The sequence below is a fragment of the Myxococcales bacterium genome (assembly GCA_023898405.1).
Lineage (GTDB): Bacteria > Myxococcota > UBA727 > UBA727 > JABDBI01.
Genome location: CP060221.1, coordinates 1,548,186 through 1,605,856, shown reverse-complemented (window position 1 = coordinate 1,605,856; position 57,671 = coordinate 1,548,186). Strand labels below are relative to the sequence as shown.

Here is a 57,671-nt window from a genome sequence, read left to right as displayed (position 1 = left end):
AACCATGGCGTAGTTGATAAAAATTCACCAAGCATATGAATGAGATAAGAAAAAATCTTTCTTTCATCAACAAATCGCACTTCAGCTTTTCTTGGATGCACATTCACATCTACCGCATCAGGCGGTACTTCAATATTAAAAGCACAAATAGGGTTTTTTCCTACTTCGAGAAGTGTGCGGAAAGCGGCTTTGATAGCTCCTGAAATTTTTCTATCATTCACTAATCTATTGTTGACAAAAATATTAATACCGCGAATATCTTTTCTCGTCAGCAAGGGCGCACAAAGAGCGCCTTTTATACTGACCACTTCGCTTTTTTCTTCAAACAAAAAAAGCAAACCGCGAGTATCTTTACCCAAAAGCGCTTCGGCCCGAAGCAGAGATTTATCTTCACCCATAGCGCTTGAAAAAATTAATTTATCTTCGCTAAAAAATTTCCAAGATACATTTTCATACACAAAAGCAAAAGATCGTATGAGTTTATCAATAGCTGAAACTTCGGCCCGCTGGCTTTTTACAAACTTAAGCCGGGCGGGGACATTAAAAAATAAATCGCGAACCTCTATGCGCGACCCACGCAAAGCTCCCTGAGGCGAGACTTCTACAATACTACCGGCATCGATAAGCGCCTTGGTTCCATGGGCTTGATTTTCCATGCGAGAAATTATGCTCATGCGCGAAATAGAAGCGATCGATGGCAAAGCCTCTCCACGAAAGCCAAAACTACTAAGACTTTCTAAGTCATGGGCCGTTGAGATTTTGCTGGTAGCGTAGCGTTTGGTGGCAGCACGAACATCGTCCTCGTCCATACCGCAACCGTTATCTTGCACAATAATATAGCTCAAACCACCATCTTTTATTCTTACTTCTATCTGCGTGGCCTCAGCATCAAGTGCATTTTCTATAAGTTCTTTGACCACAGAGCTTGGCCGCTCAACCACTTCACCAGCAGCTATTTGATTAGAGACATGCTGACTCAATTCAATTATTTTACCCATAATTATTTACTCACCCATGGGGGGTTTATACATTAATCAATCTTCTATCAAAGGCCTTTTAAAGCATTTTTGGCGCATAGCTGTACAAGCTCTAAAGCTTGAGAGCGAAGAGCGCCATTTTTCTTGAGAGGTTGTTTTCTGGATAATTTGGAACTCTCAAAAATTTAGGGGAAAAATCGGAAATAATAGTAAAAATTTATTGCAAAACACACTCTCCATCCAAGCAAACCGGCATTTTTTTGCAGCTTTCATCTTTGCTTATCATCTGCACGCACGCTATTTGGCTACATGAATCTTTGAATGAATCAAGGATTTTCTTTGCATCCTCACGAGGTACAGCTCTTTGTTTGCCACCTTTCATACAGCCGCAACAATCTGCTTTTATTGCAGCGCAATCTTTATCATTTAAACACTGAGTTGAGATATTATTTTTACCATTAAAACTCCCATCAGAGTCCTTCATAAAAACACTTTTATTACAGGAATAAAAAACAACAACAAAAAACAATAAAGCAATATTATAAATAAATTTCATCATCACACTCACTTCAATTACCAAGCTAAAATTTACTTTTAAATTTTTATTGAATAAAACAAAAAAAACAAATTTATTCTTTTTTATTTCGATCGATCAAACGCTTAACAGTAGTCGGATACCATTTTTTATTTCGCGTAGTTTTTATATTGTTTTTACTTAACAGATGACATATTTCCTGCAAACTTTTCCCTTGGCTTTCTAATTTTAAAATTTGCTTGATAATGCGCATCTCTTGCGGAGTAGAACCAAATTTTTTTGCACCCAATACATACCCTTGTTGGGAAAGTTCTTTAAGGGATTGTTTTATTCTTGTGGAATGAGTCTTCGTTTCAGCAAGAGCGCAAGACTCCAAAAGATCACTAAAAATTTTCAAATTATCAAGGGACAAACAACGATCGTCATCTGACATCAAGCTGATATTATTTTTCAAAAGAGCGGCCATAAAAATTCTTAATTCTTTATATTTGAGTTCGCACTTAGTGAAGTCATTGATAAGTATTGTTTTGGCATGGTGAGTCAGGCACGAATCTATAGCATGAGTAAATCCCAAATTGCTTTGGGATTGGGGCACCGCAAAAAAACCTGCAATTTCAAACCCCATCGTAGCTGCGCGATCGCACAAGAGATTGAATTGCTCTGATCGCTCGAAATCTTTTTGCTCACTGGGAACAATTAAAAATAGTATGACTGCTTTTTTCATAGGATAAATTTATCACCAAGTTAACTTTTTGACAAATATCATTATTTTCATGGCGTTTTTATGGGATATTTTTATGGAAATTTTTTTAAAAAAAATAAAAAAATTTTTTTCTTGACAAAACACCCTTTAACCTGCCATAATCAAAGATGTCGTTAACAAAAAAGCACTCAAAAAATGAGTGCTTTTTTTATTGGCGCTCTATTTATCTATTAAGCAAATACCATTGGGTTCCATCCTTAGTATCTTTGATGCAAATTCCATCCTTTAGAAGCTGATCTCGCAAGGCATCAGCCTGCGACCAATCCTTGTTGAGGCGTGCAGCTTCACGAGATTTAATCAAAGCCATATGCTCTTCATCGAGCAATGGCGCCTGAAAACTATCTACATCTAAGCCCAATATCTCATCAAAATCTTTCATCAGCTCAAGTTTTTCTGTATTTGAAATGCTGTTATCTTTTAGGCTTTCCCACATCACCGATAAGGCCACTGGGGTATCGAGATCATTTTCCATAGCGGCAAAAAAATCCTGTTTCAACTGATCTTTGCGTTCACGATTTTTTGGGCTTTCTGGGTTGAGTTTGAAACTCAACACACGATTCTTTAATGATTCAAAGGCATTACGCGCGCCATCGAGAGCCTCAAAACTAAAAATAAGCTGAGAACGATAGTGTGCCCCCAAACACAGATATCGATAATGAAGCGAATCATAACCCTTATCAATAAGTGATGTTAAAGTTAAAAAATTTCCTGCGGACTTGGCCATTTTATCTTTTTGTAAAACCAAAAACTCTCCATGCATCCACCAATTAACCCATTTTTTTCCAAAGCATGCTTCACTCTGAGCTATTTCATTAGAGTGATGAATAGAGATGTGATCAATGCCACCGCAGTGGATATCAAAATGCTCCCCTAAATATTTAGAAGCCATAGCAGAGCATTCAATATGCCACCCAGGAAAACCCTCTCCCCACGGTGAAGGCCATTTCATAATTTGATTGGGAAATTTGCTATTAGAAAACCACAAAACAAAATCCAATGGATTTTCTTTGCGCTTATCCACTTCAACTCGAGCTCCTTCTTGAAGCTCTTCTAAATTTCTACGAGATAACGCCGTATAGCTAGGAAATTTATTTATACGAAAATAAACATTTCCATCTACATTGTAGGTGTAGCCCTTCTTTTCAAGCTGTGAAACAAAATCTTGCATTTCCTCTATATGCTCTGTTGCACGGCACACTATCGTAGGTTTTTTTATATGAAGCTTTGACATATCCTCAAAAAAGGCCTTTTCATAAAACTTGGCTATTTCCCAAGGAGATTTTGCTTCTTTTTTCGCCGCCAATGACATTTTGTCATCGCCTTCATCAGCATCCGACTGCAAATGTCCAACATCTGTGACATTCATCACATGCTCAACTTTATAGCCTGCATGCTCAAGAGTACGACGCAAAAGATCTTCAAATATATAAGTTCTCAAGTTACCAATATGAGCGAAATTGTATACTGTTGGTCCACAGGCATAAAGCTTTACCTCATCAGGACTGATAGATTTAAAAGGCTCAATTTTTCTTGACATGGTGTTAAAAAGCGCAAGCATATTGTCTCTCCTTCCCTTCTTCACTATAAGGACTGTTAACAGGCTTCGGTGATGATGTCATCATTTCCCTGCTCATTAAAAACCCAGAGGCTGCCATGCTAATTTTTTTGTTTTTGGACCTTAGTTCATGCCATCCATGATCGAAATAAATCACAATTACATTGAAAAACTGTTTATAAAAGATTTTCGCAATCTTAAAGAAGTACACCTATCTTTCAGCCCAAAAATTAATATTATCGTGGGTAACAATGGTCACGGTAAAACCAATACTCTAGAAGCTATTGCCATTGCGTGTTCCCTAAGACCAATGCAATCGTTAAACAATCTTGATTTGATCAATAAAGACAAAGAAAATTCTCATATAACAGCAGCAATTCAAGGCACCTATGAATCGCTGCTCAAGATCGACATTTTTGCGCGCGGTAAAAAAGCGAGTCTTAACGAAAAAACCATAAGAAGCTCACGTCAGCTACATGAGCAAACTCCACTGGTAAGCTTTATCCCTCATGAACTCAACATGATAAGTGGCAGTTCTTCACTGCGCCGCAAAGCGCTGGATCAAGCCGCATCAACGCTCTTTTTTGATCACATCAATGCACTCAGAGCTTATGAAAAACTTCTAACCCACCGCAATCGTCTTTTGAAAGAATGGCCTCTCGATCATGAATCACTAAAAAGTTTTACTAAGCTTTTTATCAGCGAAGGCGCCCGCATTATCAATTATCGTTTAAAAACTATTGAACAACTTGAGCCTTATTTTATCGAGCAAACCTCAAAAATACTTGGTGCGCATGAACATTGCAGCTTGTCATATCACGCTCAAGAGCACGCTTTAGAAAAATATAGCCTGGCTGATATCAATGAACTTCTGCTCACTTACTACCAAGCTCTTTCTTCGCAAGAAATCAATCGTAGAGTTAGCCTGTTTGGTCCCCATCTTGATAATCTGGTCTTTTCAATCAATGAAATGAATGCACAAAAATGCGCATCAAGAGGGCAAACACGAGCTTTGGTTATCGCTTTTAAGCTCGCTCAGATGATGGCAATATTTCATATACGTGGTTGCGCGCCAATTATTATTCTGGACGATATAGTTTCTGAGCTCGATGCAGAAAAAAGACGCAATCTAATTTCATTGATCGCTCATTTTAATAGCCAAGCTTTTTTTTCTGCTACTGACATGCAAAGTTTTAGTGAGCACCTGCCTAAAGCTCATTGTTTCAAAGTTAACGAAGGCCTAGTAGAAAAAATTTAAAAGCTCTAAGAGTTTTTCCAAAGCTATATGAGTAGAACTTTCTTCGCACAGGTTGAGGTACATTTTATGACTTTAAAATTTCGACTTATTCTGATGCAGTTTTTGCAATTTTTCATCTGGGGATCATGGCTTTTAACCATAAGTGCTTATTGGTTTCAAACTAAACATTGGTCTGGCTCTGAGTTTGGCGCTATTTTTTCGACTATGGGTATTGCTTCACTCTTCATGCCGGCCATTGCCGGAATGATAGCTGACCGTTTTATTAATGCAGAAAAGCTATATGCTTTTTTTCATTTTATGGGAGCAATTACTTTATTTTATATTACTCAAGTTAAAGACCCTTCAAGTATGTTTTGGGCAATGCTCATCAACATGTGTTTTTACATGCCAACTATCTCTCTTTCTATCTCCGTCTCCTATACAGCAATGAAAAAATCTAACATGGACGTCATCAAGGATTTTCCTCCTATCAGAATTTGGGGAACAATTGGCTTCATTGCAGCACTCTGGACTACAAGCTTGAGTGGTTTAGAAACTTCCATCGGACAATTTTACATAGCATCAGTAGTTTCGCTGCTTCTCGCCCTTTATGCTTTGAGCATGCCGGCCTGCCCTCCGCTGGGAAAAACGCAAACGGGGTCATTTTCACAAAGATTAGGACTCGATGCTTTTGCTCTTTTCAAAGATTTTAATATGGCTCTCTTTTTTATTTTCGCCATGTTGCTTGGGGCTGCTTTGCAACTAACCAATGCCTATGGCGATACCTTCTTGCACGACTTTGCCTTAATTGCTGAATATAAAAATACTTTTGCGGTAAAGCACCCAGCAGTTATTTTATCCATTTCTCAATTTTCTGAAACGGCTTTTATTCTCACTATTCCCTTCTTTTTGCGCCACTTTGGTATCAAACACGTGATGTTTATGAGTATGTTAGCTTGGGCTTTGCGTTTTGGTCTTTTGGCTTTTGGTAACCCTGGGGATGGTCTGTGGATGATAGTGCTCTCTTGCATCGTTTATGGCATGGCCTTTGATTTCTTTAATATTTCAGGATCCCTGTATGTAGAAACCCAAGTTGATAAAAAAATGCGAGCAAGCGCACAAGGCCTATTTATGATGATGGTCAATGGTTTTGGAGCCTTACTCGGCAGCAGAATAAGCGGGATTATTATAGACAAATACTTCCTCATCGGCGACAAGTTTGACTGGCGCGGAATATGGCTTTGTTTTGCAGCTTATGCAGCCTTGATCGCTGTATGTTTTATTGTTCTTTTTAAAAAACCGGCGAGTTCCATGCCCCTAACTCATGAGCTCACCAATCCATAATTTTAACTTGTGATTGCAGTCACGAGCATTCTATCGGGGCTGCTTTATCTGTTGGGAAATAGCAATGACACTCTTCTTCAGATTTTGGATGTCGATAAGTATTTCAGATTCTTTCTCAAAATTACTGATAGCAGCCTCAATTTTTTTGTCAGATTTATAACTGTCCAAACTCTTGCTAAAAATTTCTCCCATCGCATTTAATGCCTCAAGTGTCCCATACGTTAGCTCCATATTGGTCCCTAATTCTAAAGCATAAAATTTTGCATAGGGATAAAGCAACGAGGCCTGACTAAGGCTATTGTTGTGATTTTTATACAAGCGCTCAAGATTTTTCGCCATTTTGTCTATGCTCTGACTCACTTTTTGCCCTTGAGCTAACTCTCCATTAATAGCCTCTAAGTCAGCCAATGCTGAGTCTTTTTCTGACTGATTAAGTCCCCACCACTTTTTCTTCAAAGACAGTGCAAACTTATAAACATTTGATGTTTGTTCCCTCAGATTACTTGGCTGGGCAAATTTTATGACACTTGTACCTGTTTTGAGTGACGAAGTCATGGAGGCCATATCGCTTACCAAACTCATTCCAGGCACTCCGATATAGCCTAAAATTTTTGCTCCCAATCCTACATAGTTACCAGCTTGAGCAATATTTTCCCCAACCTGCACAACAGGCTGTGCCAGCTTTTCATAATAGCTATCCTTCCCTGAAGGATCGGGGATACCTAGTATTTTTCTTGAATTATTGACCCAACTGCCAATAACTAAGCTCTCTTTTTCATATAAATTTTGAAACTCGCCCAGGTTTCTTAAAAATTCCTGGCTTTCACTTGATGAAAGTTTTCTTTGCCTATCACTATTACTCACTCCAGCATTAGTACCTGTCCCGGGGCCACAATCAATAAGGAATATCGAAACAAATAAACATAAAAAAATCCAAATAATTTCATAATTATTTTTCCTCACAAACAACCCAATAAAATCTATAAATAAACATTATTAATAACAACAAAAAAATTCTATTTTTTTACTATATACAATGGTTACAATTTATTTTAAACAACATCAATTGCTGTATCCAATAATAATTTCAGATACAAACAATTTCTTTTCAGCTCTTTACTCGTCTCGGGCTCGTTCTTATAACTCACGCAGCAGAAATAGAGCCCCAAAAATTGATATCGATTAAAGGCAGAATGCAAGGATGGGATGCTTCGTGTTACTTTGCCCAAAAAAAGCGCAAAAGATGAAACAATAAAGATTAACGTTGCTTAGAATGGGTAAACTGCATCGAGCAACACCGCAACTTGCAGTTTTACCAATCAAAATTCTGTTACAAAATCATAATTCTTGGACCAAACTCAGCGACGACAAAAAATTTGAGCAAAACGAAAGAAGTTAGATGTGCTGTCACTGTATGCCAGCAAAAATTAAACAATTTTTAAGTGCTGAGAAAAAATGATTTTTTAGGTGATTTCAAAACAATTTCTTAAAGGTGTTTGAAAAATAAATCTATTCTTTCGAGTAAAGTTTTTGAACGTCAAGATAATGCTGCACCGAGCTTAGACACATCATTTTTTCTTTTTCGTTAATAGAGCGAAGTTTTTTGGCAGGAGAACCGCAGATAAAGGATTCGCTGCTAAAATTTTTTTTACCTGTCACCAATGAACCTGCGGCTACGAAAGACAAGCTACCTATGCGAGCTTGGTCAAGCAAAATCGAACCCATACCTATAAGACAATAATCTTCGATAATGGCTCCGTGAACAATCACTCCGTGACCAATGGTTACGTTATCACCAATAATTGTTTCAGAATAATCAGAAGTCATATGGCAGATGCTACCATCCTGCACAGAAGTATTTTTTCCAATGCGAATGAGCCCCATATCACCGCGCAAAACTACGCCAGGCCAAATACTTGCGCCTTCTTCAATAATCACTTGACCAATCACGCAAGCTTGGGGATGTACAAAGGCTCTTGGGTGAATCTGTGGTTGATGCCCTAAAATAGACTCGATCATAAATTTGCCCTACTTCTAACTTCAAAGGAGTAACCTTCGATCACATAATTTCGAATTAAATTTCTTTGACTCAATCGGTAAACATATTTTTTTTCACAATTTTTACAAGATCATCTTCTGCTATTGTATGCAAATTGCGTGGATAACTGACCGTTTTTTTGTCCCATACCACAATCTATTGCTAGATTTTTTCTTCTCAAAAATATTTCACCCAATAGAGAATATCATCATGAGGCTTGGCATAATTTGTGAGATAAGGATTTCCTTCCAATCTGCTTAAGAGATTAGTGCGCTTATGAGAGTTAGACCTTCAGTTCGGCCATAGTGCATCCTCAAGCTTTGCCGTAATTTTTGCCATGGGCTCACACTGTAGAATCTGATCTTCGCTTTTGTCACTCAAATTGAGCAATGATAAATATTCCTGAAAGAGGGCTATCGACCTTGGGGGCGTCCATTTGATTGAATTTTGGAAGATATTTTTTCATAAAAATGAAACCAAAACTTTATCACCAATTTCGATAGAATAATCATCGATCACACCCGACGTTAATTCTAAAACATAGAGGCTTTTTGCTAAGGGGGTGATAGCTTTTTCACTATTTTTTGGTGCATTTCTGACTGTATCTACTACTGTAAAATTTTCGTCTAAAAATATTAAGTCAAGTGATACTAACGTATTTTTCATCCAAAAACTATGTATGTCATTTGTTTCAAAGACAAAAAGCATACCACCGTCTTTGGCGAGTTTAGGTCTATGCATCAACCCCAAGGCCTGTTTCTTAAAAGTATCAGCGATTTCAACATGAAAACGCCCTTTGGCTGGAGTTTTAGGAAAGCTGATTGAAGCGAAGCGAATAGACATATCCATGGAGCTGCAATTTTTTTTTGCACCCAGGCTAACAAATAAAACATTAGTCAAAACAACAAACACCAACACATTATATTTAGATCGTACGAACATAAATTACCTTCTTTGGTCTTTGAGTTGAAAGACACGTGCTGATTGAGCGATCTTTAGATTACAGGCTTGGGGGATTGAATGGCTAGTAAATATCGACAGAGTCCTGATCATGAAATGACAGGATGGCCACCGGGTATCAAGTATATTGTCGGCAATGAGGGATGCGAACGCTTTTCTTATTATGGAATGAATGCCATTCTCTACGTCTATTGCGTGACACTTTTTGTCACTCAATCCATGCCGGAAGATCAAGCGGCGGATATGGCCACTTCAACAGTTCACCTCTTTAAAACCGGCGTCTACGCTTTTCCTATGATTGGCGCTATCATCGCAGATCGATTTTTGGGAAAATATAACACCATTCTTTGGATTTCTTTGGTTTACTGCTTGGGTCATTTGGTTTTATCACTTACCGAAGGTTCAATTGTTGGACTTACATGCGGGCTTGTCCTGATAGCTATTGGCTCGGGAGGTATAAAACCCTGCGTATCAGCGCACGTTGGTGATCAGTTTGGTCGCTCAAACTGGCGATATCTTGAACGTGTCTACCAAATTTTTTATTTTATCATCAACTTTGGATCTTTTTTTGCCGTGCTCTTTATTCCACTCATCAAAGAATATTTTGGCTGGAGTATCGCCTTTGCCATTCCCGGCATCTTGATGTTTATTGCCACCATACTTTTTTGGATGGGCAGAAATGAGTTTGTCCATATTCCTGCCAGACCAGGCGGGAAATTAGGCTTCCTCGACGCACTAAGCTCTACCATGCTCTTTCTTACTTTTGGATCTTGGTTTTTTACTGCAAGTCAGCCACTTTGGATAATGCTTGCAGTTTCATGTGCTTGCCTTTACAGCGGCTTCCTTATTTTTTCTTATCGACAAAGCCTCTCTCGTGACGACGGCTTCCTTGCTGTCAGCACCTTCATGTTAAAAGAATGGATGTCTCAGTTTTTTGTTAGAAAAGAAGCAGTGTTGGTAGCAGCAGGCTCACATAGCAGCAGCATGAGGGACATGGGAAGAGTCACTCAATCTGCTCAAAAAGAATTTGGTGATGAAGCAGTTGAGGGTGTAAAAGCTGTTTTTCGTATTATGAGCGTCTTTATCATGGTGAGCATTTTTTGGGCCCTCTTTGATCAACACGCATCATCTTGGATCAGACAGGCAGAAATGATGGATCGTAGCATGTGGCTTCCTTTTATCGGAGAAATCACTCTCCTTCCTTCACAAATTCCATCATTAAACCCTGTTATAGTAATGATTCTGATTCCTTTTTGGGCCTACACTATTGACCCTGCACTCAAAAAAGTAGGAATCGTTCTTACACCCTTGAAAAAAATGACTCTGGGAATGCTTCTTGCTGCCACCAGTTTTATGGCTGTTGCTCTGCTGCAAGCAAGAATTGAAGCTGCGGGCGATATGCAGATTCATGTTATGTGGCAATTGATTCCCTACTTTTTAATAACGCTTTCAGAAATTCTGGTTTCCATCACTGGGCTTGAATTTGCCTATTCCCAGGCACCAAAACGCATGAAATCAACAGTGATGGGTTTTTGGCTTTTAACAGTAGCCCTTGGCAATGCCTTGGTGGCTTTTTTGGCACACTTTTCTCACCTGGCACTCACCAATTTCTTTTGGCTTTTTGCTGGACTGATGGCTGTTGCTGCGGTAATTTTTGCCTTCAGAGCTTCTGCTTATAAGGTGCGAGATTACCACCAATAATTTTTGATCCTACAGATTTTTTAAAGCAGCTAATTTTGGAAAAAAGTTAGCTGCTATTTGATTTTTAGTGCCGATAAGGATAGATGAAGGACCTAAATAAGATATTTTCTGGAGAAACTGTATGGCAATTGTTCAAAGATTTTGGACCATGATTAAGTCCAACCTCAATCACTTAATAGGAAAGGGAGAGGATCCAGAAAAAATGCTTAATCAAATGCTTCTGGATATGCAAGAGCAGTTGATCAATGCCAAAAAACAAGTAGCGGTCTCCATTGCTGATGAAAAAAGACTTCTGAAGCAATACAATGACGAAAGGGCTCTCGCTCAAGATTGGGAGCAAAAAGCTATGTTGGCAGTTAAAGCAGGCAAAGATGATTTGGCCCGCCAAGCCTTAGAGCGTAAAAGTGAACACGAAAAATTAGCAACTGGCTTTGAAGAACAGTGGCGTACACAACAGCAAGCTGTAGAGCAATTAAAAAGCGCCCTTAGTACGCTCAACGAAAAAATTACAGACGCTAAACGCAAGAAAAATCTTTTGGTTGCTAGAGCTAAACGCGCCGAAGCCCAAAAAACCATTACCGATACCATGTCAGGAATGAGCAACACTAATGCGCTTGATACCATTTCACGCATGGAACAAAAAATTGATCAGATGGAAGCAGAGGCAAGCGCTGCTACTGAATTGGCCAACGAGATCCAAGGGGATGAACTTTCTGCGCAGTTTAAAAAACTTGAAGTAGTTGGCTCGGACGATGCTCTTGCGGCCCTCAAAGAAAAAATGGGTGTCTCTACAAGCAATACAAAACAAGAAAACGAAGAAACAGAACTTAAAAAAATCGAAAAAGAACTAGAAGCTCACTCGAAAAGATAGATGAGCACATGAAGCTGGAGCTCCGAGAAGGTGTCTTCAAACACTCGTTTGAAGCGCCGATTTTTTTTTAAACTTTGCTCAAAATATGTTCTTGATGCTTTAAAAATTTACCAAACTAAAATTTTTATTCTCTTAGAGCGTATTTAAGAAATCCAGCTACATTATTTGTAGGAAATATCGTGCGCAGGAGCTCAGTACATTGAAAATAAACTACAAAACACGGACATCAAAGACAAAAGCATCTAATTTTTTACTTTAGGCTTTTAGCAAACCTGCAAGCGCACAATTCTGAACTGCGCTCATGTTCTCAGCTTATTTAAATATTTTTTCCAGAAAACTTTTCAAGCAAAAATAATTTCGTCCCGATCTTTCTTTGTACGGGGCATTTTTTTTGTTAAATAATTTTCTTAGCATTTCTTTTTAGCTGTTTGATCTAAAGGAGTCGACTATGAAAATATTGGTGAGCGTCAAACGAGTGACCGACTATGAAGCCAAATTAAAGATAAGCGCTGATGGCATGGATATTGTACGTGATGGCGTCAATATGATCATGAATCCTTTCGATGAAATTGCTGTCGAAGAGGCTTTGCGGCTAAAAGAAAAACATGACGGAGAAGTGGTTGTTGTCTCGGTCGGCACCAAAGATTGTGAGACACAAATGCGAGCAGCCATGGCTATGGGCGCAGATCGCGGTATTTTAGTCGAGGCAAATCTCGATATTTCGCACAATCTAGACTCTGCATACATCGCAAAAATTTTGCATGAGGTGGTTAAAAAAGAAAGCCCTGACTTGGTACTGATGGGCAAACAATCCATTGATGACGATAATCACCAAACAGTTGAAATGCTTGCTGAGCTTTGGGGTGTTGGCCAAGCCACCCAAGCAAACACCGTAACTATCAACGGCAAAGAAGCAACTGTCATTCGTGAAGCAGATGGTGGACTTGAAACACTAGCAGTTGATCTTCCCTGCATCATAAGTGCCGATCTACGTCTCAATGAGCCTCGTTATGCTCCACTTCCAGGTATTATGAAAGCCAAGAGAAAACCTCTTGATTTTATTCAAATCAGTGAACTTAGTATCGATCATCAACCGCAAGCAAAACTAAAAAAATTAATTCACCCACCAAGCCGCAAATCAGGACAGCGCGTGGCTGATATCAGTGAGCTTGTCGATAAACTTAAAAATGAAGCAAAAGTGCTCTAAAGGAGAAAACCATGGCTATCCATTTAATTTTTGCTGAACATGATGAAAACGGCATCAAAAAATCTACGCTTTCCTCTATTACCGCAGCACAAAAAATAGGCGGAGAAATTCATGGAGTTGTCTTAGGAAAAAATATCGCTAAGCAAGCTCAGGAATTCTCTCACTATTGCGATAAGGTTCACATGTGCGAGCATGATGGCCTTGCTCACCGACTTGCTCAAAGCTATTCGAAAGTTATTTCAGATGTTGCCAAAAATATTAATGCAACTCACGTGTGGGCATCGGCTACTGTTGCTGGAAAAGATATTTTTCCCCGTGTTGCGGTTCGTCTTAATGCAGCTCAGGCCTCAGACATTCAAGAAGTTGTAAATGAATCAAGCTTTATAAGGCCGGTGTGGGCAGGTGATTTGCTGGGAGAAATTGAATTACTCAGCGCAGTCAAAGTCATCACGGTACGAGTCAGTGAATTTCCTGCAGCTGAGAAAAAAGGTGCAGAAGGTCAAGTTGTACCTTTTGATGTGTCTTTGGGAAATAATTCCATGCGTTTTGTTTCCTTTGATGCTGTTAAATCAGAGCGTCCTGAACTTACCGATGCGAATGTAGTTGTTGCAGGTGGACGCGGCCTTAAAAGTCCCGAAAATTTCAAAGAACTTATCGAGCCTTTGGCAGATAAGCTTGGAGCTGCCATCGGAGCTAGCCGAGCAGTCTGCGATGCAGGCTGGGTTCCCAACGACTGGCAGGTTGGACAAACAGGCAAAGTGGTTGCTCCAAAACTTTATTTTGCATTGGGAATTTCCGGCGCCATACAGCATGTTGCAGGCATGAAAGGATCAAAAGTTATCGTAGCGATCAACAAAGATCCTGAAGCTCCGATATTTCAGGTGGCAGATTATGGTTTGGTTGCTGATGTGAGCAAAGCCATCCCCGAACTTATGGCTGCACTTTCTTAAATTTGCATAAAAACTATCGCCAAAATGAAAACCTCCCGGTTATAAAAAGCAATCGGGAGGTTTTTTATGCGTATAAATAATCCAATGAATGCCTATCAAGCATGTACCAACTTTGCTGCTCGCCCAAAAGATAATATTGGCAAAAGAATAGCCAATCTTGAAAAACAATTGATTGAACTCCATCAATGCGAACTGGCAATCAAACACCGCATGCAAGATCGCCTAAAATTTATGAGCGCTAAAAATGTTTATAGGGCAGACAGAGAGCTCTCTCAGATTGAGCATAAACGCGATATGATAAAAATGGAGCTTAACCGCTTACAGGAACAATAGATCCAGGTAATTCTTTGCCTAAGCTTATCTACCCGCTTCATTATATTCATTGCTCTACAATCATGCTGGTCAATAAATTTTTCTTAACGAAGGTAAGAACTTCAAGTCCCATGGTTCATAGAAATTATACATCGTCAGACAAGCTTAATGAGTGTTCGAGGCAAGGTTTACCCAAGCCTCTTAAAAAATTATAAATACGTATTTTCAACTTGACTCATTACACAATATTTTTTTAGCGAATTAACATTCGGCATGATTTGATCTTTTAAATCTTCAGATTGAACAAAGTCACACACATATTGTTCTACCATCAAAAAAAAGTTTGAGTGATGTTCAATAGAATAGAGCTTGGCAATATCATTCATAAAATTTCTTATTTCAACTTTAACAAGAGGATTATCCAAACTTAATTCAGGAAACAATTTTTTACTTTGCACTCCGAATAAAGCTAATAGTTTTGCGAGCTCATCAAGTTTTTTTTCTTCATCCTTGTGCCGTGAGCTTATTCGCTCAGCCTTATCCTGATAGTTATTTAACCAAATAAAAAAGTAAACTGTCACATTTCTGGACATCTCGGCATTCATAGACAGCTCTCTGCTCGAGCCATACCAAAGCTTCTCATAATCTTTGATATGTATCGCATGGCTTTTTTCGAGCTCTCTAAAATTAAATGCCCAATTCCTAAACCGAGAAATCCATGGAGTCAAAATTGGAGCACTCAGAGAAATTCCTAAGATTGTCTGCAAAGTATACAGTGTCGAAGTTAGGGCAGGATAGGGAATTTGTGCCACTCCCCATGCATAAAGCATATTTAACCCGATATAGGATGTGAACAAAACAAATGTTGTACTTGATTGTATAGAAAATTGTTTAATTTCTCGTCTTACAATTGCTCTTAGCTCTTCTTTGCTAATAGCACCGTGTTCTTCCAAATGTGTATCTATTTTTTCGTTTACTTTAGATAGAAACATTTTATAAGCATATTTCTCAGCTTTAGAAAGATTTTTAGCAATTATTTCTGCACTTATTCTTTGACTTTCAATATCTCTCAGCTCGCTTACCAACAAAATTTCTGTGTCACCTGCCATTGCACCTAAGGGCAAATTCAGCATCAAAATGGAACATAATAATACAAAATTGTTCATACTAAGTAAGGTCTCAATACTAGGGCTCTCTCATGTTTCTGTATGTTGTTCCTAAAAAAGCTCTAGAGGGGCTCGAAATTTAACAATCGATCAATTTGGAATTTTGGTAGCAATGAAACATAAAAACTGGATGAAGATCATAAGCCAACCTGATCTCAGTTCTTCTTAAAAAATCAGCCATGATCAAATACTATTTTTTTGTTCAGTGTTAGAAAAAACTCAACTCAAGGTACAATTTTTAGAAAAAATTATCCCTGTCGGATAAATTTTTCTCACTTAAATATTGACATGACCAAAATATTAGGGAATGTTAGCGTTCTGTATTGGTCCGCAATAGCTCAGTCGGTAGAGCAGGTGACTGTTAATCACCGGGTCGGCGGTTCGAGTCCGTCTTGCGGAGCCAAAATTAAAAAGTCCTTGGTTTTCAAGGGCTTTTTTTATGCCTTAAACAAATCTCATTTTATACCCAATGCCAAGAACCTCCCCTTTAATTTCTGAACGCCCGCAACAAAGCGAAGACTAGGAAAAAATTAAGGGGTCCGTAATTTCTGGGATTAGCATAAAGTTTTTTGTTTCTCTTAAAAATAGAACAAATTTATTAGGGCAATGAAAAGTACATCTCAAAGCAGTTTTAAAAAAAATTTTTTCCTTTATATGTTTATTTTTTTTCTCGACGAGAAACATAAATATATCTTGGAGATTTCATGTTAAAAAGATTTTTATTTTTTACTCTTTTGGCAATATCTTTAAACACGACAGCACTACCTCCATCTGATGAACCTATAACTCTACCAAAAATCATGAATGATGGAATTTTTTTGCCCCAAGATGAATCTGTTGATGAAATTGCCCAATTCATTGGCTACGGACAAAACTTATATACTGTCTTTGTGCCAAAGCTTGCCTTTTATTTGTGTGAAAATTTTGAAAAGCTCGTTGTTTGTGATCCATCTGCTAGAAAATTTCGAACACACAAGCAATTAGTTAGATGTATTGAAAATAACACACTGCATGATTTTCTAATAAATGCCCTTAATCAAATGAAAATTTCTCTCAATACAGAACTCTTTATAGGTGACAATTCAGTTGACGAGCTCATGAAATTTAACAATGCGCTAGAAAAAAAACTAAATGATTTTTATCTTCCATTAGCACACAGTGCATCGCTAGAAAAAATTGACGCTAAGTTTTGGGATATCTTTGACATTGAGCCTGAGCAAAAATCCACTTTTTATTTATCAACTCTGCTCGATCAAAAAAGTAAAAGTGCTGAACGTCAAAAAATGGCCAACGCTATGTATACCTGGCTAAGTAATGACAATCACATAGTCTTTGCCACCCAAAAAAGTGCAGCTGAAATAGAGAGTTTTTTTGCTGAATTTAAAAGATATTCCGAACAAAAGGAGCAAAAAAAACTTCAATTTATACTTAAAAAGTCAAAAGAGCTTCCTAATACAATCTACGTAAAAATATCTCTTTTAAAATCAGACAATTACCCGCTTATTAATTTTATGAATGATCATTAATTTTAAAAAGTCATTCCTAATTGACGATTCAAACAAGAATATTACAATCAGCGTTTCGATTTAAATTAATTAAATTTTTAATCATAATATTTGGAAACGCTATGCTTCTCTTTAAATTAAAAAAATATTTTTCACTATCTCTTTTGTGCGTTTTTGTTTGGGGGTTTTCTTTTAATATTGAGGCCACTCACTTTCAAAAGCAAAGGCGAAAGCTAGATTTCAACGTTCTGAATGATAGAGATAATAATGATACTCCTCCGCTTACCCGAATAGCTCTTCAACCCAAAAAAAGAATAGGAAAAAAGCTAAATTTCGATTTTTCACCATCTGATGAAAGCAAAATGCCAGGAGAAAAGCGAAAAAGAGACAATAACAATGAAAATTGGATATTAAATAAAAAATTTGCAGACGAGACTAATACCGAAGGTCCTTCTTTTGCTCTTCCCCTTCCTGATTTATGTTCTTTTGCACCTGACTTTTCAAGTTTAGAAAAAATCGAGTTAGAAGCAAGAAAAACAAAAAACTCAAAAATTATATGCCCAAAGACACCTGGAAAAAAACAAGTTATTGACAATCCAGCCGAGATAATGCCGCTGCTTGAAAGAAAGGGGTATACTGCGGTTGAATTCTTAGGCAAAGGTGATCAAGCTGGTGTTTTTAAAGCATGCTTGAAAAACGATCTCGATCAATGCTTTGCTTTTAAAGTATTTAATAACGCTTCAGAAAAACTCAAAAATAAACTAAATAAAGAAGTTGAGCTTTTGAAAGACAAAGCTCTTCTCGCTGCAGCTCAAGAGTTTTGGCATGATGAAGGATTTACTTTTGTAAAAATGAAACTTTTTGAAAAAAATCTATCCGACTATATCGATGAACTGCAAAATATATCTAAACTTACTGAGCTTCCAGAAAAAGAGATGTGGCATATGATCTATCATCTTGCCCTTGGTCTCAAGAATATGGAAGATGCACAGACTTTTCACAATGATATCAAGCCCGATAATATCTTCTTGGATTCCTTAAATATTCCTCATATTGGCGACTTTGGTCTCTTTTGTAAAAGCGATACTAGCCCCTTAGATATTGAGGAAGGTGATAAACGATATTTAGCAAGGGAAGTTTTAGAAAATGAACAATTCTCTTACAAATCTGATGTGTTTTCCCTTGGCGTCGTCTTTTTTGAAATGGCTACATTGAAAAAAATGCCAGACCAGGGAAAACTATGGGATAACTTGAGGAAGGGCAAACTAAATCATCTTATTCCCCAAACTTATTCGGATGAGTTGCAAGATCTAATAATCAGCATGATCGATGAAAGTCCTAAGAACAGACCTAATTCTGACGATATTCTCAGCATCGCTCAGAAACATGTCCTTTAATAAAGTATTTTGGGCCTAAAATAAAAATATCCCCCGCAATTTTTATAAGATAAAAACGGGGGATATATGAAAATAAAATTCTTGGGTGCTGCAGGCACTGTCACCGGCTCTAAATACCTTCTCACAAGCTGCAACAATCATCATTATTTGGTTGATTGCGGTCTTTTTCAAGGAGGGCGAGAGCTCAGAGAACGCAACTGGCATAATTTGGAAATTGATCCATCTGAGATCTCAGCTGTATTCATAACTCACGCCCACATTGATCACACGGGATATTTGCCCAGACTGGTGTCAACTGGTTTTAAAGGTCCTATTTACTGTACTGAGCCAACTTTTGAATTATCTAAAATTCTTTTGCCCGATTCTGGCTATCTGCAAGAAGAAGAAGCTCGCTACGTAAATCACAAAGGCTACTCTCGACACAAACCAGCCCTTCCTCTCTACACACGCGAGCAAGCAGAAGAAAGCCTTAATTTTTTTAAGGTCATAGACTTTCATACGCAAACTCAATTATTTAATGAACTCAATATTACTTTTTTTCGAGCCGGCCATATCTTAGGAGCTTCTTCTATTTTATTGGAGATCGAAGGCAAAAGAATTATTTTCTCGGGGGATGTTGGACACTATCGAGATTTAATAATGAACCCTCCAGACCCTCTACCTGATGCTGATTATCTTGTGATCGAATCTACCTATGGCGATCGGCTTCACGAGAAGGAAAATCTATTAGAAAAAATGTCAAAAATAATTAATCGAGCAGCTTCTAACAAAGGCACCATTGTAATTCCCGCCTTTGCCGTCGGTAGGGCTCAACTAATTCTTCATATTATTCATGTACTGAAAGATAAAAAAGAAATTCCTGATATTCAAGTATTTCTCGATAGCCCCATGGCCATCGATGCAACTGAACTTTATTGCCACTATCACGATGAACATCGCCTCGATGCTCAACAATCATATTCCATGTGTTCAATCGCCAAACTGACACGCACTACTCAAGAGTCACAGGCAATCAACGAGATAGATGAGCCAAAGATAATTATTTCTGCCAGTGGTATGGCATCGGGAGGACGTATTCTTCACCATTTAAAACACTACATTTCTGATCCCAAAAATACTGTGGTGCTGGTGGGTTACCAAGCGATTGGCACCAGGGGAAGAGCGCTGCAAGATGGAGTTTCTAAGATAAAAGTATTTGGAGATGATTTAAAAGTAAATGCAAATATAGAAACAATCACCAGCCTTTCTGCCCATGGTGACTACAATGAACTCATTCATTGGCTCAACGAAAGTAAACTTAAAAATCCCAAAGTATTTATCACCCACGGTGAAACTGAAGCATCAAAAGCATTTTCCGATCGTATAAAAAAAGTTTTTAAATGGGACACAAAAATTCCCAAACACAATGAAGAAGTTGTTTTATAAGCTCATAAGGGACTATTCCAAACTTGTAAGCACAAAAATATTTTTGTGCTTTTCTTTTAAAATCAATTGTATAGGCCAACGTTGCGGTTGATAATCAGATTTTTTAATTTCATTGATAAGATTTAATTTAGATTTTCCCGTTGTCAGTACACAAATTTCTTGTGCTGCTAAAATTAGGCGAGGCATCATGGTGATACGCTCATGCTCAATATCTGGCTCCTTTGTCGCCGCAATCAATGCAGGGTTTTCATAGATATCGTCGAGCAATGTGCTTTTGGGAAAGAGTGATGCTGTGTGCCCATCATTGCCCATACCCAGATAAATTAAGTCAAAGACGGGAATTTTTTCGATCTTTGAAAAAAGATGCTCTTCAATACATAACTGATAATCAGCTGCTGCTTTGCTTGCCGAAGAGGCACTACTAAACATGGGAAAAAATTGCTTCGTGCTATCAATATCAATATTTTTTATTAAAAATTTCCAAGCTTGTCCTGCATTACTGTGCTCACTTTGTAAGCCAACTACACGCTCATCTGAAAAAAACCATCGTGTTTTTTTTAAAACTGCATGCTCTCCCTGCAGTAAATAGGGAAAAAATTTTAAGGCAGTGGAACCACCAGACAAGGCCACATCAAAATAATTTTTATGTTTGAGAGCCTCATTAGCTTGCTTGAAAAAATTTTTAGCCGCCCACTGAAATAATTTTTCTTGCGTTTCAAATTCAATCGTATTCATATCATTCCGCCAAATTGCGCCAGGAATGTCCGTCTTTTTCAAGCAAAACATCTGCTTCTTCCGGACCATTGCTCCCTGCCTCATAAGTTGGCAAACATTTTGGCTTAATAGCATTCCACACGTCGAGAATAGGTTGCACAACGCTCCAACCCGTTTCTACCATATCTGCCCGTTGATATAAGGTGCTATCACCCAACATGCAATCATACAGCAAGGTTTCATAACCGGTTCCAGCCTTAAGACCAAAATAATCTTTATATTGAAAACGCATATCAACATCGCCAATACGGACAGACGGACCGGGCACCTTAGCCCCAAATCGCAATGAGATACCTTCCTCAGGCTGAATGTGAATTACTAACAAATTTGGTGAAAGTTCTTCTGTTCGGGTTTTTTGAAACATGATTGATGGAGCTTTTTTAAATTGAATGGCAATCTCAGTGACGCGTTTTTTAAGACGTTTGCCGGTACGTAAATAAAATGGAACCTCGGCCCAACGCCAATTATCGATCAATAATTTTAGGGCTACATATGTTTCAGTTATGGAATTTTTGTCGACGTTTTTTTCTTCGCAATAAGCTTTGACCGATTTATGCCCAATCATTCCTTGACCATACTGAGCGCGAACGACATTAGTAAGTACATCTTGAGGGCTATAAAATTTTATAGAACGTAAAAGTTTGGCCTTTTCATCTCGCACTGCTCTTGATTCAAAAGAAATGGGTGGTTCCATGGCAAGCAAACTTAAAAGCTGAAATAAATGATTGGGAAGCATATCTCGCAATGCTCCGGCGTGCTCAAAATAATTTCCTCTTGTTCCAATTCCACTTTCTTCTGCCACCGTAATCTGCACATTATCGATGTAGCGATGATTCCATATGGGCTCAAAAATTCCATTGGCAAAACGAAATGCAAGCAAATTTTGTACTGTCTCTTTTCCCAAGTAGTGATCAATACGGTAAACCTGACTTTCTTCAATCAATTCCAATATCGAAGAATTAAGCTCAATGGCTGAATCAAGATCATGACCAAAGGGTTTTTCAACTATGACTCGCCTGAACCCTTCTGACTCATCAAAAAGCCCCAAAGCATGAAGCGATTGAATGATCGATAAAAAAGTACTGGGTGGAGTAGCGAGATAAAAAATATAATTGGTGCTGGCATGTTCCTTCTTCGCCATGCTATGAAGACGATTCTTTAATTTTTGAAATGTCTCAGAATTTTCAAAACGTCCTTGAACATAATGGACTTTTTTCGAAAGAACTTTGGCAAAATCTTCTGCTTCTCGATTGTGAACTTTATGCGCAATATCTTGCAAAAGATATTCTCGAAATGATTCATCGTTGTAATCGTGCCCGGCTACTCCAACCACATTAAAATTTTCAGACAAAAGTTTTTCGCCACCCAAGTGGCATAAAGTTGGTAGCAAAAGCCTACTGGTCAGTTCTCCACCAGCACCAAATATTACCATCACACAATCGGGAGCAGGTTTACCTTTGGTAACAACGTAGCATTTTTTATCGTTCATTTTTTATCCTGATCCTCGCTATGTCCACCAAATTCTTTACGCAGAGCAGATAAAGTTTTTTCCGAAAAAGATTGCTCTTGTCGAGAACGAAAGCGGGTAAATAATGAATTGGCAAGATTTGGAGATGGCGTATTTTGTTTTATAGCTTCCATTAAAGCCCAGCGCCCCTCACCCGAATCTGGCACATGCCCAAAAAAAGAATCAAGATGGGGATCTTGATGTAAAGCATGAGAAAGTAAATCCAAAAGCCATGATCCAACAACAGATCCTCTTCGCCACAGTTCAGAAATTTCTCTTAGGTCAAAATAAAATTGCTGTTCTTCAGGCAAATGTTTGACATCGGCATTTTTTAGCAATTCAAATCCTTCCGCAAACGATTGCATCATGCCATATTCAATTGCATTGTGAACCATTTTTACATAATGACCCGATCCGCTCTTTCCACAATAGTAATATCCTTGATGTGCCGACGAGTGATTGACCTTGCGATTTTTGGTCTTTGATGCGGCATGTTCTCCTGGAGCAAGGCTTTTGAATATTGGCTCAAGATGCCAAAAAATTTTTTCATCGCCTCCTGCCATCAAACAATAACCACGCTTGAGACCAAATACGCCACCACTCACTCCGACATCGAGAAAATTAATTCCTGAATGTGAAAGGTCCTTATTGTGTTTGATTGAATCGACAAAATGTGAATTTCCACCATCGACAACGATATCTCCAAATTCCAGCACCTGTTTTAATTGCTGAATAACTTGATGAGTGGGATCACCATGAGTAACCATAACCCACACAACTCGAGGTGGTTTAAGTACTCCGTGTATTTCTTGAAGAGAATTCACTACAACCATATTTGATTCATTCATATCAGCGCGTACTTGAGGCGATCTATCGTAGCCCACAACGAGATGACCCGCATCGAGCAAACGCTTCGCCATATTTTGTCCCATACGACCTAATCCAACGATTGCTATTTGCATTTCTTTTCCTCTACATATGCTTGCTAAGCGCCAAAAGTTCTCTAAATCCAACGGCTACATCTTTTAAATGAACATGTAAAATATGACGATTGTCGTCGATCATAGTCTGAAAATCACCAAGAGCCTGGCTCAGGTGAATATCTTTAAAGTTAATCCCCATACTACTGGAAAAATCTTTTTTGTAAGGACCAGTAATTAAAATGAAATGGCCATTATTTTTTCCTCCTTTAAATAGTTGACCAATTGAGTGCAAATAGCGAGGACCATGCTGAACAATAGCAGGGACTAAATGCTGACGAATTTTTGCGGCCAATGAATCAACATGAGAATTATTTTCAGGAGTTTCATCAAGATAGGAAAGAATCGCACAATAATCGCCATCTTTTATTGCGGTAAAAAAGCTCGCCATAACATTGATAGTTTCTTTATCTGAACCAGGTGAAAAAATTTCTACTGCATCAGATGAATAACAAGCATTTTTAGGCCCAACAAATTTTTTATTTTTTATTTGATCAATAATCAATAAAGCCTGCTGTTTACTTTTTTCCACATCAGGTTGATCAAAAGGATTTAATTTTAAAATTATCGCTGCGGTGCTGATAGCTATTTCCCAACGAAACATCTCAGACCCAATGGCAGATCTATCTGGAATTTTTAGATAAATGCAATTGCTGTGATTTTTTCTAAGCTCTTGTTTGATCGATGGATCGATGGGCTCTCCTTCAAGCTCCAACACACAGTGCATGCTATGTGGCAGGGCTACGTGCTCAAGATCACCCTCTACCAAAGGCACAATTCCCCCGTGATTCTTACCAAGTGATTCAGCGATTAATTGCTCAAGCCACGAACCGAAGGATTTTAGAGATGGCGAAATATACACTACGAGCTGATCATGAGCACACAGAGTATTTACTCCTAAAAAGAGCCCCAAAAGAACTCCAGGATTTCGTTCAGGCAAAATAGCTGGACCACATTCCTGTGTCATCTGTAAAGATTTTTCTAATAGATTTTGTACATCAATGCCCATGAGCAGCGCAGGAAAAATGCCAAAAGGCGATAAAGCTGAATAACGACCACCAATCAGCGGGTTGCCCTTCACTGAAGTTATAAATTGATTCTTATTTGCTTCTTCTGCAAGCGATGTTCCTGTATCAGTGATAGCAATGAAATGCTCAAAGTGATTTTCGATTCCGGCTTCTTTAAGTTTTGATAAGAAATGTTGATACAACAGATTTGGCTCAAGCGTTGTACCTGATTTACTTGAAACAACGAAGAGTGTTTTTGAAATATCAATTGTTCTTTCAAGTCGTTCAAGCATATCCGGATGAATTGTATCCAGAACAAAAAATTTTTCATTCGTATTGGGTGCAAGAACATCTTGAAAAACTTTTACAGCAAGACTTGATCCCCCCATACCCATCAGAACAATTGATTCAAAGTTGAGCTGTTTTATTTTATCGCTCAGATCTTTAAGATTATCGATCATTCCGAGCATTTCTCGAGGTTCATTCAGCCAATCGAGCATGAGTGTTTCATTTTTTCCAAACATGCTCGCATCTTTGGCCCACAGGCGAAAAACAATATGCTCTCGTCTACTCCAAAGAATTTTATCTTCCAAAAGCTGACTACAAGGATTGGGTAGAAAATATTTTAGACTTTTTTTTTATGATCTTCTTGCACAACGTGGCGAAGCTTTTTATCCACAGCGAGCAATAATTTATCAAATGAATCGGCAAATATTTTTACACCATCGATCAATAGCTCATCGCAACACACCTTAAAATCGATGTTAAATTTACTAAGCTCATTCATGATCTGTTTAGCTTGCATAACATCGTTTTCAATAGTCAGTCTTGCTTTACCATGATCACGAAACGCTTTTAAAGTTTCAGGAGGAAGCGTGTTAACAGTATTTTTTCCGATTAAATTATCCACGTAGAGAACATCACTGTAATTTGGATTTTTAGTACCAGTACTTGCCCAAAGAAGTTTTTGCGGCTGACCGCCCTGGCGGATAATGCTTTTGGCTTGTTCGGTGGCATAAATTTCTTTGTAAGCACTGTAGGCCATTTTTGCATTTGCGATAGCTACTAATCCTTGCAAAGCCAATGCTTGATCTTTATTGCCCTCATTATCTTGAGCAAATTTTTCCAAAAGTTTATCAATTTTGACGTCGATACGGCTTACAAAAAAACTTGCAACGCTATTCACAGAATTAATGGGCAATCCTTTAATCGCACGATCACCAAGACCATCTAAATAAGCTTTTGCAGCATCACGATATGCATCTACACTAAAAAGAAGCGTAACGTTAACATTGATGCCATTGCTGATGAGATCGCGAATAGCATTCATACATTTTTTGGTACCGGGGATCTTGATCATGAGATTTGCTCGATCTACCTGATGCCACAGACGCTTTGCTTCTTCGATAGTTCCATCCCCATCAAATGCTAGATGAGGAGAAACTTCTAGGCTTACAAAACCATCATGCCCTTTGCTTGCTTCATAAACAGGGCGCAAAATATCTGCAGCTGCCTGTATATCCGCAATGGCAATATTTTCATAAACAGCCTTGGCGTCATGTGGATCTTTTTTGCTAAGCAAATTTATTGCTTCGTCATAATCAGAAGTTTGAGCAATAGCTTTTTCAAAAATACTGGGATTAGAAGTCAGGCCTTTAAGGTGATCTTCTTTTATAAGACGATGGAGTTCACCGCTTTTAATTAATTCTTTGGATATAAAATCAAGCCAAATAGACTGTTCTAATTTTTCCAATTCCACATATGGATTATTGCTCATAATTTTCCTCTTTATTAATCGACATTCTCAAGTGCTTTTACTTTGTTTAGTCTCCTCAAGAAGCGCTCTTCGCTAATAAACTTCGCTTTAAGAAAGCCGTGTACCAGTTCATATGCTAAACATTCTCCTACGATGCGTGCACCTAAAACCAAAGCATTCATATCATCATGTTCAACGCCTTGATGCGCAGAATAGGAATCGTGGCATACAGCAGCTCTTACGCCTTTTACTTTATTAGCAGCAATCGACGCCCCCACCCCGCTGCCACACAAAATAATTCCTCTCTCAACTTTATTTTCACTAATGGCTTTGGCAACCTGATAAGCATAGTCTGGATAATCAACCGGCTCCTCACTATGAGTGCCATAATCAAAAACACTATAGCCATTTTTCAGCAAATCTTTCTTAATACTCTCTTTGAGTTTAAAACCAGCATGATCAGATGCAATCGCTATTTTCATATGCGTTCCTTTAACTCAACAATGAAGATTTTGCTTGATAGAGTTCGGTGTCATAATATTTTTTTGTATCGACCACATGAAGCTCTTTCACTGCTTCGCTCAATGATTTTAGTGTTATTCTACCTTCGCTTAAAGACGCCATTGTGCCAAACTTACCGGCTACTAAAGCCTCACAAGCGACAATGCCAAAATGATGTCCCATACGGCGATCAAAGGCTGAAGGCGAGCCACCTCGCTGTAAATGTCCAAGTATTAATGGACGACAATCAATATGAGCATGATTCTCAATGTATTCCGATAAATGAAAACCTGCACCTCCCAGACGAATATGTCCAAAAGAATCTGTTGTTTTTGATGTTACAGAAATATCTGAACCTGCCGGTCGAGCTCCTTCAGCGATCACAATCATACTGTAAGGATGTGTATTATTTTTTCGGGCAATAATTAATTTCACCACCTGATCTAGATCAAACGGATATTCCGGTATCAAAATCATATCGGCACCCGCACTAATACCGCTTTTAAGAGCCAAGTGACCGGCATGACGCCCCATTACTTCCACAACAAAACTGCGTTCGTGAGATTGAGCAGTACTTCGTAATCTATCAATGCTCTCTGTCACAACTGTAACAGCGCTTTCAAATCCTAAACAATAATCAGTCGCCGATAAGTCACCATCGATTGTCTTGGGAATACCAACAACAGGCACCTTAAAATCACAATATAATCTGTGAGCTACTCCCAAAGTATCTTCACCACCAATAGCAACAAGTGCATCGATATTTAAATCGTGCATGCGCTTTATGACAGCATTTGGGCCATCTTTCATTTTAAATGGATTGGTGCGCGAGCTTTGAAGAATGGTTCCGCCTTCACGATCGATGTGGTGCACACTTTTTGCATCTAAGTGCAAAGGATTCAAATCATCGATCAACCCTTGCCAACCACTTCTAATGCCAATAACTTTTAGGCCCATACTCAATGCTTTTTGAGTAACAGATTTTATAGCTGGGTTGAGTCCTGGGCAGTCTCCTCCACCGGTAAGCACAGCAATTGTTTTTAGCATAGATGATCCTCAAACTTGGATACATAACAGATTGATTATGAACCAGCGAGTATAGAAATAAAGTGAGGAGTAAAGATCTTCGCGTTCGCGGGATATCTCACGGTGGGAATCATAAAAATAATGACAAATTATTTTGTTACCAGAAATTTTACGAATGCTTCGCTCAATGGTGCCAGCAATTCAATGGCATGAGCATTTTTTGTAACACTTTCCACCTGCATTCTTTGTCTGCTTAATTGATGATCATCCACAGCAGTTCCAAGCAAATAAATGTCATCGCATTTTTTCTCTGAGAGACATATTTGTTGAGCTACGTTTTCCCAGCTTTTTGAGAATCTTCTTTGTGCCGGCACCAAGGTTCTAACATAAGAAAGTTCTATTGCTTTGCCCTTGAGAAAAGGTGCATGTGTGCGTAAAAACTCGACTGCATCTCTTTTATATCCAAGAGCCGTTATCAAAAAATCTAAATTTCTCGTGTAGTCAGGCTCTACTCTTATACTCTGATCATAGGGCATTATTTCCGTTATTTTTTTCGCTATGGTTTCGAATGAAAAAAATCGATGGTTACTTGTGTAACTTTGATAAATACTCTTAAAGCTTTCGTAATTTTAACGAGGCTTTGTCCCATTAGCTGGTTTCTTAAATTCGTCAAAAGTCGACAATTTTTGACCGAACCACACTATACGCTTAGGAGCAACAAAGCTTGATCGCCCTTCAACAAGATAAGCTTCTTTTGGGGCAAATCCACTTAAAAATTCGACTGCGATTTTACCGCTATCTCCAGCACCAACAACACCGATTTTTTTAGCGGCTAAAAATTCAAAGATCGAATGTCCTTGTTTTAAAAGTAGCTCATTACTATTAAAAAGCTCGTCATAGTTGAGCACTTTCGCTAAAGGAGAATCATAGCTTACAAATTTTTTTGCTTCTTCTCTCTGCTCTTTCATCCAATTTGTTGCCGTGGTATTGGGAAAAACTGCTTGACCAAGTCCCGTAGTTAAAACAATTTTTTTGACCAATAGAGCTTGAGAAGCGAGCCTTCCTTTGAGAGATACCAAGTAATTGTCATTAAGTTTTTCAATTTTTTCTATGCTTGTATTAAAAGCCACAAGAGCATTGGAATTAAAAAGATTAAAAATTATTTGATTCCAAAGTTGCCGCGCCTTAGGAAATCTTTTTTGTCCCACATCTTCAATATTGGCATATTCAGGAATCGAAACAGGTGACAATGGAAAGAGGTTGGCATCATAGGGAATACTCGGAGAGTTGAGCCTATATCCATAGTTATGAAAATGCTCTGCAGGGTGATCAGCTTGATCGATGAGAAGAACCTTTGTATTTGGAAAATTAATTCCTAAAACGTGGGAAAGTATTGCCCCATGTACACCTGCTCCAATAATCAAGACATCAAAATCAACTTCATCAGAGTGAGTGCGTTGCTCACTCTGTGCGCTATCCACAGAGTTTCGCAATACATTTTCAAAAAAATCTGCTGCTCTATCAGCACATTTTTCTCCCTTTATGCTGTTTTTTTTGGCCACGAGCTTGTGAATATCGGAAAAATTTTGCTCACCCGCTCCTTGAGTAAATTGGTAGATACCAGCGTTGCATTCATTCAGTACTTCTCTAGGGGTACTAAAAGCTCGGGGTGCAAATACTATTTTATGAGCTGGTGTTAAAGAAAACCTAGCCTGTTCTTCCTTTGAACAAGAACTTAGCCCAACAAACAAAATAAAAAAAAAATATTTTTTAAGCATAATTAATTATCTGTAGATTTTTTTATAAAATCAAATTTTTAAAATATATTACAAATTTATAAAGCGCTAAGATTTTCAAACTTAACGCCCAAGCGGATAGATAATTAACTTAGAAAAATTCTTCAAGACTAGATTTTATCAATTTCATCTTTAAGTTTTTTGGTGGCCTCTTCTAGTGCCTGCTCTTTTTCTACTGTGGAAATAACTGGAAAACTTAAACCGACCTTTTTAAACTCACCCGCCATTGAATTAATTCCTTTTTCAATTTTTTTTACGAGTTCTCCAGCAATTAAACCAGTCTTGCACTTAATTCTTCTGCTTTGCTCTGATTACCTTGCAAAAAATTGGCAAAAAAATAACTGGTTCAAAAATTTTCATGTTTGCTCCTGAATGAAAAAACCTCAATCATTATAAGTTTGAGACATAAATAAACAAGCCGCCATATATAGTTCTTGCAACTAATTTTCATCACTTGATTTAGCTTTGTCCCAAAATTATATGCATAATTAAAAAGTCGAATTGACTTAGGATAACAATTATGTTTTTTCGCTTGAGTGTTTTCTTCTTGCTACTGCTCAGTATTACTTTTTTTTACTATGCAAAAAAAAATCAACACTCTTTGCCTGTATCTCTGGGAGAAAAAGTATTTTATTCTCACGATAAAAATAACAGTATCGTCCACAATCAATATTTAATACTTATGGAACTTGGCGCTCAGAAAAAACTTCCCGCAGTCTTAAAACAATTCAATTTAAAAGTCATAGAACCTTTAGGAGAATGGGTACTCCTAAGCTCTAGCGATGCTGCCGCAGAGCAACAAATTATTTCACTCAATTCTGTGCAGGCTTCGGAGAACAAAAAAATTGCTCTAAAGATCGAGCAGCATCCTTTGGTTCACTCAGTCTCTCTCAACTATATTCAATCAGATGATGCTGTGTTTTTTTCATGTACCCCTGAACCTGAAGATTTTCAGAGCCATGATGACAGCTTCATCATCCCAAAAGATCCTTTATACTTCAGACAGTGGCACCTATCGAAAGATGAGGGAGTAAATATTCCTCAAGCTTGGGCTATTTCCACTGGTAGCCCGCATGTAACAATTGGCATTGTCGATAGAAATTTTTCTTTCACAGATCCTGACCTTAATCCTGATTTTTGCCCTTCGCGTAACTTCTATTACCAAGACATCTCTGCTTTTTTCCCATCAAAAAAATTGAAAAAAAAGAATGAAGAGCAACAACATGGATTAGACGTGCTCAGTGTACTTGCCCCATGCACCAATAATGATTTTGGACTTTCAGGGATAGATTGGCAGGCACAGATTTTTTTAGTGGATAGCAAAAATAACCGCTCCCTTTCTGCACGTTTGCTGGGCATAATGTGGGCTGCTGGAATTGATCTATGTTCATCAAGCATCATCGATTGTCCACAAGAAAGTTCTATTGCAAAAAATATTTACCCTGCCGATGTAATCAATGCCTCATTTGGTTTCACAGGTCCTTACTTAAAAGACCCGCCATACGGCCCTGTTTTGGATATCATCGGAACTATAAACAAAGAAAAAAGGATACTTGTAGCAAGCGTTGGAAACGAGCAAGGTTTTGCCGACATGCGTTTGCCTGGAGCAGCTGGTGGCGTAATCTCGGTTGGCTCATCTAATGAAAATCGACGAGCCTCATCATTCAATAATTTTGGTACCACCGTCGATGTACTTGCACCGGGCGAAAATATTTTTGGAATGCATGATGAACAAGCATTTTCCTATAATGGTACCTCTTTTGCAGCTCCCATTGTAAGCGGCATTGTATCTCTCATGCTGTCGGTGAATCCTGAACTATCCTGGAAACATGTAGAATACATTCTCAAAACTACCGCCTCACCTTTGAGTTGTGATGATTACTGTCAAAGTGATCAAAAAAAATCGCACGCGAAATGCATGAATCTATGTTGCCAAAACGATCATTTAGTATGTGGAGCAGGAATTGTTGATGCTAAAAAAGCTGTCGCCATGGCACAAAAAGGGATTCCTAAGACGGCACTGATTGATTTTGATGATTACTATCTTCCACTTTCATTCATGGATGATTTAAAAATGAAGGTATTGGTTAAAAATTGGGGAGGTGTACCAGCACTAGTCCGCATGAAAAAAACTGATCCACATTTAAAAATCTATCCCAAGCAATTTTCTTTGCCGCCCTACAAAGATGGGATACCTGGTTCAAAAGAAATCACAGTCCACTATGACAACAAAAGCCAAAAATCCCTTGTGGTAAATTTAATATTGGAAGCTGCATCGAAAAATAATCCTGGGCAATATAAGGATCAGATTGAGGCCATTGTTGAAATTGTTCCTGATGAACAGCAATAAATCAATAAATTATTTAGGCACTTAAACCATCATAAAAGCTACATAAAAAACACTAAAACATAAGTAAGGGGGTTTTCGAACTCAACGGATGCTATAGTAATAATCAAATAATTAAAAATCAAAATTTATTTAGAAATTTGGAGAAAATAAATGATATTAAAAGCAATTACAGCTATTTTATTTTGCTATGGAGTACATGGATCGCACATCAATAACACTAAAAAAATACCAAAGGAATTCATTACAATCACACACAAATTTACCGAAGACAGAAATGATAAAAACATCAAAGATCTATCTCTACATTACATCAACACCAATCAATTCTACACATATAAACACGATAAAAATAAAATAATTAATGATTTACTGAATTCATTATGCATAGAATCTAACCGATGGAATCAATCTATCAGCAACCTCAATTACCAGATAAGCAACAATGAAAACATCATTATAAACAAACTTAATACAAGACGAAGAATAAAAGAAAAAGGTCTTCTTGTTTCGCTGAAATTATGGAAAATACAAACAACAAAAAATAGCATTACATCAAATTATTTAATGATAGAAGAGCCAAACAAAACACAAAACATAAAAATTATACTCCCAAAAAAAACAATAGGTCCATTTTATTTAAGTGATGAACCATTAGAATTAGAACCCAACAGTAATGCTTACAACTTAGCAATCATGGATGAAAAATTCAGCAATGATGAAGTATCTAATTTTATAACTGAGCTTCTCCGTGAAAATAATGATGATGTCACTGTTGAACCACTGGATCATGAGCAAATAGAATCATTTTGCAAGGACCTTGAAAAAAGAGCTTGATGGATTGGGTAGCATTGCCGTTTTGTAAAAGCAAAAAAATCGAGCAGAGACATTCATTATCTTCTCAACGAATGAAGAATTTTAATGCCTCTGCTATTTGGTGATGTAAACAAAAAGTTGGAAGGCTTCTTAATAAATTTTTGAACGATTCCGCAGCACACGCGAGGACTTAGTGAAAAAAATTTATTAAGAAGCCTTTCAACTTTTTCTGGACACAACCTTAACAATTTTAGAATCGCTGAACAACTTAGCTCTTCTACGGGCGCTCAAATTGTCTTTGTACCATCGCTAAAAACATAGTCTTTAACGACTTTTCCTCCTATCAAATGCTCTTCAATAATTCGTTCTATCACCGCTTTACTGACCGAGTGGTACCATACTTTATCAGGATAAATCACAGCGATAGGGCCTTTGGTGCAAAGCTGCAAACAATTAACTTTGCTGCGAAATACACTGCCCTGTTTAGTTAAGCCGAGCTCATTCAGGCGTTTTTTTAAATAATTCCATACTTCAATAGAATCTTCTTTTGAACAGCATTTTGGTTTTGTTTGATCGGCACATAAAAATATATGACGCTGAATTTGATCGATACACAATTTTTTAGCTTTTTCTTTAAGCAAATTCGCGTTCATATACTTAAACCTTTATGGCAAGAAATTTTTTATATTTTTAAGTTTGTCAGGCAGATTCTTCCATCACCAAATTAAGCCCATGCAAACTCAAAGCTTTTTGCTCATGTACAAGGCTCCCTAAAAATTGCTACTCGGGCAAGATTTCTAGGAAATTGGGACCAAGAAACAAGGATTCTGATGCGAGGATCCAATGGCTAGCCTGGTTTTATAGGCCTAAATCGGCTATTTAGTCTAAAATAGGCGTAGTTTCACCCTAGAACCGGAACCGCTTGAAGCATAAAAGCATTTTGGTTCCAAACTTACTTGATGAAAAGATCTTCTTCGGATGTGTTACCAACTTGCTCAAGATCATATTCAATCGTACAAGATGCTGGCTCTTTAATATCTAGTGGCGCGGTTCCCATTTTAATGATTTAAGAATATCCAAAATCTTTGGATCTTGTATGAATGAAATCCTCTGCATGCGTGATTTACAACGGGGACATTCAAGCACGTCAATTTCAAGTACACGCGCCATCAGCTTAGCAAAATCAGGACGCCCTATTTTTTGCCTAATGCTTTTGTGGCCAAATTTGTCTTTCTCAGCGACTATTTGCTTACGCAGTTTAGAATTTGGCCCAAAAAAGCCATGATAACTTATCTGATTTTTCTTTGGTGGGGGTATTAAGGCAATAAGCCGCTCTATTAAATTTTTAGGTGTTAATCAAATTTTTTCAGTCCCATCTCGCCATTTAGACTTAAGTGTTAAAATTACCAGAACTTAAGCCAAAAGCACTCAAATATCTGACCGATGCTGCATAGCACTTGGCTAACAGAGGCTGTTTCTCCAACAACTCATCGTGCTCCCCTTAACTAATTCGCTTTTCCAAACAGCAATGAATGCGGAGCGGATAAGCCGCCCACGCGAAAATGTTCCTCAAAAATAAACCTAAAGAACGCAACGAAAATTCACAAAAAATAAAAAATCAATCAATTTCCCCAATGAACTCATCCAAAAAATATCGATTATTTCTAAATTTTTTGATGAGGTTTAGCTCTTATGCTCTCTTTTTTTTCTTAGTATTTTTAAATTTTTCTTCACTGACGTTGGCTGCTCCATCAGCATTCGTAAGTAAATGTGGAGCCTTAGCAATTCAAAACAATACAACGTCTACATTGCTCAGAGATCATGAAAACTGTAAAACTGTTTGGGTTTCGCCGCCCACTTTTGGTTTGGTAAATATTTCTGGCTATATGGCCAATGGCAACCTAGGGCTTTGTCAAGAAGTTAAAGACGTTCAAAAGCTCTCCCATAGTCTCACCGAGCGCATGAATAGTATTTCACAAGAAATCATGGATCTCAGCGTCTCTTATAAAGAACGACAAGAAGAAGTCATTGAGGCCAAAAAAAATGTTTTTAATTTAGAAAATTTGCCTGAGATTCGCGAGATTATTGATGTGGAAGAAAAGCTCCCCATTATGGAAAAGACCATCGAGCGTCTTTATTCGCAGCTTGCAACATGCGCTGCCGAGTGCTCGTCATTAAAAGAAGAATTGCGACTCAAGAAAGAAGAGAAACAAGAACTTAAAGACCGATTATCGACTCTAAAAGATCACTACTTTGAGCTCGCTCTAGATCACCGCTTCGCCAAAAGCGAACTCGAATCCGCTGAATATGCTCTTCATAATATTTATGCCGATATCGACTCTCGCAACAATAAACTTACAGCCCTGAAGACAACGCTCCAGCAATGGTTGCTTTTTTATTCTAAATTAGAAGGTGGAACTGCTCACCTTAACTACGATACCCGATGGACACAAAAAATCGCCACTGCTTCGAGTGAGGGTGGTTTTTTTTCTAGAGAATCTTACAACAACGTGATTGAAGACATGGATGACAACGATCAATTCAGCATTGCGTGGAACGATGAAGATGAGATGTATTCCCGAGAAGAAAAGGACGAAATAGCTAAAACTCTTAAAGGTGAGCTTATCGGACGCGTCCTTTCGAGTATGGCAACACCGATTTTTTCATGAGACCACCATGTTGAGGCTATTATCCCAACGAGAACAGCAAATGGAGCAATGGTTGTTGCTGAAGGTATTAATCAAACCTGCGGATTTTTTAATATCTATTGCCAGGGTGCAGTTTGGTTCATTCGAGGATTGGATGCCATTTTTGGCAGCGATTCAGCGCAATCTAAATTTCGACAAAAATATAACCGTAGCGTCGAAGAAAGATGGAGCAGAACTGAAGCCAAATGGCGTTCTGCTGCTACTGGATTTATGAACGAATAGCGAGGATATTCACATGAAATTAAGCGCGATTATTATTGCATTTTTCATCGTAACCAGTGGAAATACCCAGGATTTCAGCTTCAACGATCAGCCCTATGCACTCATAAAGATGGGCAAAAAATATATCATTTATCAGCGATCTTACGTTGTATCAGCACGGGATTTAAGCACACTGGCTAAAATTGATTGCACTAAACTTGAAAGCAATATCGCCCATAAAAAGGGTCTATACAACGTTTGTCTCGACGATCCTGATTCTCCATACTGCCATCTCCTGAAGCAGGATATTTTATTCATGAGCAAGGAAGAGAATTTTCAGTCTCCTCCCAGTTCCTTTAGAACGCCACGAAAATGGTCTATGAAAAGACTGGTACCCAAGGAAAACAAGGCTGCACTTATCCAATTTGCGGCCGGACATTTTCAGGTCCCCGAAAAAGATATTTTACTCAAAGAAACTCAAAGAAATAGTTCTGCTGCAGCTCTCATCGTAGAACTTAAGGATGAATCGCTGCTCAAGACCGTCACTCAAATTGTTCCCTTGGGATCAGGATTTCTTGAAAATCCTATTCTTGCTGGCTCAGATATTGTTGCTAATAACCGTTTTTTTGCCTGCGATTTGGAACATCGCCGCATGACGGTAGGATCAAATTTTTCCGCAAGCATTTTTCATGAAGAGACCTATGCTCCAGAACTCATCGATAAGGCTTGGAATATTTATGAAAAAACAGCTTCGTTGATACAATCGGATGATTATAAAAGTTCAGCCAACTACATGAAAGCGGCCCTCATCGGCGCAGAAATTTCCTTGGGTCTCGTTAAGGAAAACATAAAAAATCACGACACGATAAATCTAAAATCAATTTTAACTCATTGGTTTTCTGAATTCTCAGGCTCCTTGGAATTGAAAATGTTTTCTTCTAAAGCACACTTTAAAGAAGCCTTCTACTCTGACCAATTTTATGAAAATAGCGTTAAAATTTCATGGAGAATACAATGAAAAATCCGATAGTCATCGGTACGTTATTAGTGCTCATTGCCTCATGTTCGCATCACAAAGAACATGTACCTATTGAGGCCTCACTACAAAAAATAAACACATCAGAAATTTCAATAAAAGGGCAGTCTGAAAAACAAATACACAGCTGTCTGGATAATGAAGCCCATTTTATCGCCCAGCAACCCAACACTCTCAAAGATTTCGCCACTACGCTTGGCTATGCTATCGTGAAATGTCAAGCAACGCGCACACAGCTCAAGGAATATGTTGACCAGGTCCTAAAAAAACATGGAGATTTTCACTAATGTTTAAAGCACTGCTCATCTCGCTCATAGGCTTGATCTTCATTGTAGCGATATTGGTAAGTAATCATAAGGTCGCTCCTGACGAAAGCGCATTCCAAGAAGGCATTGTGCCAGCACCCCACTCCCGCGCTCGCACGCTGGACACAGACAATAGCACAGAACCGGAATCATTCTTAGAGCCCGTAAATGATAAGCATCCTGAGTTGAGCTTAGAGGAGCTGGAGCAAAAAATTGAACGCATCGACAAAAAGATTATTGATAGAAATTACATTGAGTTAGCTAATCGAGGAGCTCTATCGACTGCCGAAATGGAGCACCTCAAAACTCTGCTTAGCACCCGTGATAAGTTCTTTGAAATCAAAGTAGCGCTCCTCCTCAGCGACGCTTAGGAGGAACCCCTGTCTGTTTTTCAGCCACCCAACTTTGGATTTTGTCATGAAACAAATTTTTTGTTGCACTACCCTGGTATTTCGGTGCCTTTTCTTATCTGCACAAAATGCTGCAGCAGCAAGCATACCCAGCCATTTTCAGCCTTATGCCCCCGATGCTGTAGATAGCTTAAAAACGCTGAAAACTATTGGCCGAAGCAAGCAATACGAAATCCTGCGAACTTATTCAGATTTACGATCAAGACGATATTTCCATATCATGCCTACGGGTCCCATTAGCGCTGAAAATATTTTTCACTCACAAGATCCCGTGATCTCGTGGAAAGGTGATGGGTCAAGAATCACCTGCGACACGGTCATTTATGCCGATAATTCTGCTCAATATTTTTATAAAAAATTTAAGCAGTTACGACAAAGAGCCTTAGAACTACTGGATTTAGAAAAATCACTTAATAAATCAAGCGTCGAGAATGACTGTGAATATAACGCTATTATTGATGAAATAAACCAAATACTTCATCTTGTGGAAGCGGCCTATCCTCCATCTTTTTTCCAAATTGATCGGCAAGCTCGCTACCTATTTACTCCAAGCGAGGTTTTGGCCCAAAAATTATTGGATCCTATTGCACAACCTTTTGGTTTCATGACGGTTTCTCACATTAAATTTGGCTCAGATGATTGGATACCCGTTCACTCTGGCCTCAAGGGTATTGCCAATTTCATTGATGAACCGAATGCTGAGGATGACAAAAAAATTTACGTGAGCAGGGATTTAAATCCAATGGAAGCTTGCCTGCAAAATCTGGAACTTTCAGTAATTGGAACCATACAAATTCGTCGTACTGTGAGCCGGATAATTTTAGAGCCCTTGCCACCATGGCTTCGTCCTAGATAGTTAGTTCCATAGACGTATTCCTGGAATATAAAACACCTAATTTCTCAGCTCATAAGCAGGACAAAGGCCAATTTTCCTTTTTGCCCATGTACAAGCACCCTAAAAATGCTACTGCACATAAAAATATATGACGCTGAATTTGATCGATACACAATTTTCTAACTTTTTCTTCAAGCAAATCCGCGCTCATATACTTAAAACCTTTATGGCAAGAAATTTTTTATATTTTTAAGTTTGTCAGGCAGATATTCTTCCATCACAAAATTAAGCCCATGCAAACTCAAAGCTTGCTGTTCCGCTCTCACCTGCATTTTGAGCAATTTTTTCAAAGCTTTTTGCCACGCGGGATAAGCTTGAAAAAAGGGATCATTTTTTAATGCATCATGAGCCCGTTTTTTATCTTGCTCTTCAAGAGGATGTGTTGCCTTTTCTAATCCATAGTGCTCGATATCATCAGGCGTAAGCCCCAAATATTTTGCATGCGGCACACAAAAAAAGCGATTGATGTGAGCTGCATTTCCCGAGCCCACTTTCAAAGTACGATAGATATTTCCAATTCCATAAGGATCACAGTCGGTAAAAGCATAAACAGGCAGCTTAGCGCTTTCAGAAAGTCTGCGTACAAATCTTCTGCATGCTCGTGTAGGAACCCCACCCATGCTTACCAAAATACAATTTGCTCTGCGCCAATAATTGTGGCTTTGCAAACGTTGAAACATACCTTGAGTTTCAATACACAAAATAAATTTTGCGTTGGTTTTAAATTCAAGATGCTCAACCCAAGAAGGAACAGCATAGGCACCCGAACCAAATTTTGTGCAATCGATTTCTATTTTCTCACCGCTTTCAAGATTATAATCGATAACTTTCAACTCACCAGCTACAGCACCACCATGCTGGTCAGGCACAAAGCGCAATTGTTCGCGCGATACACCCTCGATTGCAAACATAGCCTCAATATCATCCATGACAGTATCGGATTCGGGCTGATCCAAAAAACGTGCTTCTCCCCAATTTTTTGATTGATAGTAAGCATCTCGTTTGGTAGCAAAGTCATCTGCCTGCACCAAATCTCTACTCAAACACATCATCTTAAGTGTTTGAGCAAAAGTTTTAACAGTATTTACGCTCAAGGTTCTTTTTTTGATGCTCTTTCCAATTTCAAAAAAGCCTTTAGTTTTATTGTAAGTAACATTTGCCAAAGATCGTACAGGCAATTTCATTTCTGGCGCTTTACGCTTAGTTATAGCCTCATGAATTTTTAATGCCGCCTGCTGAATCACTGCCAAAGTATTAGCATCATCTTTACTGCTCAATCGTTTCTTCGCCATTTATTTTCCTATATGATGTTTGGCCATTTTCACCGCTTTATGAGCTCGACCCTTTTCTAATATAAATTCTAAGTCTTCCGATAGTTGCTGTGGTTTAGCAATTTTATTGCCCAATATTTCACTCAAGGCTTCTTGAATGGGACCAAGATATTTTTCGATGTATGAACGTTTCTTTGCTTCATCTGAGTGACGTTTTCGCTTATTTAAAAAACGCTGCAAACGACGCCCGGCTTCCATCAAAGCCAAGCGCAATTCTTTTATTATCTCTGGGTAATGGGCTACTGCTTCTTTTGATTCAGATGTGTAAGGCACCCACACAGAACTCATGGAAATCATGATGACTAAGGGCCCCACAGGCAAAGCTCCGCGAGATTGCTGAAGCCCATAAGACTTCCAAGGCACAGACATTACAGCTTTAGTCATAGCGCAGGCGGCCGCTTGATATTGCAATGGAACTCGATTTGCGTAGCGATAAACCTGTACCAATTCATCTGCGGGCAAAGAGCGACCATAAAAAAGCCCTACCTCAATCTGAAATGGATTTCCACGATAAACACTAGGAGGACGAGTGACCGCCGTCACAAAAAAACCCTGTTCTTCATCGAGCACTGCTTGCTCTTTTGTATCGGTAAACTGCTCTATCTTTTCTTCCACTTTATCCGCAGTAGAAGTTTGAGAAGCTTCTGCTTGAGCTTCAAAATTAAATTCTGCCTGTTTGCTTGCTTTGGATGCTTTCTTTACCGCAGGCTTGGGAGCAGCAAGCACCTGGGCATTTAATTCTTTCAAATCTGATTCTTTCTCCAAAGCCCGCCTACGATTTGACTCAACAAAAAGCCAATACAAAGCCTTGGTAATCGCTTCCTCATTAAGCGGAGAAAGACAATTGGTTGGAGGACCCGAAAGCTTCGTTTCTTGAATTGATTTAAAAATTGCTTCTGCCTCAGTACGCCCTGCTTTATCCGATCGCATTCGAGGACTAAGCTTGGCTCTTTCACAAATTTCTTTGGCTATCTCATCACTTACACGACAAAATTCTGTGCTTAAAAATTTTGTTAAAGTTTGATTCTTCGCATCATGCAGAAATTGCATCAGCGTGCCAAGTTCAATTCCTAAAGGATGAGGCTTGATCTCTTTTGGGTCGACTGGTGGCTTAGCAATAATGCGCGGAAAGACATACTCATGTCCTTTTGGATCAATGAAGGAAAGTTGCGCATGTGGATTTGAAAGAGCACTCTGCCGAATGTAGGATAGAACTCCATGCCTGGTTTCCTTGTAGGCTCCTTCAAGCTCAACACTAATTTTTGTGCCCGAAATTTTGTCCAACCAGTGTTTATCGGTAATTTGCGTATCACTGACAATTTTTGGCGCATTTTTTTTGGTATCTATCTGCAGAAGCAATCGATGAATCTGTTTTGATTTTCCCACTTTGGATATTACTTCAGCTGATTTTCCAGTGGTCATTTGGCCATACATGACGGCAGCCGAAATACCTATGCCTTGCTGCCCTCTGCTTTGCTTAAGACGGTGGAACTTTGACCCATACAGCAACTTAGCAAAGATATTTGGCAAATGAGACTTAATAATACCTGGTCCATTATCTTCGATCGATACCTTATACCTGCCTTCCTTCACTTCTTGGATTTCTACACGAATGTCAGGTAAAATTCGAGCTTCTTCACATGCATCCAGAGCGTTATCAACAGCCTCCCGGACTGTCGTTAATAACGACTTGGTTGGATTATCAAATCCTAATAAATGCCTATTTTTGGCAAAAAATTCTGAAATGGAAATTTCACGAATTTTTTTGGCCATAGTTCCGGCATCTTCAACCCCAACTTTATTTGTGGCCATTTAATTAACTCCAAATTTTTCTATTGCGCCCTTTGATCATACACGAGAGCCTATGAAAACCAAAGACCAGATATAATGCTTAAAACTATCTTTTGGCCTTCACATTTTTTACCAATATTCTTCATTGGGCTATAGTTAAATAGTCGTACACTTCTACTGAAAGCAAATAAAGCAAAGCAAAAAAAGCAAAAAGTAGATAGATCTGCCCCCTTCCAACTACTAATAAAAGTGTTTTTGTAAACTCTGATCGGTGACTCTAGTAACCAAGGACTGCAAAATGAGCGATGCACAGATATGCCCTAAAAAAAATATCACAAACAAAAAAAGCCAAATTATTGATACAGATGATGCAGCAGAAAAAGAAGCGCCAAATGATGCGGACAACCTCTTTCACCTTGCAGCAGAACAACTCAATCAAGCCTTTAAGTGCGTTTCAATTGATTCGGCACTAAAAACAATACTGCTACAGCCAAAAAATGAACTTATTATCCATTTCCCTGTAAAGCTGACCAATGGAAAAATTGCCCTATTCAAGGGATACCGAGTTCAACACAATAATATTTTAGGGCCCTTCAAAGGAGGATTTCGTTACCATCAAGACGTATATCTCGATGAATGCAAGGCCATGTCCACCTGGATGACATGGAAATGTGCCCTACAAAATTTGCCTTTTGGGGGTGGCAAAGGCGGAGTTAAATTTAACCCTAGTGAGCACAACATCGAGGATATCGAGCGTATCACTCGCAGATTCACTCATTCTTTGGGTTCAAATATAGGGCCGGACTGGGATATTCCTGCTCCAGATATGGGTACAAACTCCCAAATCATGGACTGGATGATGGATACCTACAGCAACATGGTCTCAGCTTGCGACAAACAAGCTGTCAAAGGTGTTGTAACGGGTAAATCTATTGTGTGTGGCGGTACTCCTGGTCGAGAAGAAGCTACCGGACGAGGCATTGTTCATTGCATTTGCCAATGGGCTAAGGAAAAAAATTTTGATCTTGCTGGTGCTACTCTAGCTGTTCAGGGTTTTGGTAATGTAGGCTCACATACCGCGATGATCCTATCACGAATGGGCGTCAGTCTTACTGCTGTAGGGGATCACACTGGTTATTTTATTCACCCAGAAGGATTTAATCCTTATAAATTAGCTGAATATTGCCGTGTTCATCGAAGCCTTAAAGGATACCCTGGGGGGCGCGCCATCTCTCGTGAAGAATTTTTTGCACTCAAGTGCGATATTTTTGTTCCAGCTGCTACCGAATTACAAATTCGTGAAAATGAAGCAAAAACTATGCAGTGCAGGGTTGTTGTAGAAGGAGCCAATGGACCCACCGATCTTGAGGGGGAAGCGATTCTTGAAAAACGTGGCATAGACTTGATACCTGATATCTTAGCTAATTCTGGTGGCGTGGTTGCAAGTTATTTTGAATGGCTCCAAAACAAACGCAGTGAAAGCTGGGACATTTCTGATGTGCGTTCTCGTCTCGAAGCACGGATGCTCCAAACCTATCAACTTGCTTCTGAAAAATCCCGACTCGGACGAATTAATATACGAATGGCTTGTTACGCTATTGCATTAGAGCGCCTCCAAGAAGTCTATAGCCGTCGTGGAATTTGGCCCTAAGCAAATTTTTCTCATGAAAAACCAGCACAATAAAAAAATGCTGGTTTTTTGATGCGATAGCTGCCGATTAAACACTATTGAACAATCTTAAAAACCCTATATTATATCAAATGAACTACATATTTTTTAAGGCTTTCTCATGACCACAAAACCTATACTAATTTGGCCCGACCCGCAATTAAAAAAGATATCAGAATCAGTCGATGACTTTGGTGAAGAACTTCAAAGTTTGATTCGTGATATTTCTGACACCATGGATGCCGAACCCATGGCAGGCCTTTCTGCACCGCAAATTGGTGTTTTAAAACGAGTTTTTGTGATCGATATTCCCCCTGAGCACAATGAAGGCAACGGCACAAATGGCAAAGAAGTTTTCGTCAATCCTGAAATAATACACAAAGAAGGCAGTTTTTCATGGGAAGAAGGCTGCATGTCAATTCCAGGCTTTAGAGGCAAAGTGAAGCGAGCTTACACTGTAGTAATGCGCTATCAAAACGAGAAAGGTGAGCATAAGGAGCGCGAGGCTTTCTATTATTTGGGTGGTTGTTTTCAACATGAACTTGATCATCTCAATGGCATTTTGTGGGTTGACTATCAAAGTCCCTTAAAAAGAGATTTCATCAGAAAAAAATTGCAAAAACTTAAAGAACTATCCTCTGAAGAATAACCTCTATCCAAGGCCTTGCTTGCATGCTTGGCAATCCTGGAATACTAAATTCAAAAATTAGCAATGGATTATTGGTGCAGTTCTTTATGTTGAAAGGCATGTTTGGTGCTTTTGCAGCATGCACCCTTTCTAGGAGAAAATAGATGCAAGCATTTTTTTAAGTCTTACAAGCTTGCTATCAAAAAACTCGCAGAAAGAATCAAGATTTTAGAAATTTATTTTTTTTAGAAAGGTAGCGATTATGCATAGACGTCTGGCTGTTTCTCTATTTCGATACACTGTCTCGTTAATTTTTGCCCTAGCGATTGGTCTTGGCTTTTTTGTTTGGTGGGCGGTGGGCGATCAGCTTCCCACATTTTCCAAACTGGATACCGTAGCCGATAACAATGCCGTTATACCTGCAGCCAAAAATACATTCAGCATCGCTTCTTACAATATCGGTCACGGTCAAGGGGTAAAAGAACAGGCTTGGGATCATCGTGATAAGGCCACCACTGAAAAACAGCTAAACATGATTGCCAACGCGATGAGCAAAATGGATGCCGATATCTTTTTACTGCAGGAAGTAGATCTGGATTCTAATAGAACCTATCGTATTGATCAGATTGAATTTATCAAAAAAAGAACAGGACATGCCTTCCATGCTTGCGCAACGGTGTGGGAGAAAAACTATGTACCTTTTCCTTTTTGGCCTCCTGCTCATCACATAGGATATGTACGCGCAGCCAATTGCGTACTCTCGCGCTTTCCTCTCAAAAACCATCAACGCATCATTTTTGACAAACCTGAATCTTATCCCTTCTGGTACAACTGGGGCTACATCGATCGCGGAATCGAGCGCGTCGATGTACAAATTGGAGATAAAACAATCGCCTTACTCAATGTTCACTTTGAAGCCTGGGAAACCCAAGCTCGCGAAAAACAAATTCAAGAAACCAAAAAATATATGGACAGCATACATACTCCGATCATCTTAGCTGGTGATTTCAACACAGTGCTTCCAGATGCTCCTAAAAAAGATGGTTTCTTAGACGATCCTGATGCTCACTTTGATAAAGACAGCACTTTTACCTGGTTTTTTAAACATGCACCAGAGATGTACGCGATCGCACCAAAGAGCAAAAATAATAATCCATTCGATCTTTATACCTTTCCAAGCAATATGCCCGATCGGCGACTTGATCATATCTACATCAGCAAGGCTAGCCTCTCTTTCTTGGAATTTAGAGTAGTAAAAGAAGCAGAACTGGCCTCAGACCATTTACCTGTGTATGCACGTATTAAATTTTCGAAGCTTTGATAGGAAATTTTTTGTACGTTTCAAACCAGAACCTTCTTAGATATTTTTCGAACGAGGCCGCGACCTACACGAGGTACTCGTGAGAAAAAATTATGCAGCACATATCCCAAGCTTCATAAAAGTGCAGGAACAATCGATAATATTTATGAAATTTTACTAAACCATAAAGAAGTGAGACAAAAAACAGTTGGTAAATAAGTCTTATAAGTAGTTTATCGACTATTCGATCACCATCAACAAAGCACCACTGCTAACCGTTGCTCCCTCAGATGAGCTAATTGATTTCACAAGCCCCTCTTTAGGTGATTGCAATTCATTTTCCATCTTCATTGCCTCAATCACCACTATTCCCTGGCCTTCTTTAACTTCATCACCTTCACTTACCAAGTAACGCAAAACTTTACCCGGCATTGGAGATTGAATTTGCGCCAAACCCGCGTGGGAGAACTGAGAGCTCTGCGCGTCTTTCATTTTTTTGCGTCGCTCTTCAAGCATTTCAAGCCGTACAATACGCCCTCTCACTCTAATGGTAAGGCGACCATCAAGAGGATCGCTTGATTGGTCCTGATCATCTACCTCCAGATCGTAACTTTTGTTATCAATCAATGCGGTCACGATTTCAGAGGGCATTGTCTGTGCATCTACGAGATAATTTTTTCCGTCGAGCTCAACGCTATAAATTCCATCATCCCGATCATGATCATCTACTACCACTCGGTGTTCTTGACTGTCTGCAACTCCGATAAAGGTCATTTTGGCCATTGAATTTACCTTCTAAAAAATTTTGTACGGGTTCGTGGTGCGCCATTTAGAAATGCTCGCTTCCGGATTATTTTTTTTACCTATACTAATTTGGGATGAAAGTTTTTTTTCTTTCTCGAAACTGAATATGGCGGCCCCTAGCAATGCTACTATTTTATGCTCGTTGTGATACCACGTTGGAGTTTCTTTAAAATATTTTGCAATAACACTGGTATCATAGCTTCCATCAATAAAAGGCTCAAATGCCAAAATTTGGCGCAGAAACATTGTATTGGTAGTGCATCCCTTGAGCGCAAATTCCATCAGCGCTCGATCCAGACGTCGTCTTGCAATATCTCTGTTTGGTCCCCATGCAACTAATTTGGCAATCATCGGATCGTAATCTGGTGTAATTTCTGAGCCTGCATAAATCCCTGAATCAGTGCGTGTATAAGGACCTCCTGGCACACGTAAATGATTTACGGGTCCCGGAGTAGGCACAAAATCCCTGGCAGGATCTTCAGCGCAAACACGTGCTTCCATTGCCCAACCATTAAAGTTCTTAATAAAATCATAACCGCTCAGTTCTTTTCCTTCGGCAATGTCAATTTGTTCAGCGACCAAATCAAGACCACTCACCATCTCGGTAATGGGGTGCTCCACTTGCAAGCGCGTATTCATTTCCATGAAATAGAAATTTTTTTGATCATCCACCAAAAACTCAATGGTCCCAGCACCTATGTAATCGACCGCCAGCGCAGCTTTTTTAGCGACCTCAGCCATTTTTTCGCGCATCTTTTGATCCACAAATGGGCTTGGGGATTCTTCGATCAATTTTTGATGTCTACGCTGAACAGAGCACTCTCGTTCAACAAAAGCCGCAACATTGCCATACATATCTGCAAGGATCTGCATCTCAATATGGCGAGGTTTGTTGAGAAATTTTTCGATATAAACTTCATCATTACCAAAAGAATTTCTCGCTTCACTTTGGGCCATACGAAACGCTGATATAAAATTTTCTTCTCGGTCAACCTTGCGCATACCCTTGCCGCCTCCACCATAGACGGCTTTAAGCATGACAGGAAAACCAATTTCAATAGCAATTTTTTTGGCCTCGGCTTCATCTTTGACAGGAGTTTCTAATCCAGGAACAACCGGCACTCCTGCTTTTATCATAACCTGACGCGCTCGAGTTTTAGTTCCCATGGCTTCCATCGAGGAACTTTTTGGACCGATCAAAATCAACCCAGCTTTTTTCACCGCTTCTGCAAATTGAGGATTCTCTGATAAAAATCCATAACCTGGATGAATAGCATCAGCTTTTGATTTTTTAGCGACATCAATTATTTTCTCGATATTGAGGTAGCTTTCTTTAGGGCTTGCACTGCCAATGTGATAAGCTTCACTGGCAAAACGCACGTGAAGAGCTGAACGATCAGGATCAGAATAAACAGCAACTGTCTCTAGCCCCAAATCGCGACACGTACGCATCACACGCACCGCGATTTCTCCTCGATTGGCTACCAAAACTTTTTTTATTTTGCGATTCTTCATCATGAAACCTTTTTAAAGAGGAATATTGCCGTGCTTTTTCGAAGGGATTCCATCACGTTTGTTACGCAATAAATTAAGAGCCTGGCAAAAACGTGGACGCATTTCCTCAGGCAAAATTACTTCATCAATATAGCCTAGTTCCGCTGCGCGGTATGGATTTTGGAACTGCTCACGATATTTTTCACTGAGCTCTTTGAAAGCGAGTTCCTTATCCTGGGCTGAATTAATTTCTTCACGCATCACGATATTAACAGCACCCTGAGCTCCCATTACAGCTATTTCAGCAGTTGGTAGCGCAAAATTCAAATCAGCTCGTAAATGTTTAGGGCCCATGACACAGTATGCACCACCGTAAGCTTTACGAAGGATCACAGTGATTTTTGGAACAGTTGCTTCAGCATAAGCGTAAAGAAGTTTAGCACCATGACGAATTACTCCACCAAATTCTTGAGCAGTACCAGGCAAAAAACCAGGAACATCGACAAAACTTATGATGGGAATATTAAAACAATCACAAAAACGAACAAAGCGTGCAGCTTTATCGGAAGCATCAATGTCAATAGCTCCAGCTAAGACCTGAGGTTGATTTGCCACAATACCAACCGATTGCCCTTGCATACGAGCAAAACCAACAACCATATTTTGCGCAAAATATTCTTGTACTTCAAAAAAGTGACGTTCATCAACGACACACTGAATAATTTCGCGCACATCATAGGGCTTATTAGGTTGCGAAGGAACAATAGTTTTTAATTTTTCATCACGCCTTTGTGGATCATCAATGCATGATTGACTTGGTGGATCTTCAGCATTATTGAGCGGCAAATAAGAAATCAGTTTTCGCACAGCATCTAAGGCATGAGAATCATTATCAAAAGCGAAATGGGCAACGCCACTCTTCGAGTTATGTGTTACAGCCCCACCGAGTTCCTCCATAGTCACCGATTCATGAGTTACAGTTTTAATGACGTCCGGGCCGGTAAGAAACATGTAGCTAGTATCTCTCACCATAAAAATAAAATCGGTAAGCGCAGGAGAATAAACCGCCCCTCCGGCAGAAGGCCCCATTATCACAGAAATTTGTGGGATTACGCCCGAAGCTAAAGTATTGCGACAAAATATCTCGGCATAACCAGCTAAGGATTGAACTCCTTCTTGAATCCGAGCACCGCCAGAGTCGGAGAGTCCAATCACCGGAACTCCGGCTTTCATGGCAAGATCCATGATCTTGCAAATTTTTTGCGCAACTACTTCTGAGAGCGAGCCTCCGAATACAGTGAAGTCTTGTGCATAGACAAAAACTTGGCGACCTTCGATCTGCCCAAAACCAGATACCAAACCATCACCCAAAATCTTTTTTTCATCCATACCAAAATTGCGGCATCGATGGACTCGGAATCGATCCATCTCAACAAAAGATCCGGGATCAACAAGTATCTCGATCCGCTCACGAGCTGTTAATTTCCCCAAAGAATGCTGCTTTTCAATACGCGAACTACCGCCCCCTAGACGAGCCTCTCGATTCTTTACTAATAAGTTCTCGCGCAATTCCCCAATGGGATCCTTGGTATTCTTCATTACCTAAGCCTTCGGTTTGAGCAAAGAGGCTTTTTCACTTCGCCGCTGTTCACCACCCTTTATTGATGCAGTTTTCTTTTTTCGTCAAGCTTATGGCAAGGTGATTGCGCCCAAGACAAGCGAGAACTGCTATTCCAATCGTATATCTAGGACAACAATTCTCTTCTCTAAAGATTTAATTTTTTGGATGAGCTCAAAAAATAATTTGTAATATTTGTTTTAGATAAACCCACCCTGAAAAAAACCATACCAAAGTGATAATTAGCCATATCGAAAATAAAATCGACCAATAGTTCATCACTATCTTTCCACCAATCAAAAATTTTTGTTTTTCTGAAAGATTAGAAAGATAGCGAAGTGAAGTAAGCAAAAACAGGATTACGATCATGAAGTATGAACTTATGAAAAATACTTCCATGTAGATTAATTGCTTGCTGTTAAACACCGAACTGAAATTTCTATGTAAAAGCAAAAGAGCAAACAAAAGAGCTAAATAAGCAGCTATCGTATGATTGAGTGGCTGAATCTCTCTATGAAAGAGCAATAGCACGATGAAAAGAGCAACCAAAATAATTAGAAGCGGCAAACCATAAAGCACCCAAGCGTTGGTCAAGCTACTTTTTTCATTAATGCTAAAATTGAGTGCCGGAATTTTGCTGTAAAGTTCGTTACTTTCACCCTCATGAAAACTCTTTTGGAAGGCAAATTTTGTATTGAATATCAAATTATTTTTTGAACTCTCTTTTGAAAGACCAAGAAACGGGGCTTCGTGTCTAGGAGGATATGCATCGAAGTCAGGCACAAAGACTACTAGACTCGAAATATTTCTAGGAGAAACTGTCAGAGAAATTTTCTTCAAATCAAAAGGGTAATATGTTGCTTCTTCATTGACCACGACCGCTGTATGAAAGTCGTATACCCACTTTACTCCCTTTCCTATTTTGAATTTTCCCACTGGAGTAATGTCTGTTTCGATTGCTTCTTGAAAATAAAAGTTGATTGGCTTATCGCTTTCATTTTCAAGCACTTGCCAGACAATACCGGTGATTTCGACTGTTTTGTTATCTTTTGTAAAATAATTTTCCACGCGTATTCCGAATGGAATTTTTTTAGCAGAAACTTTATCTCCCAAATAACTTGTGAGAATGAGATCAGTAGAGGCTGTGTCTATCAAACCTTTTTCATTTTCATTGGTATAAAATTCGAGCTTCGATAATTTAGACCATAAAATTATTTGAACACAAGCTAAAATCAGCACAGTACATATACGAACTATAAATAAACTGCGTGATTTCCACACGAAAATCATACCGATAAACTGAAGCAACAATAATAGAATCAGAGCACATAAATAGATATTTAAACCAAACCAAGTAAAAGAAGTTGTGTCTACTAAGTTAATATCCGGAAACGAAATATAAGCTAATCGCCAGTCAAGACCACTAACATAGGAGAGCCTCAAAAATAGACTGTCATTAAAATTCTTATCAGCTATGAGCACGTTTTTATCTTTAAAATCATATCGAGCAAGAAAACGTAAACTCCCCTCATCGGTTTTAAGTGCTAATTCATCGAGGCTCTTTTTTTCGCTCACAAATCTCTGATAAGGATGAAATAAAATCGAATTATCAGAGTCAAACACGATCAAATAGCCAAAATTAGAGACAGACAACTGCCCTATTGTAGCCCTAATTTCATCCATTTTCAGGCTTGTAATCACGTATCCAATTAATTCCTGAGCGCGATTATGTATCGGTTGGCAAGAAGAAATTATCTCTGTTTGATCGCTGTCTACATAAGGTCCATTCCAACGAACTTGATCCTTTGTGCACTGAGAGAGAAAATTTTTGTAAGCTTGCAACTGATTTTTAGGTAAATTTCTTGCGTCATAAGATTGTAGCTGGAGATTTTCAGCTCGTTTTATACTCGGCCACTCCAAGTTTTCATCTAGAAATGCAACATCTATACTGTGGAGATCTTCATAATTTTTCATTAATCGTGTCAGACGGCTGTTCACAAGCCGGCGAGCTAGTTTTCCTTGACCTATGTCCTCCGCCAAAGAGCTTCCTAAAAAGTTAACATATTTAATGAGTCCAGAACTGTACGATGACATTTTATCAATTATTGATTTAGATTCATTTTGCGCCTTGTCCACAAGGCTAGAGTTGTATTGTTGGTATTTGTGAAATGAATACACACTAAAAAAAGCACCATAGCTCAAAATGATAGCTACCAATAATAAGTAGAAATATCTCTCAGAATTAAACAAGCGCTGTAAAACCAAGTTTATGAAAGTATTTAAGAAATATAAAAATAAAATTAAAACTACCAACAAACTAAAGAGAAAATAATTTGTTTGCCATTTACTAAAAAAAGATCTCTCATGATGCTGAGAAAATAAGGCTGCTCTTAAAGGAACTACGGGCTGATAAAAAATCAGATTTCCTTCATCGAGTAAGCTGTAACCCGAAACACCCTTAAGGGCTTTTGTAGCAGGAAAATTTTGGGATTCATTAGTCTGTAGGGTTTTCACATCAAATTCATGAGAAAGCTGATTTTTTTTGATCAAGACCACACCCTGGTCACTTTCAAATAACAATGAAAATTTTTCTTTTGAATTATCATCGCCACCTGAGAATTGTGTGCTTAGATCGGGAGCTTCCAGACTTAAAACAACGATCTTAGATACTTTATCTGATATAAAAACAGGACACGCTATCTTAATCCATAAAGCTTTTGGGTTTGATTTAGGAATCTCTAAACCCACTAATTGAGGTATGAGAAACTCAAATACATTCGCTAAAGAATCCTTTACCCAAAATAATTTTCCATCTGCTTCAACGCTTAGGGTGGTATTTAAACTTGTATCTACTATACTCAACCCTAATATCCCGAAATCATCTTTAAGTTGTGCATAGTTGATGTTGGCAGACTTTGCATTGAGCAACTCAATCAATTTTGGATTTTTAGCGATTCTGGTAGCTTTTTCTTTGAGTGAGGTCAGCTCTTTTTCGATGGCAATACTATTTTGAAAAAGGCTTTGATTGAAATCCTGTAATTTTTTATGTTGACTTTTTTCCTTAAAATGCACATTGAGGCGGTAGGTCACGTGAAACACCACAACAGCAAAGCACAACAAGAACAGCAGGAATTGCCATAGCTTTGGTCTCGCGGAAATAAATTTTCTGAATTTTATTGAATTTTTAAACTCCATTGCCCACCCCAGCCTTCGAAAAGATTTTCAAGCAATTTAGACCACTGTTCCTTTGGCCGTGTCGAAATAAATGGAACAGGCTCTATGGGCATTTGCGATGACCACAAGACACCGAAATCTCCCTTGTTATTTATCTGCGCTATTCTGATCGTACGCCATGCATGCTGAGTATTTGGATCAATGTAGATAACACCACTAGGAGCCAATAGAGACTGACCTTTAAGCGCTTCACGAACATCTTCTGGTTGCCAACTTTTGGCTGAAACAACCGCTTGATGCCATAAGCGAACACCGCTGAATGCAGACTCCATAGGGTCAAACACTTTTAACTCAGGATTGATTGCCTGTTTTAGGCTATCAAGAAACTCTACATTTTCCTTGCTCTTGATGCTTTGAAAATAGCTCCAGGTAGTATAATCACCCACCATTGAACCGTGTCCCAAGAGCCTCACTTCTTCTTCAGTAATACTAAATGACATGGTAGGTATTACATCTGGCGTGATACCCTGCTCACGCAGCGCGCTGAAAAATACCAGATTGGTATCTCCATTAATAAGATTTAAAATTACATCTGGTTTTAGTTTTTTGATTTCATCGATTGGCTGTCGAACATCTTTCGAACCAAGAGGCACGAACGAAGACCCGACCAACTGGCCATCAAAAGATTTTAATGTATCTTTTATTATCTCAAATGCCACACGGGGAAAAACATAATCGCTGCCAACTACATACACTTTTGGCCCATTTTGTTTAATCATCCAGGCGATGGCAGGAATTATCTGTTGATTTGCGGTCATGCCAATGTAAAATATATATTTCGACTGTTCTACGCCTTCATACTGTAAAGGATAAATAAGAAGGTGAGCATAATCTTCAACGACCTCTTTGACAGCCTTTCGCGATGAAGAAGTCCAGCAGCCAAAAATTGCTGACACTTTTTCTTTTTCAATCAGCTCTTTAGCCATTTGAGAAAAATATTTTTCATCTGAACGTCCATCTCTTACTACAGCTTCAACACTTCTTCCCAAAATCCCACCGGCCTGGTTGATTGCATCTATAGCTCGTAAGGTTGCTGCCAAAACTGGCCTTTCTACAGTTGCCATTGAACCAGTTTCAGAGTGTAACACTCCGACTTTAATCTTTTTTTTATTTTCTGCTTCAGAGCTTTTATTACAGCCCCCAAGACTTCCCCAAATTGATATTACTGCAAGTATAATTAATATTTTTTTCATACATAAAACCGCAAAACAAAAACAACAATAAATAATTTAGTACAAAAATCGCATTAAAAACATAAAAACACCTAAATATTTACACGAAAAACATATTACACAAAAATCTAAAACCAGCCAAAAATCGTCAAATATTTTCCCCATTGTCATACATTTTCATTCATGTAGATTTTCCTCATGAATAAATTTTCTACTCCCAATACTTTTGAGCACCAACAAAGCGTTTCAGCTAAAAAGCGAATTTGCACTATTATCGATAGCCCGCAGCCGCTTGAGTTAGTCCGAAGTCTCAGTGCTCATGACATCATTGGTCTCGTACGAGAAGTTGGAGCCGAAGACTCGCTGGATCTAATAGCGCTTCTCAGTCCTTCGCAGGTACAAGAATGGTTAGACCTAGAGATTTGGCAAAGCGACGCCGTTGAAACTCAAAAGGCAGGAACTTATTTTTCTCTCCTCTTTGCCGCGGACAGCCAAAGAGCAGTTAATCAAATGCATGGTCTCGATATCGAGCTTCTGGCTTTGATGTTTAAAATGACAAGCAGCATCTATGATACGACTCTCGGCGAAGAACCTATCGATTTTTCAGAGCTTTACTCCATGTCGCCCGACGGCCGTTTTATTGTCTGTTTTGACAGTAGTGAAGAAAAACGAGCTCTTTCTCAATCGCTTCATGCCTACTTAGAATCCTTGTACAGCCGAGATTTAAAACGAGCTTTGGGTCTTTTAGAAAATATTCGCTTTGAGCTTGCATCTGGTTTGGAAGAAACCAGCTTGCGCCTTAGACAAAACCGCATGCTTGACATGGGTATTTTACCCAGAGAAGAAAGACTCGTGTTTTTTGCTCCTCTCAGTGCCAATCAATTAAAATCTCTTGATGCTTCATGCAATGAAGAAGGCAGCAAGAATTTTAATCAAACGCTTGAGATTGCCACAAAGGCGTTCTTAGATGAATTTGACGATAACTATCCTTTTTTACAACAAGCCTTTAATGATGCTTCTCAAAAAGAAAGACAATACTTTCTTGATTCTCTTGCTTACATAAGCATCAATATGCACGCATCTCTGATTGATGATTTTGGCGATACAAGTTTAATAAAATCTTCCGCTTCATACGTAAAATCTCTCCTCGAGCTTGGCCTTTTTCAAGCCTGCCAGGGATCAATCGAGAATGCTTATAAAATTTTGTTAGATAACCCCATTAGAGATGTGATACGGGTAGGTCGAACATCGCTCACTAACTTACGAAAATTACTTCTTAGTCTAAAGAACAGCGAAAACTATCTGATGGGAGATACTTTTATCAGACTCGATTCCCCATTACGAGAAGTAGCACAGGCGCTTGTTTTAGCCGAGCCACGTTTTTATGAAGGTTTGCTTGATGCAAATAAATTTGAAGTGAGATTTTTTTCCTCGCTCAGTGATCTAAACCTGACTCTTAAGGCCGTCAATGAAATTAAATTTCGCTCTCTCTTTATTGGGCCACAGATTTTGGGTTGCACTAATGACATGCTCAAAAACAATTTTACTCTAAGTCATGCCTCGATTTTTGCTCGCTTTTTAGTCAACAGCTTTTTTGGGCACCACAATCACTTAGCTGAGATTTCATCCAAAGAAATGCTTAGGCTCTTTGCTAAACCAGGATGCCTTGATAAAGATTTTGTTATTTTTGCTAAAAACTTTACAGAAAAACTTGCCGATAAACTGATCGATGGCAATCACTACGAAACAGATATGGCTATTAGACTAAGTCAGAATTTTTCTACCCTCGTACTCATTCAAATGGAACAAAATTACCAACTGTTGTTGGGATAGAAAAGAAAATCTACGCTCTGATGCTTACAATTCTGTCTCACTGCACTATGAGGAAGCTAATTCCCTTAAACAGGAGCCATAATGGATTTTAATTCTTTAGGACTGCTAATTTTGCGGCTTGGATTTGGTACTACCATGGCGCTGCGTCATGGCCTGCCGAAACTTTTGGCTTTTTCTAAACAGATGCATAGCTTTCCAGATCCTCTTGGACTGGGATCTACTTTAAGTCTTTCGCTGACCCTTTCCGCTGAATTTCTCTGTGCCCTCTTGGTGGTAATAGGGCTCTTCACTCGCTATGTTGCTTTCCCCTTGGTTTTTGCCATGGGCGTAGCATTCTTTGTTATTCACAGAGGAGATCCTTTTCAAAAAAAGGAAATGGCTTTCCTGTACTTAATGGCTTTTTCTACAATTTTTGCCTGTGGCCCTGGTGCATATTCGGCAGATAAATTATTTCGTGGTATCCGCTAGGTTTTTTTGAACATGCTCAATTCCATCAAAGAAGCTATTACTCTTGGTCTGCTTTTTCCCATAATCATAGTGGTGGGTGGCTACCTCACGGTCCGCTTACGCCTGGTACAGTTATTAAAACTTAAACAAGCTTTTTTATTGTTATCAACCAAAGAAAAAAAAGGAAGTATTTCTTCTTTTGGAGCAATGGCTGCAATTTTAGGAGGCAACCTTGGCACAGGAAATATTTCTGGAGTTGCCGTTGCCCTCATGACTGGAGGACCTGGTGCTCTCCTGTGGATGTGGGTCATGGCTATTTTGGCAGCATCTACCAAATATGTCGGCTGTTTTTTAGGGGTGCATTTTCAAAAACAAAATAAAGAACATGAATGGGTTGGTGGCCCCATGTTTTACCTCAAATATGGAATCCACTCAAAGATACTTGCTTCATTGTTTTGCATATTCACCATTAGCTCAGCATTAACAGTTGGAAATTTAGTCCAAGTACATGCCCTAACTCTGCCCATAAAAGATTTGCAACTTTCTCCTTTGGGTTTTGCTCTAATTTTATCTGCTCTTGTCGGCGGTGTAATTTTTGGTGGCCTAAAACGTTTTTCTCATGTTGTCTCTGCCTTGGTACCCTTGATGGCTTTTGCTTATATTGGCACATGCCTGATCGTTTTAGTTTTTTTCCGCAGCAACATTAATTCTGCAATACAACTTATTATCACTTCAGCATTTGGCACTACTCCTGCAGCTGGAGGATTTTTAGGCTTTACTATTTTACAAGCTATGCGCTCTGGCTTTGATCGAGGGCTTTTTGCTACCGACTGTGGGCTTGGCCTTGCCCCCATGTTGCATGGTGCAGTACGAGACATCAGCAAAAGTCACGATAACCGTCATACTCAAGCTCTTATAAGCGTGCTCTCCCCCATCATCGTCATGGTTGTGTGCACTATGACTGGCCTCATACTCATCACTACCGGTGCTATCAACGCCACCCACTTACCAAGCACCACCATGTGCATGGAAGCATTTCGCATCGGTTTTGGCAGTTCATATGCTGGCCACATAGTGAGCATTACGTTATTTTTCTTTGCCTTCACAACAATTCTCACATGGAACTTTTGCGCCAATCGAGCTGTAGAATTTTTAGTAGGAAAAAAATGGGTCAACAGTTTTCAAGTAATTTTTATCTTGTTGATTCCCTTTGGCGCCTATGTACATGACCAAAATATCTGGCTTCTTGCTGATTTCTCCACCAATCTCATGTTTTTATGCAACATGGTGGGAGTGGTCGCCCTTTCAAGCTTTGTGTTTCGCAATGACAAATGATGCCTAATAATCTAAATAATGATGACTTCGTGCCTCAGCTTCTGTGCTCACTGCTTTGCCGGCTATGCCCAACAATAAAAGCTCCCATAGCATTTTGTCATTTGATGTGGCATTGGCGCGTGCTCCACAAAGCGCTCCCCATTCAGCCACACTGAGCTGTGACTTAAAGGCTCGAGTCATTATCGAAATTTCATCTTTTAACAGCGCTCCTTCAAAGGATTCAATCGCTTTATTGGCCACCCAAAAATTGCCTACGGCAGCATGAATTCCGAATGCTCCGCTCCCACGTATTTTTGCATCAAGAGCAATTTTTGTCTGTCTATATCGCCGAGCATAATGTGGATGGTTGGGATAGGCTTGAGCGATGGCTTGTACAATTTTTTCTGCAGCAGCGTGAAGAAATATTTCGTAGAGCAATGTATTTTGTACTCCAGCATAAACTCCCGACTCAAAAAGTTGATAGCCTCTCGTTTGCAGAGCCTGGGCAGTAAAAAAACCATGATTGATGAGCGATGCTACGCCATTGTGCATAGAGCCTATCCCATCATTTTTGAGCGCAGTTTCAATTAGAGCTTTGGCCATAGCTTTTGCATCGATTGCAGCGTGATTACTGTAGTGCGCCACAAATAAAGACGCCATGCTTTTGGGTCTATCATGGCCGAGCACGATCGAATGACGCTTTTGGTAAATAAAATCTGCCAAAAGATTAAAGTCCTTAAGTGCATTGAATGAATGCATTAAGGAATTTTCATCTCCATGTTCTAAAACTTCACTCAACAAATGCTGAACAATATCGGAGTGTTCTTCATCGATAGACGAAGCTGGTCGATCAGGATCAGAGAGAAGAGCAAGAGCAGAATGACCATCACTATTTTCTTGAGAAATGATTGCAGTGCTGTCGTTCAGATTTTTAGTAAATAGACGAATTACTTCTAGCAATAAAATATCGCTGTTAAGCCTGACAAGGGCATGAAAAAAAGAATCACCATAGCGCAAAGCTCCTAACT

General features: G+C 38.9%; 51 protein-coding genes and 1 tRNA gene (2 of these 52 cut by a window edge). 26 read left to right on the top strand and 26 right to left on the bottom strand.

Annotation, left to right across the window (positions count from 1 at the left end; translation table 11 throughout):
- The 4 genes from mutL to H6731_07310 all read right to left on the bottom strand — a co-directional run.
- Positions 1-998, bottom strand: the 5' portion of a protein-coding gene (mutL, locus tag H6731_07325; GenBank protein USN50076.1) for a DNA mismatch repair endonuclease MutL. 802 nt of this gene lie to the left of the window's left edge; 998 of the gene's 1,800 nt are visible here — the first part of the coding sequence; its start codon is at positions 996-998; the stop codon falls past the left edge of the window.
- Positions 999-1,194: 196 nt separating this feature from the next.
- Entirely contained in the window at positions 1,195-1,536 is a 342-nt protein-coding gene (locus H6731_07320) for a hypothetical protein (protein ID USN50075.1), read from the bottom strand.
- A gap of 70 nt (positions 1,537-1,606) precedes the next feature.
- Positions 1,607-2,236: a recombinase family protein gene (locus H6731_07315; protein ID USN50074.1), complete on the bottom strand. Its 630-nt coding sequence runs from the start codon at positions 2,234-2,236 to the stop codon at positions 1,607-1,609.
- Positions 2,237-2,438: 202 nt separating this feature from the next.
- Positions 2,439-3,833, bottom strand: coding sequence for a cysteine--tRNA ligase (locus H6731_07310; protein ID USN50073.1), 1,395 nt, complete (start codon positions 3,831-3,833; stop codon positions 2,439-2,441).
- Positions 3,834-3,960: 127 nt separating this feature from the next.
- Here H6731_07310 and recF point away from each other — a divergent pair, with 127 nt between their 5' ends.
- The gene (gene recF, locus H6731_07305) at positions 3,961-5,088 is read left to right on the top strand and encodes a DNA replication and repair protein RecF (protein USN50072.1); all 1,128 of its coding nucleotides are present in this window, start codon (positions 3,961-3,963) and stop codon (positions 5,086-5,088) included.
- A 66-nt stretch (positions 5,089-5,154) separates the two neighbouring features.
- Complete coding sequence (locus H6731_07300) at positions 5,155-6,411, top strand: nucleoside permease (protein USN50071.1); 1,257 nt, start codon at positions 5,155-5,157, stop codon at positions 6,409-6,411.
- A 30-nt stretch (positions 6,412-6,441) separates the two neighbouring features.
- Here H6731_07300 and H6731_07295 read toward each other — a convergent pair whose 3' ends face one another.
- Positions 6,442-7,374 carry a hypothetical protein gene (locus H6731_07295; protein ID USN50070.1) on the bottom strand — a complete coding sequence of 311 codons (933 nt, stop codon included), beginning with the start codon at positions 7,372-7,374 and terminating at the stop codon, positions 6,442-6,444.
- A gap of 243 nt (positions 7,375-7,617) precedes the next feature.
- Between H6731_07295 and H6731_07290 the strand changes: the two genes are divergently transcribed.
- A complete protein-coding gene (locus tag H6731_07290) occupies positions 7,618-7,683 on the top strand; it encodes a hypothetical protein (protein ID USN51956.1) in 66 nt (21 codons plus the stop codon).
- 237 nt (positions 7,684-7,920) lie between these two features.
- Here H6731_07290 and H6731_07285 read toward each other — a convergent pair whose 3' ends face one another.
- Positions 7,921-8,430, bottom strand: a complete 510-nt coding sequence (locus H6731_07285; GenBank protein USN50069.1) for a gamma carbonic anhydrase family protein — start codon at positions 8,428-8,430, stop codon at positions 7,921-7,923.
- A gap of 481 nt (positions 8,431-8,911) precedes the next feature.
- The gene (locus H6731_07280) at positions 8,912-9,391 is read right to left on the bottom strand and encodes a DUF192 domain-containing protein (protein ID USN50068.1); all 480 of its coding nucleotides are present in this window, start codon (positions 9,389-9,391) and stop codon (positions 8,912-8,914) included.
- 78 nt (positions 9,392-9,469) lie between these two features.
- On the opposite strand from H6731_07280, the gene H6731_07275 reads away from it, so the two are divergent.
- From H6731_07275 to H6731_07255, 5 genes are all read left to right on the top strand, one after another.
- Positions 9,470-11,110 (top strand): MFS transporter, encoded by a 1,641-nt coding sequence (locus H6731_07275; GenBank protein USN50067.1) that lies wholly within the window; start codon positions 9,470-9,472, stop codon positions 11,108-11,110.
- 121 nt (positions 11,111-11,231) lie between these two features.
- Positions 11,232-11,981 (top strand): PspA/IM30 family protein, encoded by a 750-nt coding sequence (locus H6731_07270; protein ID USN50066.1) that lies wholly within the window; start codon positions 11,232-11,234, stop codon positions 11,979-11,981.
- 448 nt (positions 11,982-12,429) lie between these two features.
- A complete protein-coding gene (locus H6731_07265; protein USN50065.1) occupies positions 12,430-13,188 on the top strand; it encodes an electron transfer flavoprotein subunit beta/FixA family protein in 759 nt (252 codons plus the stop codon).
- Between the two features lie 11 nt (positions 13,189-13,199).
- Positions 13,200-14,138, top strand: coding sequence for an electron transfer flavoprotein subunit alpha/FixB family protein (locus H6731_07260; GenBank protein USN50064.1), 939 nt, complete (start codon positions 13,200-13,202; stop codon positions 14,136-14,138).
- A gap of 66 nt (positions 14,139-14,204) precedes the next feature.
- Positions 14,205-14,471 carry a hypothetical protein gene (locus tag H6731_07255; GenBank protein USN50063.1) on the top strand — a complete coding sequence of 89 codons (267 nt, stop codon included), beginning with the start codon at positions 14,205-14,207 and terminating at the stop codon, positions 14,469-14,471.
- Positions 14,472-14,659: 188 nt separating this feature from the next.
- Here H6731_07255 and H6731_07250 read toward each other — a convergent pair whose 3' ends face one another.
- Positions 14,660-15,559, bottom strand: a complete 900-nt coding sequence (locus H6731_07250) for a hypothetical protein (GenBank protein USN50062.1) — start codon at positions 15,557-15,559, stop codon at positions 14,660-14,662.
- A gap of 384 nt (positions 15,560-15,943) precedes the next feature.
- Here H6731_07250 and H6731_07245 point away from each other — a divergent pair.
- From H6731_07245 to H6731_07230, 4 genes are all read left to right on the top strand, one after another.
- A tRNA-Asn gene (locus H6731_07245) sits at positions 15,944-16,019 on the top strand.
- 301 nt (positions 16,020-16,320) lie between these two features.
- Positions 16,321-17,142 carry a hypothetical protein gene (locus H6731_07240; GenBank protein USN50061.1) on the top strand — a complete coding sequence of 274 codons (822 nt, stop codon included), beginning with the start codon at positions 16,321-16,323 and terminating at the stop codon, positions 17,140-17,142.
- Positions 17,143-17,243: 101 nt separating this feature from the next.
- Positions 17,244-18,518, top strand: a complete 1,275-nt coding sequence (locus tag H6731_07235) for a protein kinase (GenBank protein USN50060.1) — start codon at positions 17,244-17,246, stop codon at positions 18,516-18,518.
- A gap of 66 nt (positions 18,519-18,584) precedes the next feature.
- The gene (locus H6731_07230) at positions 18,585-19,943 is read left to right on the top strand and encodes an MBL fold metallo-hydrolase (protein USN50059.1); all 1,359 of its coding nucleotides are present in this window, start codon (positions 18,585-18,587) and stop codon (positions 19,941-19,943) included.
- A gap of 12 nt (positions 19,944-19,955) precedes the next feature.
- Here H6731_07230 and pgl read toward each other — a convergent pair whose 3' ends face one another.
- From pgl to H6731_07185, 9 genes are all read right to left on the bottom strand, one after another.
- Complete coding sequence (gene pgl, locus H6731_07225; GenBank protein USN50058.1) at positions 19,956-20,678, bottom strand: 6-phosphogluconolactonase; 723 nt, start codon at positions 20,676-20,678, stop codon at positions 19,956-19,958.
- Position 20,679: 1 nt separating this feature from the next.
- Positions 20,680-22,206 (bottom strand): glucose-6-phosphate dehydrogenase, encoded by a 1,527-nt coding sequence (gene zwf, locus H6731_07220; protein ID USN50057.1) that lies wholly within the window; start codon positions 22,204-22,206, stop codon positions 20,680-20,682.
- Positions 22,203-23,186: a decarboxylating 6-phosphogluconate dehydrogenase gene (gene gnd, locus H6731_07215; GenBank protein ID USN50056.1), complete on the bottom strand. Its 984-nt coding sequence runs from the start codon at positions 23,184-23,186 to the stop codon at positions 22,203-22,205. Before gnd ends, zwf begins: the two co-directional genes overlap by 4 nt.
- A 10-nt stretch (positions 23,187-23,196) precedes the next feature.
- Complete coding sequence (locus H6731_07210) at positions 23,197-24,735, bottom strand: hypothetical protein (protein USN50055.1); 1,539 nt, start codon at positions 24,733-24,735, stop codon at positions 23,197-23,199.
- Between the two features lie 101 nt (positions 24,736-24,836).
- Positions 24,837-25,988, bottom strand: coding sequence for a transaldolase (gene tal / locus H6731_07205; GenBank protein ID USN50054.1), 1,152 nt, complete (start codon positions 25,986-25,988; stop codon positions 24,837-24,839).
- 14 nt (positions 25,989-26,002) lie between these two features.
- The gene (rpiB, locus tag H6731_07200; GenBank protein ID USN50053.1) at positions 26,003-26,449 is read right to left on the bottom strand and encodes a ribose 5-phosphate isomerase B; all 447 of its coding nucleotides are present in this window, start codon (positions 26,447-26,449) and stop codon (positions 26,003-26,005) included.
- A 10-nt stretch (positions 26,450-26,459) separates the two neighbouring features.
- Complete coding sequence (locus H6731_07195) at positions 26,460-27,515, bottom strand: 6-phosphofructokinase (GenBank protein USN50052.1); 1,056 nt, start codon at positions 27,513-27,515, stop codon at positions 26,460-26,462.
- A 128-nt stretch (positions 27,516-27,643) separates the two neighbouring features.
- On the bottom strand, positions 27,644-28,030 hold the full coding sequence (locus tag H6731_07190; protein USN50051.1) for a hypothetical protein: 387 nt from the start codon (positions 28,028-28,030) through the stop codon (positions 27,644-27,646).
- Positions 28,031-28,123: 93 nt separating this feature from the next.
- Positions 28,124-29,272: a hypothetical protein gene (locus H6731_07185; protein ID USN50050.1), complete on the bottom strand. Its 1,149-nt coding sequence runs from the start codon at positions 29,270-29,272 to the stop codon at positions 28,124-28,126.
- 538 nt (positions 29,273-29,810) lie between these two features.
- On the opposite strand from H6731_07185, the gene H6731_07180 reads away from it, so the two are divergent.
- Both H6731_07180 and H6731_07175 read left to right on the top strand, forming a co-directional pair.
- A complete protein-coding gene (locus H6731_07180; GenBank protein ID USN50049.1) occupies positions 29,811-31,640 on the top strand; it encodes a S8 family serine peptidase in 1,830 nt (609 codons plus the stop codon).
- Positions 31,641-31,790: 150 nt separating this feature from the next.
- A complete protein-coding gene (locus H6731_07175) occupies positions 31,791-32,474 on the top strand; it encodes a hypothetical protein (GenBank protein ID USN50048.1) in 684 nt (227 codons plus the stop codon).
- 266 nt (positions 32,475-32,740) lie between these two features.
- On the opposite strand, the gene H6731_07170 is transcribed toward H6731_07175, so the two are convergent.
- Positions 32,741-33,106 (bottom strand): (2Fe-2S) ferredoxin domain-containing protein, encoded by a 366-nt coding sequence (locus H6731_07170; protein ID USN50047.1) that lies wholly within the window; start codon positions 33,104-33,106, stop codon positions 32,741-32,743.
- Positions 33,107-34,015: 909 nt separating this feature from the next.
- On the opposite strand from H6731_07170, the gene H6731_07165 reads away from it, so the two are divergent.
- Genes H6731_07165 through H6731_07140 form a run of 6 tightly spaced genes read left to right on the top strand, consistent with a single transcriptional unit; the run spans position 34,016 to position 37,969 of the window.
- Complete coding sequence (locus H6731_07165) at positions 34,016-35,122, top strand: hypothetical protein (GenBank protein ID USN50046.1); 1,107 nt, start codon at positions 34,016-34,018, stop codon at positions 35,120-35,122.
- 48 nt (positions 35,123-35,170) lie between these two features.
- Positions 35,171-35,383 carry a hypothetical protein gene (locus tag H6731_07160; GenBank protein USN50045.1) on the top strand — a complete coding sequence of 71 codons (213 nt, stop codon included), beginning with the start codon at positions 35,171-35,173 and terminating at the stop codon, positions 35,381-35,383.
- 13 nt (positions 35,384-35,396) lie between these two features.
- Positions 35,397-36,380: a hypothetical protein gene (locus tag H6731_07155; protein USN50044.1), complete on the top strand. Its 984-nt coding sequence runs from the start codon at positions 35,397-35,399 to the stop codon at positions 36,378-36,380.
- Entirely contained in the window at positions 36,377-36,685 is a 309-nt protein-coding gene (locus H6731_07150) for a hypothetical protein (protein USN50043.1), read from the top strand. The genes H6731_07155 and H6731_07150 overlap by 4 nt, the downstream gene beginning before the upstream one ends.
- Positions 36,685-37,074: a hypothetical protein gene (locus H6731_07145; protein USN50042.1), complete on the top strand. Its 390-nt coding sequence runs from the start codon at positions 36,685-36,687 to the stop codon at positions 37,072-37,074. The genes H6731_07150 and H6731_07145 overlap by 1 nt, the downstream gene beginning before the upstream one ends.
- Positions 37,075-37,120: 46 nt before the next feature.
- Positions 37,121-37,969: a hypothetical protein gene (locus tag H6731_07140; GenBank protein USN50041.1), complete on the top strand. Its 849-nt coding sequence runs from the start codon at positions 37,121-37,123 to the stop codon at positions 37,967-37,969.
- Positions 37,970-38,172: 203 nt separating this feature from the next.
- Here the strand turns inward: H6731_07140 and H6731_07135 are convergent, their stop codons facing one another.
- Together H6731_07135 and H6731_07130 are read right to left on the bottom strand one after the other, a co-directional pair.
- Positions 38,173-39,300 (bottom strand): DNA topoisomerase IV subunit A, encoded by a 1,128-nt coding sequence (locus H6731_07135; GenBank protein USN50040.1) that lies wholly within the window; start codon positions 39,298-39,300, stop codon positions 38,173-38,175.
- Complete coding sequence (locus H6731_07130; protein USN50039.1) at positions 39,301-41,151, bottom strand: DNA topoisomerase VI subunit B; 1,851 nt, start codon at positions 41,149-41,151, stop codon at positions 39,301-39,303.
- A 277-nt stretch (positions 41,152-41,428) separates the two neighbouring features.
- Between H6731_07130 and H6731_07125 the strand changes: the two genes are divergently transcribed.
- The 3 genes from H6731_07125 (at position 41,429) to H6731_07115 (ending at position 44,748) form a co-directional block, all read left to right on the top strand.
- Positions 41,429-42,781 carry a Glu/Leu/Phe/Val dehydrogenase gene (locus H6731_07125; GenBank protein USN50038.1) on the top strand — a complete coding sequence of 451 codons (1,353 nt, stop codon included), beginning with the start codon at positions 41,429-41,431 and terminating at the stop codon, positions 42,779-42,781.
- A gap of 139 nt (positions 42,782-42,920) precedes the next feature.
- Positions 42,921-43,448, top strand: coding sequence for a peptide deformylase (gene def, locus H6731_07120; GenBank protein ID USN50037.1), 528 nt, complete (start codon positions 42,921-42,923; stop codon positions 43,446-43,448).
- Between the two features lie 241 nt (positions 43,449-43,689).
- Positions 43,690-44,748 carry an endonuclease/exonuclease/phosphatase family protein gene (locus H6731_07115; protein USN50036.1) on the top strand — a complete coding sequence of 353 codons (1,059 nt, stop codon included), beginning with the start codon at positions 43,690-43,692 and terminating at the stop codon, positions 44,746-44,748.
- Between the two features lie 219 nt (positions 44,749-44,967).
- Here H6731_07115 and H6731_07110 read toward each other — a convergent pair whose 3' ends face one another.
- The 5 genes from H6731_07110 to H6731_07090 all read right to left on the bottom strand — a co-directional run bounded on the left by H6731_07110 (position 44,968) and on the right by H6731_07090 (position 53,070).
- Complete coding sequence (locus tag H6731_07110) at positions 44,968-45,378, bottom strand: acetyl-CoA carboxylase biotin carboxyl carrier protein subunit (GenBank protein USN51955.1); 411 nt, start codon at positions 45,376-45,378, stop codon at positions 44,968-44,970.
- Between the two features lie 144 nt (positions 45,379-45,522).
- Complete coding sequence (locus H6731_07105; GenBank protein USN51954.1) at positions 45,523-47,046, bottom strand: acetyl-CoA carboxylase biotin carboxylase subunit; 1,524 nt, start codon at positions 47,044-47,046, stop codon at positions 45,523-45,525.
- A 12-nt stretch (positions 47,047-47,058) separates the two neighbouring features.
- Positions 47,059-48,624: an acyl-CoA carboxylase subunit beta gene (locus H6731_07100; protein USN50035.1), complete on the bottom strand. Its 1,566-nt coding sequence runs from the start codon at positions 48,622-48,624 to the stop codon at positions 47,059-47,061.
- Positions 48,625-48,817: 193 nt separating this feature from the next.
- Complete coding sequence (locus tag H6731_07095) at positions 48,818-51,838, bottom strand: hypothetical protein (protein ID USN50034.1); 3,021 nt, start codon at positions 51,836-51,838, stop codon at positions 48,818-48,820.
- Positions 51,817-53,070 (bottom strand): urea ABC transporter substrate-binding protein, encoded by a 1,254-nt coding sequence (locus tag H6731_07090; protein USN50033.1) that lies wholly within the window; start codon positions 53,068-53,070, stop codon positions 51,817-51,819. The genes H6731_07095 and H6731_07090 overlap by 22 nt, the downstream gene beginning before the upstream one ends.
- 177 nt (positions 53,071-53,247) lie before the next feature.
- Here H6731_07090 and H6731_07085 point away from each other — a divergent pair, with 177 nt between their 5' ends.
- From H6731_07085 to H6731_07075, 3 genes are all read left to right on the top strand, one after another.
- Entirely contained in the window at positions 53,248-54,882 is a 1,635-nt protein-coding gene (locus H6731_07085; protein USN50032.1) for a hypothetical protein, read from the top strand.
- Positions 54,883-54,963: 81 nt separating this feature from the next.
- Complete coding sequence (locus tag H6731_07080; GenBank protein USN50031.1) at positions 54,964-55,350, top strand: DoxX family protein; 387 nt, start codon at positions 54,964-54,966, stop codon at positions 55,348-55,350.
- Between the two features lie 12 nt (positions 55,351-55,362).
- Entirely contained in the window at positions 55,363-56,664 is a 1,302-nt protein-coding gene (locus tag H6731_07075) for a sodium:alanine symporter family protein (GenBank protein ID USN50030.1), read from the top strand.
- Positions 56,665-56,667: 3 nt separating this feature from the next.
- Here H6731_07075 and H6731_07070 read toward each other — a convergent pair whose 3' ends face one another.
- A protein-coding gene (locus H6731_07070; GenBank protein ID USN50029.1) for a hypothetical protein crosses the window boundary here: on the bottom strand, positions 56,668-57,671 show its final stretch. Its footprint extends 1,288 nt past the window's final position; 1,004 of the gene's 2,292 nt are visible here — the last part of the coding sequence; its start codon lies off the right edge, out of view; its stop codon occupies positions 56,668-56,670.

Excerpts from the sequence above, each read along its gene's own strand:
- H6731_07275 (USN50067.1), top strand. The coding sequence starts at position 9,470 with ATGGCTAGTAAATATCGACAGAGTCCTGATCATGAAATGACAGGATGG.
- H6731_07300 (USN50071.1), top strand. The coding sequence starts at position 5,155 with ATGACTTTAAAATTTCGACTTATTCTGATGCAGTTTTTGCAATTTTTC.
- tal (USN50054.1), bottom strand. The coding sequence starts at position 25,988 with ATGAGCAATAATCCATATGTGGAATTGGAAAAATTAGAACAGTCTATT.
- H6731_07235 (USN50060.1), top strand. The coding sequence starts at position 17,244 with ATGCTTCTCTTTAAATTAAAAAAATATTTTTCACTATCTCTTTTGTGC.
- H6731_07145 (USN50042.1), top strand. The coding sequence starts at position 36,685 with ATGTTTAAAGCACTGCTCATCTCGCTCATAGGCTTGATCTTCATTGTA.
- H6731_07075 (USN50030.1), top strand. The coding sequence starts at position 55,363 with ATGCTCAATTCCATCAAAGAAGCTATTACTCTTGGTCTGCTTTTTCCC.
- pgl (USN50058.1), bottom strand. The coding sequence starts at position 20,678 with ATGAATACGATTGAATTTGAAACGCAAGAAAAATTATTTCAGTGGGCG.
- H6731_07250 (USN50062.1), bottom strand. The coding sequence starts at position 15,559 with ATGGCAGGTGACACAGAAATTTTGTTGGTAAGCGAGCTGAGAGATATT.
- H6731_07310 (USN50073.1), bottom strand. The coding sequence starts at position 3,833 with ATGCTTGCGCTTTTTAACACCATGTCAAGAAAAATTGAGCCTTTTAAA.
- H6731_07125 (USN50038.1), top strand. The coding sequence starts at position 41,429 with ATGAGCGATGCACAGATATGCCCTAAAAAAAATATCACAAACAAAAAA.
- H6731_07185 (USN50050.1), bottom strand. The coding sequence starts at position 29,272 with ATGCTTAAAAAATATTTTTTTTTTATTTTGTTTGTTGGGCTAAGTTCT.
- H6731_07230 (USN50059.1), top strand. The coding sequence starts at position 18,585 with ATGAAAATAAAATTCTTGGGTGCTGCAGGCACTGTCACCGGCTCTAAA.
- H6731_07150 (USN50043.1), top strand. The coding sequence starts at position 36,377 with ATGAAAAATCCGATAGTCATCGGTACGTTATTAGTGCTCATTGCCTCA.
- H6731_07260 (USN50064.1), top strand. The coding sequence starts at position 13,200 with ATGGCTATCCATTTAATTTTTGCTGAACATGATGAAAACGGCATCAAA.
- H6731_07110 (USN51955.1), bottom strand. The coding sequence starts at position 45,378 with ATGCCCTCTGAAATCGTGACCGCATTGATTGATAACAAAAGTTACGAT.
- H6731_07165 (USN50046.1), top strand. The coding sequence starts at position 34,016 with ATGTTCCTCAAAAATAAACCTAAAGAACGCAACGAAAATTCACAAAAA.
- H6731_07180 (USN50049.1), top strand. The coding sequence starts at position 29,811 with ATGTTTTTTCGCTTGAGTGTTTTCTTCTTGCTACTGCTCAGTATTACT.
- H6731_07085 (USN50032.1), top strand. The coding sequence starts at position 53,248 with ATGAATAAATTTTCTACTCCCAATACTTTTGAGCACCAACAAAGCGTT.
- gnd (USN50056.1), bottom strand. The coding sequence starts at position 23,186 with ATGCAAATAGCAATCGTTGGATTAGGTCGTATGGGACAAAATATGGCG.
- H6731_07170 (USN50047.1), bottom strand. The coding sequence starts at position 33,106 with ATGAACGCGAATTTGCTTAAAGAAAAAGCTAAAAAATTGTGTATCGAT.
- H6731_07100 (USN50035.1), bottom strand. The coding sequence starts at position 48,624 with ATGAAGAATACCAAGGATCCCATTGGGGAATTGCGCGAGAACTTATTA.
- def (USN50037.1), top strand. The coding sequence starts at position 42,921 with ATGACCACAAAACCTATACTAATTTGGCCCGACCCGCAATTAAAAAAG.
- H6731_07160 (USN50045.1), top strand. The coding sequence starts at position 35,171 with ATGGTTGTTGCTGAAGGTATTAATCAAACCTGCGGATTTTTTAATATC.
- H6731_07095 (USN50034.1), bottom strand. The coding sequence starts at position 51,838 with ATGGAGTTTAAAAATTCAATAAAATTCAGAAAATTTATTTCCGCGAGA.
- H6731_07255 (USN50063.1), top strand. The coding sequence starts at position 14,205 with ATGCGTATAAATAATCCAATGAATGCCTATCAAGCATGTACCAACTTT.
- H6731_07140 (USN50041.1), top strand. The coding sequence starts at position 37,121 with ATGAAACAAATTTTTTGTTGCACTACCCTGGTATTTCGGTGCCTTTTC.
- H6731_07135 (USN50040.1), bottom strand. The coding sequence starts at position 39,300 with ATGGCGAAGAAACGATTGAGCAGTAAAGATGATGCTAATACTTTGGCA.
- H6731_07240 (USN50061.1), top strand. The coding sequence starts at position 16,321 with ATGTTAAAAAGATTTTTATTTTTTACTCTTTTGGCAATATCTTTAAAC.
- H6731_07210 (USN50055.1), bottom strand. The coding sequence starts at position 24,735 with ATGTTTGGAAAAAATGAAACACTCATGCTCGATTGGCTGAATGAACCT.
- rpiB (USN50053.1), bottom strand. The coding sequence starts at position 26,449 with ATGAAAATAGCGATTGCATCTGATCATGCTGGTTTTAAACTCAAAGAG.
- H6731_07090 (USN50033.1), bottom strand. The coding sequence starts at position 53,070 with ATGAAAAAAATATTAATTATACTTGCAGTAATATCAATTTGGGGAAGT.
- H6731_07265 (USN50065.1), top strand. The coding sequence starts at position 12,430 with ATGAAAATATTGGTGAGCGTCAAACGAGTGACCGACTATGAAGCCAAA.
- H6731_07315 (USN50074.1), bottom strand. The coding sequence starts at position 2,236 with ATGAAAAAAGCAGTCATACTATTTTTAATTGTTCCCAGTGAGCAAAAA.
- H6731_07115 (USN50036.1), top strand. The coding sequence starts at position 43,690 with ATGCATAGACGTCTGGCTGTTTCTCTATTTCGATACACTGTCTCGTTA.
- H6731_07285 (USN50069.1), bottom strand. The coding sequence starts at position 8,430 with ATGATCGAGTCTATTTTAGGGCATCAACCACAGATTCACCCAAGAGCC.
- H6731_07195 (USN50052.1), bottom strand. The coding sequence starts at position 27,515 with ATGCTAAAAACAATTGCTGTGCTTACCGGTGGAGGAGACTGCCCAGGA.
- H6731_07190 (USN50051.1), bottom strand. The coding sequence starts at position 28,030 with ATGCCCTATGATCAGAGTATAAGAGTAGAGCCTGACTACACGAGAAAT.
- H6731_07270 (USN50066.1), top strand. The coding sequence starts at position 11,232 with ATGGCAATTGTTCAAAGATTTTGGACCATGATTAAGTCCAACCTCAAT.
- H6731_07130 (USN50039.1), bottom strand. The coding sequence starts at position 41,151 with ATGGCCACAAATAAAGTTGGGGTTGAAGATGCCGGAACTATGGCCAAA.
- H6731_07155 (USN50044.1), top strand. The coding sequence starts at position 35,397 with ATGAAATTAAGCGCGATTATTATTGCATTTTTCATCGTAACCAGTGGA.
- recF (USN50072.1), top strand. The coding sequence starts at position 3,961 with ATGCCATCCATGATCGAAATAAATCACAATTACATTGAAAAACTGTTT.
- H6731_07175 (USN50048.1), top strand. The coding sequence starts at position 31,791 with ATGATATTAAAAGCAATTACAGCTATTTTATTTTGCTATGGAGTACAT.
- H6731_07280 (USN50068.1), bottom strand. The coding sequence starts at position 9,391 with ATGTTCGTACGATCTAAATATAATGTGTTGGTGTTTGTTGTTTTGACT.
- H6731_07320 (USN50075.1), bottom strand. The coding sequence starts at position 1,536 with ATGATGAAATTTATTTATAATATTGCTTTATTGTTTTTTGTTGTTGTT.
- H6731_07105 (USN51954.1), bottom strand. The coding sequence starts at position 47,046 with ATGAAGAATCGCAAAATAAAAAAAGTTTTGGTAGCCAATCGAGGAGAA.
- H6731_07080 (USN50031.1), top strand. The coding sequence starts at position 54,964 with ATGGATTTTAATTCTTTAGGACTGCTAATTTTGCGGCTTGGATTTGGT.
- zwf (USN50057.1), bottom strand. The coding sequence starts at position 22,206 with ATGAACGATAAAAAATGCTACGTTGTTACCAAAGGTAAACCTGCTCCC.